This is a genomic window from Actinorugispora endophytica (genome assembly GCF_004363075.1).
Taxonomy (GTDB): domain Bacteria; phylum Actinomycetota; class Actinomycetes; order Streptosporangiales; family Streptosporangiaceae; genus Actinorugispora; species Actinorugispora endophytica.
Genome location: NZ_SNYN01000013.1, coordinates 1 through 57,671, shown reverse-complemented (window position 1 = coordinate 57,671; position 57,671 = coordinate 1). Strand labels below are relative to the sequence as shown.

Here is a 57,671-nt window from a genome sequence, read left to right as displayed (position 1 = left end):
CACGGCCGCGACCAGCGCGGTCACCGTGAGGGCCGCGGCGGGCGCGACCAGCGACGGCGGGTTGAGCGCGGCCCCCGCCAGGTTCTCGCGCAGCATCAGCCCCCAGTCGGGCGCGGGCGGCTGCGCGCCCAGGCCCAGCATCCCGATCGCGGCGGCCGTCTGCAGGGCCGCGACGAAGCGCAGCCCGAGGTCGGCGCCCGCGATCCCGGCGACCGAGGGCAGCACCTCGCGCACCAGGATCGCCCCGGTGCGCTCGCCCCGCCCGCGCGCGGCCTCGACGAAACCGGAGTGGCGCAGCCGCCGGACGGTGTCGCGCACCACGCGCAGGGTGAGCGGGGCGCCTCCGCAGACGGTCGCCGCCGCGACCGCCGCCGGTCCGGGCAGCGCGACCGCCAGCACCATGGCCACCAGCAGGAACGGGACCCCCATCAGCAGGTCGGCCAGCCCCGACAGCAGGCGGTCGGGCCAGCCGCCGCGCCATCCCGCGACCAGGCCGCCCCACAGGCCGGCGGCCGTGGCGCACAGCGCGGCCAGAGCGGCGGTCAGGACCGGGCCGCGCCCGCCGGCCAGCACCCGCGACAGGACGTCGCGCCCCGCCGAGTCGGTGCCCAGGGGCGAGGCGGCGCCGGGCGCGGCCCAGGGGCCCGCGATGGACGAGGTCGGGTCGTGCGGGGCGAGCGCCCCGCCGAACAGGGCGATCCCGACGACGGCCGCCGCGAGCGGCCAGAACACGGCCCTCACGCGGGCACCCCCGAGCGGGGGTCGGTCAGCGCGGCCGCGGCGTCGGCCGCGGCCAGCCCCCCGACGACCACGGTCGCCGACAGCATCGCCACGGCCTGCACCACCGGCACGTCCCGGGTGGCGACCGCGCTGACCAGGAGTTCGCCCAGGCCCGCGTAGCCGAACACCGTCTCCACCACGGCGGTGGCGACCAGGAGCGACCCCGCGACCGTGGCCAGCACCCGCACGGCGGGCGCGAGCAGGAAGGGGAGCACGTGCCGCGCGGCCACCCGCCGTCTCGGCACGCCCCGCAGCACCGCGTCGGCGACGTGCGGCGCGGCCAGCGCGTCGGCGACCGCGCCACCGAGCAGGCCCGCCCCGTAGGCGGCCGCCGGCACCGCGAGCGCGAGGGCGGGCAGCACGAGCGTCTCGGGGCGGTCCAGCGGCGAGCCGCCCGCCGCCACCAGGGACACCGGCGGCAGCCAGCCCAGCGCCGCCGAGAACACCGCGACCAGCCCCGCGGCGAACGCCGCCTGCGGGACGGCGGCCAGCCCCGCGACCGCCCCCGCCGCCCCGGCGCGCACCCGCCGGGGCGCCGCACCCGCGGCCCACGCCATCAGGGCGGTCAGCGGCACCGCCACCGCGAGCGCCGCCCCGGCCAGGGCCAGGGTGGCGCCCGCGCGCGCCTCGACGAGCGCGGCCACGGGGCGTCCGCTCACCAGGGAGGTGCCGGTGTCCCCGGTGGCCATGGCGGCCAGCCAGCGCAGGTAGCGCTGGGCCGCGGGGTCGTCCAGCCCCGCCTCGGACCGCATCCGGGCGAGCTCGTCCGGTGTCGCGCCGCCGCCCGCGCGGACGGCCGCGGCGTCCGAGGGCAGCAGTTCGGTGGCCGCGAACACCATGATCGACACGGCGACCAGGACCACCGACGCCCGGACCGCGACGGCGACGACGCGCATCAGTCCGCCAGCCGCACCTGGTCGATGAACATCTTGTCGAACCCGGGGCCGTCGGGCAGTCCGGCCACGTTCGGCGCGGCCAGGTCCAGGCCGTCCCCGGTGCCCCACACGACGTAGCCGCCCTCGTCGCGCAGCTCCTCCTGGAGCCCGCCCAGGAGCGCGGTGCGCTTCTCCTGGTCGGCGGTTGCCAGCGCCTCGTCGAAGCCCTCGTCCCACTCGGGGCGCCGCCACGCGGTCTCGTTGGTGGGGGCGTCGGACAGCAGCGCCACGGTGGCGACGTCGGTGAACGGGATGCCGCCGTAGAAGCCGGTGTAGAAGGACTCCTGGGCGAACACGTCCGTCCAGTAGGTGTCCGGGGGGTCCGTGCGCACCTCGACGGTGACGCCCGCCTCGGCCAGCTGCTCGGCGTACAGGGTCGCCGCGGTGTCCATTCCCGGGTACGAGGTGGTGGTGTGCAGCACGACCTCCAGACCGTCGCCGTGCCCGGCCTCCTCCAGGAGTTCGCGGGCGCGCTCCAGGTCCCGTTCCCGTTGGGCGGTCTCGGGGCTGGAGGGGTCGGCCGGGGCGATCAGGTCGTTGCCGACCTGCCCGTATCCGAGGAAGACCGTCTCGACGAGCTTGTCGCGGTCCACCGCCAGACGGAACGCCTCACGCACGTCCGGGTCGTCGAAGGGCTCGGTGTCCAGGCGCATCACGAACGGGTACATCGTCACCGACGGGCGCCGCACGACCTGCCAGTCGTCGCCCTCGACCTCGCGCACCGTCGCGGGGTCGACGCTGCCCGCGACGTCCGCCTGTCCCGCGATGACGGCCTGCGCGCGGGCCCGCGGGTCGGCCACCGCCGAGATCTCCACGCGCTCCAGCTCGGGGGCGGGCCCCCACCAGTCGTCGTTCCGCTCCAGGACCGCGCTCTCGGCGCCGCCCTCGACCAGGGTGAAGGGGCCCGAGCCGATGACCGGCTCGGTGAAGTCGTCGCTGCCCTCGGGGACCACGAAGGTCACCGACTCCAGCGCCCGGGGGACCTCGGCGTAGGGCTTGCGCGCCACGACGGTCAGGGTGTGCTCGTCGACCACCTCGGACGCCGAGAAGTCGAACATGCCCAGGCGGCCGAAGTTCTCGGCGGCCTTGTCCTCGATGCGCCGCAGCGAGAACAGCACGTCGGCGGCGCGCACGGGGGAGCCGTCGCTGAAGACCGCGTCAGGGCGGAGCCGCACGGTCCACTCCACGAGCTCCTCGTCGACCGGCTCGATCGAGGAGGCCAGCCTCAGCTCGGTCTCCCCGTCCTCGCCCGGAACGGCCAGGACGTCGTACACCAGGCCGAAGCGCAGGGAGTCGGACTCGTTCCCGACGCCGCCGTGCGGGTCGTTGGTGGCGGTGGCGGGCGTGCCCACGGCGGCGTAGCGCAGCAGGGCGACGCCGGCCTCGGCCTCCGTCCCGTCTCCGGCTCCTCCGCAGCCGGAGAGCAGCAGGACCGCTGCCAGGAGCGCGGCCCCTGATCGTCGGCGGCCGGAGGGTCGGTGCGTCTTCATGGTCTTCCTCTTCTTCGTCTTCTTCATCGGGGGCGCGGCCGGGGCGGCCGCGGTGGTCAGGGGCGGTCCAGGACGGCGTGCCTGAGCAGCGCCTCGTTGACGGTCTCGGCGAGGCGGGCGGTCGCGGGCGGGCGCAGCAGCGAGTAGTGGTCGGCGTCCGCGCCGACCACCTCCAGCGGTCCGGCCAGGTACCGCCCCCAGCCCAGGTCGGCCAGGCCCGGAGGGGTGTCGTCCACGCCCATCCCGATCCCGGAGTTCCGGGGGGCGGCCCGGTCGGCGCGCACCAGCAGGGTCGCGGTGCGCGCGTCGGCCAGGCGCCGGGGCGTGTGGTCGGCCAGCGCCCGCATGTGCCGGTCGAAGATCCCGACCCGCTCGCGGACGCCGTCGCGCCGCCCCAGCAGCCGGCGCGCGCGCAGCCGCCGCTCGGCCTCGGCCCAGCGCTCGTCCGGGTCCATCGCGATCAGCGCCGCGCGCTCCCGCCCGTCGCCCACGCCCAGGTCGACGCCGAGGTACCCCTCCAGCGCGCCCAGGTGCCGGGCGATGGCCTCGCCCCGCGCGTCCTCGGGGTCGGGCAGGTCGATGTGGGTGATGTGGGCGGGGTCGTTGGAGTCGAACATCAGCAGCAGGTCGACGGCCTGCCCCCGCTCGTGCAGCTGCCGGGCCATCTCCTGGCCGAGGCTGCCGCCCATGGACCAGCCGCCCAGCAGGTAGGGGCCCTCGCCCTGGTGGCGCCGGAGCAGCTCCACGTAGTACCGGGCCATGCCCTCGATCGTGGCGTCGGGGGCCGCGCCGCCCACGAGGACCGGGTCGGTGACGGCCGCCACGGACAGCCTCGGGTCCAGGGACCGCGACAGCTCCGCGTAGCACAGGACGTCCCCGCCCGAGGGGTGCACCAGGAACAGGGTGCGCTCCCCGGTTCCCGACCGCATCGGCAGCACGGCGTCCTCGCACACCGCGAGGGGCGGCGCGGGCGGCCCCGAGGGCGGTTCGGCGCCCCAGGCGCCCGGGTCGGCGGCCAGGCGGCGGACCCGGGCCACGTAGTCGGCGAAGACGCGGTCCACCTCCCCGGCGGGCAGCACCGGCTCCAGGGCGTCCCACTGCATGAGCAGCTCGCCCCGCTGCACCAGCACCTGGTGGTCCAGCCACGTCTGCGGGGTCTGGCTCAGGGCGCTCACCTGCTCGCCGACCCACTGCAGGTCGCGTTCGCCCCCGATGACGTCCTCCAGGCCCAGGGCGCTGGTGAACACCACTGGGACCGACTCGACCCGCCCGGTGCGCGAGGCCCGCTCCGCCAGCACGTCCAGCGCCGAGAACTCCCGGTGGTCCAGGTCCTCGAACAGCCGCTCGTGGGTGGCGCGCGCCCGGTCCGCGAAGGCCGGGCCGGGGGCGGCGAGGTCCACCTCGTGCAGCAGCAGCGAGGTGAAGTCGCCCACCACCGCGTCGACGTCCGGGTGGATCTCGGGCCGGTCGAACAGGGTGAGCGTCAGCGCGAAGCGGTCGTCGCCCGACCACGCGGCCAGCGCCTCGGCGTAGGCGGTCAGCAGCACCGCGGCGGGGGTCGCGCCGTGCCGCGCCGCCGCCTTCTGCAGCGCGGTCCAGCCCGCGGCGTCCAGGCGCGCGGTCCGGCGCGTGAACGCCGGGTCGGGGGCGTCCTCCGCCACCGGCAGGGCGGGCGCGCCGGGCAGCGCGTCCACGCGGGCGCGCCAGTAGGCGGCCGCGCGCTCCCAGCCGGGGGTGCCCCTGCGGTCGCGCGTCGCGGCCGCGCAGGCCGCGAAGTCCACCCCCGGTTCGGGCAGCGCGGTGTCGGGGTTCTCGTAGAAGTGCTGGACCTCGCGGTCGATGATCCAGTAGCTCGCGGCGTCGCAGACGAGCACGTCCACGCCGATGAACAGGCGCGTCCGGCCGCCGGGCAGCAGGGCCGCCCGCACCTGGAACAGCGGCCAGCGGTCCGAGGGGCCGGGGTCGCGCGAGACGCGCTCGCGCAGCCGGGCCAGCCGCTCCTCGCGGCGCGCCTGGGGGAGCGCGGTGAGGTCGTGCGTCCTGATCCGGTAGCGCGGCAGGTGCTCCAGGACCGCGAAGCGCCCCTGGGGGGTGGTGACGGCGCGCAGCATCGCGTGCCGTTCGACCACCCGGTTCCACGCCTGCTCGTACCGCTTCAGGTCCAGGTCCGGGCAGTCGTACTCCAGGAAGAAGTGGCAGGCGGTGCCGCCCAGCCCGTAGCCGCCGTCGCGGCCCACCCAGTAGGCGTGCTGCACCCGGGTCATCGGGAAGGTCCCGGGGGCGGCGTCCGCGTCCTCGTCCGCGCCGTTCGGGGCGGGCGCGAGCGCGGGCCCGTCCGGGTTTTCGGCGGACGCCCCGGCCCGCTCGCGGACCAGGGCCGCCAGTCCCGCCACGGTCGGCCGGGCGAGGACGTCGCGCAGGCCCAGCTCGGCGCCGAAGCGCCGCCGCAGCGCCGCCAGCATGCGGGTGGCCAGCAGCGAGTGCCCGCCCAGGGCGAAGAAGTCCGCGTCCGCCGAGCGCACCGGCGCGCCGAACAGCTCCGACCACAGCCCCGCGACGGCCTGCTCGACCGGGTCGAGTCCCCCCGAGCCGGTGTCCGCGTCCCCTGCCGGAGGCGCGGCCGGGTTCGCGGCCGCGGCCACGCGGTCGCGCAGGTCGGTGGTGGACACCGCGACCACCGGCGGCGCGGTGCCCGCCGCGCACGCGGCCAGCAGCCGGTCCAGTGCCGCCATCCCGGTGTCCGCGCCGAGCGCGAAGTCGAGGTTGACCACGCGGTCCCGGCCCAGCGGCCCGACCTTCCAGGCGTCCCACACCACGCTGAGCCAGCGCGTGCCGCCCGTGCCGGCGGACTCCGCCGCCAGGGCGTCCAGGAACGCGTTCGCCGCGGAGTAGGGTCCCATCCCGATTCCGCCGACCAGGGTCCCGGCCGAGGACATCAGCAGCACCGCCGCCGGGCGCCGACCGGGCTCCAGCGCGTCGACGGCGGCGCGCAGGGCCAGCGCCCCCTCGACCTTGGCGCGCACGTGCCCGGCGACGTGCCGGTCCGAGACCGCGCGCAGCGGTTCCAGGTCCGCGGTGGCCACCACGCCCGCGGCGTGCACGACGAGCGCCACGCCCGGCCCCGAGGGGTCGGCGAGCTCGGCGAGCAGGGCGGTGGTGGCCTCGGCGTCCCCGGCGTCCAGCGTGCGCACCTCGACCGGTGTGCCGTGTTCGGCCAGGGCGCGCAGGGCCAGGGCCCGGTCGTCGCGGGGGTCCGGACCGGCCTCCGCCGGCGGCGCGGAGCGCGACGTGGCGACGACGCGCATGCCCCGTCCGCTCAGGTGCGCCGCGATGGTCAGGCCGACGTCGCCCAGGCCCCCGGTGATCAGGGCGACGGGGCGGGCGTCGGGGTCGGGGGCCGGAGCGCTCCCGGGCCCGGCGGCGGGTGCCGGGCGCCACGGGGCGATGTCGCGGACCCAGCGGGTCGTTCCGCGCACGGCGGCCTCCACGCCGCCGCGCCCGTCCGCGAGGTCGGCGAGTTCGGCCAGGACGGCCGGGCCGATCGCGGCGCCCCCGCCCACGTCGAGGGTGCGCCACACCGTCCCCGGGGACTCCTGGCCCAGGACGCGGGGCAGCACGCGCGCCGACGCGGAGGAGGCGAGGACCCGGTCCGTGCTCTCCACGCGCTCGACCGCCCGCCCCACCTGGAGCAGGACCGGGACGGGGGACGCGGAGCCGGAGAGCAGCCGGGCGAGGCCCGCGTGCGCCAGGACCTGCTCGGTGACGGCGTCGGGGGCGTGGCCGCGACCGGGGTCGGCGTCCAGCACGACGACGGCTCCGGCCCAGGGACCGCCGTCCTCCTCCCCGGCCCGGTCCGCGGGCACCACGAGGGCGCCGGCCGCGGCGAGGGCGTCCCGGACCTCGGCGGTGTCCTCGCTGTCGGGCCCGGCCAGCAGCCAGCGGCCGGTGAGTCCGGCCGCCGGTTCCAGCGGCGCGGTCTGCGCCCACACCGGCACCTGGAGCGGGTCGTCCGCGTCGGGCGCCTCCCCGCTGCCCGGCGCGGCGACCGCGCGGCCGGGCGCGGGCGGGTCGATCCACAGCCGCCGCCGCTGGAAGGCGTAACCGGGAACGGCGATCCGGCGCCGCTCCCCCGGCGCGTGGAGGGCGCCGAAGTCCACCGGGACCCCGTGCGTCCACAGCGCGCCCAGGGCCGCGCGCGCGGCCGCGGAGTCGGACTCGCCGTCCTCGGTGGCCAGGGTGGTGACGGCCGCCCTGAGGGCGGCCGGGCCGTTGCGGCGGGCCAGCGCCGCCAGCGCGGCGCCGGGACCGACCTGCACCAGCACGGCGGGGTCGTCGGGGTCGTCGCCCAGTGCGGTGCGCAGCGCGTGCGCGAAGCGGACCGGGTTGCGCAGCTGGTCGGCCCAGTACTCGGCGGTGCCCAGCTCCTCGGCGACCGTCCCGCCGGTGACCGTGGAGACGACCGGGACCGTCGGCGGCGCGGCGGTGATCCCCCGCGCGGCCGCGCGCACCTGGTCCATGGCCGGTTCCACCAGCCGCGAGTGGGCGGCCACGTCCACGTGGACGGCGGTGCACCGCAGGCCGCGCCCGGTCAGCTCCCGCTCGACGGCGCCGACGGCCGCGCGCGGCCCCGACACCACGCAGGCGTCGGGCGCGTTGACCACGGCCAGGTCCACGTCCGGGTGGCGGGTGAGCAGTTCGGCGACCGCGTCCTCCCCGATCGGCACGGACAGCATCACGCCGTGTCCGGCGCTGCGGGCCGCGCCGGTGGAGCGCACGGCCACCAGCCGGGCCGCGTCGGCCAGCGGCAGGGCGCCGCCGACCACGGCGGCGCAGTACTCGCCGAGGCTGTGGCCGAGGACCGCGTCGGGGCGCGCCCCCCACGACTCCAGCAGGCGGGCGGTCGCCAGGGACACCGTGAACAGCGCGGGCAGGCCCGAGGCGGCGTCGCGGGCGCGCGCCGCGGCGGCGGGGTCCGTGACCACGTCGCGGATGTCGGTGCCCAGGAGCGGTTCCAGCAGCGCCGCGCACTCGTCCACGCACGCGGCGAACACCGGTTCGCCCGCGTACAGGTCCGCGCCCATTCCGGCGTACTGGCTGCCCCCGCCGGGGAAGGCGAAGACCACGCGCGGCGCGGGGCCGTCCGAGGCGACCGGGACGGCGGCGCGCAGGGCCGCCGCGACGCCCGACCCGTCCACGACGGCGGCCAGGCGGTGGCCGCCGCCGTGGGCGCGCCCGTTCTGCAGGGTGTGGGCGAGGTCGGCCGGGTCGGCGTCCGGTCCGGCCCCGGCCAGCCGGGCCGCGGTCGCGGTCAGCGCGGCGCGCCCGTGCGCCGCCAGCGGCAGCAGCTGCGGCCGGGGGTCGGGGGTGCTCGGGGCGCGCTCGGGGGCGGGGCCGAGGATCACGTGGGCGTTGGTCCCGCCGATCCCGAAGGAGCTGACCCCGGCCAGCGCGGGGCCGTCCCACGCCCGGGTGCGGGTGACGACCCGGAAGGGCGACCGGTCCAGGCCGAGCAGCTCGTTGACCGGCTCGGCGTGCAGCGACGCCGGGATCACCCGGTGCTTCAGGGCCAGCACCGTCTTGATGAACGACGCGATCCCGGCCGCGGTGTTGGCGTGCCCGATGTTGCTCTTGACCGATCCGAGGCCGCACCAGGCCGGGCCCCGCGACCCGTAGACGCGGCGCAGCGCCGCGGTCTCGACCGGGTCGCCCAGGCGGGTCCCGGTGCCGTGCGCCTCGACGTAGCCGACGTGGCGGGGCTCGGCGCCCGCCACGGCCAGCGCCTCGGCGAGCACCCGCGCCTGGCCGTGCGTCGAGGGCGCGGTGAACCCGGCCTTGGCCGCGCCGTCGTTGTTGACCGCCGAGCCGTGCACGACCGCCAGGACCGGGTCGCCGTCGTCGAGGGCGTCGCGGAGCCTGCGCAGCACCACCGCGCCCACCCCTTGGGTGTACACGACTCCACTGCCCAGGGACGAGAAGGGGCGGACCGTGCCGTCCGCGGAGTAGACGCCGTCGGGGGTGTGCAGGTAGCCGCGCCCCTGCGGCACGATCAGCGACGCCCCTCCGGCCAGGGCGGTGTCGCACTCGCCGGTGGCCAGGGACTGCGCCGCCGCGTGCACCGCCACCAGCGAGGTGGAGCAGGCGGTGTTGACGGCGATCGCCGGGCCGGTCAGGCCGATCCGGTAGGCGGCCTGCAGGGGCAGGTAGTCGGTCTGCGTCCCGGTCGCGGTCTGGAGGCTGCCCACGGGGTCGGTGCCCGCCCCCGTGGGTTCCCAGCGGTCGGGCAGGTTCGCCGCGAGGTAGGCGCTCTGCGCAGCCCCGGCGAACACGCCGACCGATCCCGCGCCGACCCCGCCGCCGTGCCCCGCCTCTTCGAGGGCCTGCCAGGCGCATTCGAGGAACAGCCGCTGCTGGGGGTCCATCAGCGCGGCCTCGGCGTCGGTGAGGCCGAACGGCTCTGGGTCGAACAGGTCCTGGCCGTCGATGACCCCGGCGACGGGCACGTAGGCGGGGTCCCGCCGCAGGGAGGGGCGCACCCCCAGGCCGTCCAGCGTCGCGTCGTCGAGGCGGGTCAGCCCCTCCCGTTCGTTCACCAGCAGGTCCCAGAAGGACTCCGCGTCGGGCGCGCCGGGGAAGCGGCAGGCCAGACCGGTGACCGCGATCGCGGTCGAGGGGTCGGTGGTGTGGTCTCTCATCCTGCGGCCTCCATTGCCGCGGCGCGGGCGCGCCTGCGGGCTTCCGCGCGGTCGGACGGGTTGTTTCGGGCGGGCGCGGCGGGCTCCGGCGCGGGCGCCGGCGGCCCGGTGGGCGCGGCGGCCGCGCGGTGCCCGACGACGCACTCGGCGAGGTCGCGCACCGTGGGGTGGGAGAACAGGTCGACCACCGACAGGTCCGGGTCGAGCTCGGCGGAGAGGCGGCGGTGCGCCAGCACCAGGGTCAGCGACGTCGCGCCGAGTTGGAAGAACGCGGTGGTCGGGTCGATGCCGGTGTCGGTGTCGAGCAGGTCGCCGAGGACGCGGGTGATGGCCCTCTCGACCTCGGGGTCGCGGCGCGGCGCGGCCGGGCTCCCGGCCGGCGGCTCGGGCGGGGCCGGGCGCGGCGGCTGTTCGGGGCCGGTCGCGCCGCCGGCCGGGTTCCGCTCCGCGTCGGGGGCGGCCCGCAGGACGATTTCGACCAACCCGTCCGCGCACAGCCGGTCGGCGGCGGTGACGCCGCCGGGCAGCGCCGTGTCCTGGAGGCCGCGCACCCAGGCGCCCGCCGCCGAGAGCGCCCGCCCGGCGGGCAGGTCGCCCGCGTCCACCCGCAGGGACACGGTGAGCCCCGCGTCGACGGCGGCCGTGACCAGCGCGTCGAGTCCGCCCTTCGGTTCGGGGACCCGTTCACGGGCCGGTTCGGCGGTCGCGGCGCGCGCCTCCGTCGGGGGGGCCGCCGCGGGGACCGCCTCGGGCGGCGGCGCGGTCGGCGCGCCGCCGGGCCGGGAGCGGTCGTAGGGGTTGGCCAGCGCCCGGTAGTCGATCTTGCCGTTGTCGGTGACGGGGAGCGCGGGCATCCGGACGAAGCGGCTGGGCACCATGGGCGCGGGCACGCGCTCGCGCAGCAGGGCGACCAGCCCCTCGTCGCCCGGCAGGCTCCGGGACTCGCTCTCCACGAGGTAGGCGACCAGCCGGGGCCGGCCGTCGGGGCCGCGCACCGACATCGCGACCGCCTGGCGCACGCCCGGCAGCCGGTCCAGGGCGGACTCGACCTCGCCCAACTCGATCCGGTGCCCCCGGATCTTCACCTGGCGGTCGATCCGCCCCAGGAACTCGATGGTGCCGTCGGCGCGCCAGCGGCCCATGTCGCCGGTGTGGTAGAGCCGCCCCAGCACCGGGTGCTCGATGAAGCGCTCCCCCGTCTGGACCGGGTCCCCGACGTAGCCGCGGGCCAGGCCGTCGCCCCCGATGTGCAGCTCGCCGGGCTCGCCCACGGGGCGCGGGGCGCCGCCCCTGGCGTCCAGGACGTGGAAGCTCTGGCCGCGCAGCGCCCGGCCGTACGGGATGCTCGGCCAGCGCGGGTCGACCTCCTCGATCGGGTGGCAGATCGACCAGATCGACGCCTCGGTCGCCCCGCCCAGGCTCACCACCCGCGCCTTGGGCGCCAGGGCGCGCAGCCGGTCGGGCAGGGTGACCGGGATCCAGTCGCCGGACAGGAAGACCAGCCGCAGCTCCGCCAGCGCCTCCCTGGCCGCGCCGGGGTCGATCTCGGCGTACTCGACCAGCATCTCCATGAGCGCGGGCGCGGTGTTCCACAGCGTCACCCGGTGGCGGGCCATCAGCTCCATCCAGTGGCCGGGGTCGCGCTGGCGTTCGGCGTCGGGGAGCACGAGCGCGGCTCCGGCACCCATGACGCCGAAGACGTCGTGCACCGACAGGTCGAAGCTGAACGCCGAGAGCGCCAGCATCCGGTCGTCGGGGCGCAGGGGGAACCGGTCGACCAGGTCGTCGATCGTGGTCCGGGCGGCGCGGTGCTCGATCGCCACGCCCTTGGGCCTGCCGGTGGAGCCGGAGGTGAAGACGGCGTAGGCCAGGTCCCCCGGGTCGGGGCGCTTCGGGCCGCGGTCGCCCGCTCCTGCGGGCGCGGGCGCGATCCCGCCGTCCTCGTCGAGCACGTGCACCGCCACCCCGTCCGGCCAGGCGGTGTCCGAGCCCGCGGCCACGAGCGCCCGCGTCACCCCGGCCTGCTCGCACACCGAGGTCACCCTCGCGGTGGGCCAGGACGGTTCGACCGGCACGTATCCGGCGCCGCCGGCCATGACCCCCAGCAGCCCGGCGACCTGGTCGACCCCCTTCTCCAGGCAGACCGCGACGAGCTCGCCCGGCCCCGCCCCGGCCGCGGCCAGCGCCGCCCCGGTGCGGGCGGCGCGCTCGGCGAGCTCTCCGTGCGAGACCGAGCGGGACGAGTCCAGCAGCGCGGGCGCGTCCGGCGTCCGCCCGGCGGCCGCGCGCACCGGGTCGTCGAGCAGCGGGCCCGAACCGGCGAAGGGCTCGCACTCCAGCGGCTCGTCGGGCAGGAAGGAGGGGTCCCAGGCAAGCGTGGGGTCGGTCCACGCCCCGGGCTCGGCCGCCAGTCGGCGCAGCAGCCGGGCGTGCGCGGCCGCCATCCCCTCGGCGAAGCCGTCGGGCAGCGCGCCCTCCGCGCAGTCCCAGGCGACGCGCAGCCCGCCGCCCTCCTCGATCACGATGTGGTCCAGGGCGACCTGCGGGGTCTGGGAGACGCCGAAGACCTCCTCCCCCAGCCAGCCCGCGGGCGCGGCGCCCGGTTCGGACAGGCCGACGCCGCTGGTGAAGACCACGGGGTGCGTCAGGGCGGGGCCGCCGGCTCCCGCGTCGCGCAACACCTCCACGCCCGAGACCGACCGGTGCTCCAGGTCGGTCCAGAAGCGCTGGTTGACCCCTGCGGCGTAGTCCCGGAAGCCGGTCCAGCCGCCCGGTGCCGGTTGCGGCATCTCCACGAGCACGGTGGAGGTGAAGTCGCCGACGAGGTGCCGCAGTTCCGGGTCGTCGGGGCGGTCGAAGAGGGTCGCGTTCACGCTGAACGCGTCGGTGGCGCCCCACCGGTCCAGGGTCAGGCCGAACGCGGCCAGCAGCACCCCCGTCGGGCTCAGCCCGTGCGCGGCGGCGCGCTCGCGCAGCCCGCTCCACTGACGTTCGTCCAGGGCGGCGGCGTGGCGGGTGAACCGGTGCGAGCGCAGCCCGGCGAGGTCCACCGTCCAGGGCAGGGCGGGGCCGGGCGGGAGGGACGCGGCGCGGTCCCGCCAGTACTCGCGGTCCCGTTCGCGCCGGGCGCGCTCGCCCGGGTCGTCCCGGCGGCGCCGGAGGACCTCGGCGAAGGTCACGGTCGACTCGGGCAGCGCGGCCCCGGGGTCGCCGAACAGCGTCCCCCACTCGGTGAGGACCTGCGTCCAGCCGGTCAGGTCCAGGGTGAGCACGTCCACGCCCAGCTGGATCCGGGTCCGCCCGTCGGGCAGGAACGCCGCCCGGATGTCGAACAGGGGCCACCGGTCCGCGGGTCTGAGCTGGTGCGAGTGCTCGTGCCGGAGCGCCGCCAGGGTTCTCTCGGCGTCGTGCGGCGCGGCCGCGCGCAGGTCGGTGACCGCGATCCGGTAGGGGTCGGTCCGCGGCAGGACGCGCTGGCGTCCGTCCGGTCCCACGACCATGCGCAGCATCGGGTGGTGCTCGACCAGGCGGTTCCAGGCCGCGGTCAGGCGCTCCAGGTCCGTTTCGGGGTCGCCCCCGGGGAGGCGGTCGTACTCGTGGTAGTAGAAGGTGGCCACCCCGCCCATCGGGAACGCGGGGTCGCGGCCGATCCAGTAGGCGGTCTGCAGCGGGGTGAGCGGGAAACCGTCGTCGGCGCCGGGCTCCTCGCCTGGCTCGGCGGCCCCTGCCGCCACCGTGGCCACCGTCGCGCCGCCGAGGAACGCCGTCAGCGGGAGGTCCAGGTCCGCGTCGTCCCGCAGCCGCCGGCGCAGCCGCACCGCGGTGAAGGACTCCAGGCCGAGGGAGGTGAGCGGAAGCCCGGGATCGACGTCTGCCTCGTCGATCCCCAGGACCTCGGCGACGATCGCCGCGACTTCGCTCACTGGGGTCGGTTCGGTCGGTCCAGGAACTTCAGGCATGAGTATCCATCCCGTTGTGACGAGTGCGGCGCGGGGCACGCAGGGGGCGCGGTGGACCGTCGGCCGGGTCCGGGCCGCCACGGTCAGGTAAAAACGATAACCGTTTTCATTCCTGATATTTATACAAGCCGGGACATGACAGGTCAATCGCCCCTTGCGACAGACCCCGCCCCAAACCCCCATCGACCGGACGGGGAACCCGCACGGCGGCGCGGCAGGAGGCGGCGCGACAAGAGGCGGCGCGGCGGCCGGGACCGCCCGGGGCGAGCGCGCGAACCTCCCCGGGGGAGACGACCCGCCCGGAAGACCGCGCGACACCCGGGGCCGACCGGCGGACCCCTGGCCCAGACCCCGGGTCACAGGCCACAGGTCACGGGACACGGGCACAAATTATCTTCCTAGAGGAATACTTCCTCCTCAAAGGAAGTTGTGGTGGTCATGGAGACCAAGCCCGACATCCTCGCCCCCCAGACCACGATGAGCGCGGTGACCCTCAAGGTCGCCGACCTCGACGTGATGACCGACTTCTACCAGCGGGGCGTCGGCCTGACCCTGCTGTCCCAGAAGGGGGGCCGCGCCGCACTGGGGCGCGGCGCGGCCCCGATGGTCGTGCTGGAGCACACCCCCTCGCTCCGGCACGCCCCCGCCGGGCACGCCGGGCTGTTCCACACCGCGATCCTGTTCAACCGCCGGTCCGACCTCGCCGCCGCCGTGTACTCCGTGGCGACCCGGTTCACCACGGCGTTCACCGGCAGCTCGGACCACCTGGTCAGCCAGGCGTTCTACTTCGACGACCCCGAGGGCAACGGCGTCGAGCTCTACTGGGACCGCCCCCGCGACCAGTGGCGGTGGGACGGCGACCACATCCGGATGGACACGGTCCACCTGGACCCGAACCGCTTCCTCGGCGAGAACCTCGCCGATCCGGGCCAGGCCGCCGCGATCGGGGACGCCCCGCTCGGAGTGGGCCACGTCCACCTCAAGGTCGGCGACATCGCCACGGCGCACCTCTTCTACGTCGAGACGCTCGGCTTCGAGGAGACGGCCGCGCTGGGGAACCAGGCGCTGTTCGTCTCGGCCGGGCGCTACCACCACCACGTCGCGATGAACACCTGGCAGAGCAGGAACGCCGGACCGCGCACCCCCGCGCTCGGTCTCGGCCAGGTCTCCGTCGAGGTGCCCACGGCCGACGAGGTCGCGGCCGTCGCCCAGCGCCTGCGCGACCGCGGCGTCCAGTACCGCCACGACGGCGCCGTGCTCACCGTCGACGACCCGTGGCGCAATCTGGTGCGCGTGTCGGCGCCGACCGCCTGACCGTCACCGCTCCTCCGCCCTCCCCGCGCCGAGCGCGACGACCAGGGCCCGCCCGCCGCCCGAGGAGCGTCCGCGCCCGGCTTCGCCGCCACGCTGCGACCGGACGCGGCCTCCGGCCGGGCCCCGCCGCCTGCGGCGGGGGTTCGCGGTCCCCCGGGCACCCCGTCCGGTGATCTTGCTGTTATCCCCCCGACAACCTTGATTCCAGGGGGGAAACAGCAAGATCACCAACGGAAACCGCGCGAAACGGACGTCGTGGGCGCGGCCCCGACCGACGCCCGCCGTCGCCGCCCGCCGCCACCCCGCGATCCGCGCGGCACGAGGCCGAAAGACCCACCCGAAGCACCGGCACGCGAACCACCCCCGCGCCGAAGGTTCCCTCGACTGGGCGGCCATGGGCACGAGTGGGCGCGGGTGGGGGCCGCGGCCACCGTGCGCGCCCCCGCCGGGACCGACCCCACCCCCGCGACAGAAAGTGACTTGGGTCACATGGAACCGGTTGTCTCCGAGGCCGGGGGCGAACGGGTGCACCATGGCGTGCACGGGATCGGGCGCCGCGACGCCCCGCCCGAGCCCGCGGCGCGCGAACCGCGACGGACCGCCGCCCGCCGAACCGCCTTGTAACATTTTACTAACGCGCCTCGTCCGTTCACCCCCGCGCGCACATCAGACAGGACGAGTCCTTCCGTTCACCGCCTCCTCACCTCGCAGCACCATCGCTCCTTGGAGACGCCCATGACCACAGGCCCTGTCGGCCTGTTCGCGCCCCAACCGCAGCGCCCCCGCCTGGGGGCCGTCGCACTCGCGTCGGGCGCGGCCTGGGTCCTGGCCGGAAACGACACCGGATCCATGGTGACGGCCTCTCCCCGGCTGTACCCGCACATGTGGAGCTGGGACGCCGCGTTCATCATGGTCGGCCTCGCCCAGCTGGACGTGCACCGCGCCGCCCGCGAGATGGAGACCCTCCTCGGCGGCCAGTGGGCCGACGGGATGATCCCGCACATCGTGTTCAGCGACGAGACCGGCTACTTCCCCGGCCCCGAGCGCTGGGAGACCGCCCTCCTGGGCGAGCACGCGCCCGCCGCCCCGCACACCTCGGGGATCTGCCAGCCGCCGGTGCACGCCGTCGCGCTGCGCAAGATCGTGGACGCCGGACGCCGCCGCTCCGGCGCTGACCAGCGGCGCGCCGAGGCCCTGCTGGAGTGGGCCTGGCCCCGGCTGTTCGCCTGGCAGCGCTGGCTGGCCACGCGGCGCGACCCGCTGGGCACCGGGCTGATCGCGGTGACGCACGGCTGGGAGTCCGGCATGGACAACTCCCCCCGCTGGGACTCGGCGTACGCGGCGGTGCGCCCCGGCCCGGACCTGCCCCCCTACACGCGCAAGGACCTGGACGAGGTAGGCGACGAGGGCGAGCGGCCCAGCGACGCCGAGTACGACCGCTACCTGTGGCTGATCGAGGAGATGCGGCGCGCCGGGTACCGGTCGGACGAGATCGTGCGCTCGGGCAGCTTCCTGGTCGGGGACGTGTTCATGAGCGCGGTCTTCGCGCTGTCCTGCGACGTGCTCGCGGAACTGGGCGAGGAGTCCGGACGGTCGGGCGAGCAGGTGGCGCTGCTACGGGACTGGGCGGCGCGCTCGCGCGCGGCGGTGGCCGCCACCCGCGATCCGGTCACCGGCCTGGCCCGCGACTTCGACGTGCGCGCCGGGGAGTGGATCGCCACCCCCAGCGTCGCCGGGTTCTCCCCGCTGCTGTGCGGGGGCCTGGAACCGGACGCGCGGGCCGCGCTGGTCGCCACCCTGGAGGGACCCGACTGGACCGGCCACCCGGACCTGGCCACCGGCTCGCTGCCCACGGTCTCGCCCTCGTCCCCCGGCTTCCTGCCCAAGCAGTACTGGCGGGGCCCGCAGTGGCCGGTGATCAGCTGGCTGTTCAGCTGGGCGATGCGCCGCGGCGGCATGGACGACACCGCCGCCGGCATCCGCGCCGAGACCCTGCGCCTGGTCTCCGACGGGACCTTCGCCGAGTACTACCACCCACTCACCGGGGCCCCGCTGGGCAGCCTCAGCCAGTCCTGGACGGCGGCGGTCGTACTGGACTGGCTGTACGAGGGCTGACCCGCCTCCGCAGCCCGTTCTTCTCACCGATCTTGACCTTCTCGGGGTCTCAACCGTCTCCGAGACCCCGGAAAGGTCAAGATCAGCGGGTGGACCGGCGTCGGACGCGGGACGCTAGCGCGGGAAGACCCCCTGCCCGGGCGCCAGGATGTTCCGGGGGTCGTACTTCTGCTTGGCCGCGGCGAGGTCGGGCCAGGCGTCGCCGAAGTGCCTCCGCCAGTCGTCCTCGCTCATCGGGACGGTGCCGACCGGGTACTGGTACCCGCCCAGGTCGCGGACCCGCTCGTACAGGGATCGGTTGGCCTCGACCATCTCCTCCGGGGTCGGCGCACCGGGTCCCGGGGTGGCCGTCTTCAGCAGCGCGAAGAGGAAGACCTCCGGGTCGTCGGGGACGCGCAGCAGCGGGGCCCCCAGCAGCGGACGGCCGAACGGGTACAGCAGGACCACCCCGGTGGGGCCGATGTCGGCGGGGGTCAGGTCCGCCATGACCGATTCGACGAAGGAGTCGACGGCGGAACCGGGTACGAACACGTTCCACCACGGGTGCGGGTCGTACCACTCCCCGGTCGAGCGCAGGTAGGCGACCGACGGGGCGAGCCGGTCGGCGAAGTCGAGGTAGGAGAGGTCGTCGACCTCCTCCGTGCCGGTCTCGTGGGACAGGTCGCCGGTCAGCGCGGCGTCGTCCGGAGCACTCCCGTCCCGCCAGAACGCCACGGCCTCCAGCACGTACACCCACCCCCCGGTCCCGTCGGGTTGGACGCTGCCCTCCAGGTACTCGAACCGGCCGTCGGCCGCGACGCGCCGCTGGTCGGCCGTGAGAGCGGCCACCTCGGGGTAGCGGAGCTGGTAGCGCCGCACCCTGTCGGGCGCCGGAACCAGCCCGACCGTGGCGCTGGTGACGACCGCGCACTGGCCGAGCCCGGCGAGCGCGGCGCGGAAGAGGTCGGCCCGCCTGGTCGGGGAGCAGACCACCCGGTGCCCCGCACCGGTGACCACCTCCAGCTCCAGGACCCCGTCGACCTGCGCCCCGTGCCGGTGGGTGGCCCCGCCCACACCGCCGACCGACAGCGTCCCGCCGACCGACAGCTCCAGGTAGTCGGTCAGCACCGGCGGGGTGAGACCGTGCGGCAGGGTCCGGCGCAGCAGGTCGCTCCACAGCGCGCCCGCCTGGACGACCGCCCGGTCGCCCTCCACCCGGATGTCGTCCAGCGTGCCCGTCTCCACGACGAGCCCCGCCTCCACCTGGGACTGCCCGTTCGTGGAGTGGCCCTGCCCGCGCGCGGCCACGGGGATTCCGCGGGCGCGACAGTAGCGCAGCATCACCGCCACGTCGGACACCGACCCGGGCCGCAGCACGGCCCTGGGGTGGTGCCGGACCATGTGCCCGTAGTCGTCCGCGGCCTCCTCCCTGGACCCGGGGTCCACGAGCAGCTCGCCGTCCAGGGGCGGCACGCGCTCCAGCGGCCCGCTGTCGGCCGCGGCCTCGGCGACCCAGGCGCGACCGGCCGGGTCGAACCCCAGGACCAGCGCTCCGACCCCGAGCCCGCCGACGAAGACCCGCCGTGGCAGGTGATTTCCCATTCCGATGCCTTCCCTCTCCACTCGCATTGGGCCGCAGCCTATTGCGTAATACGTCCCGGACAGCCGTTCTGCGACCGTTTTGTAGCGTGCGTGACCCCCGCATCACGATTGGGGTAGGATCGCTGCCGGATTCCCAGACGCCGCCCTATCTCGGTCGTTTGCCGAATCCGAACAAAAAATTAAGAAAAAGGGACAGGTGGCTATGGGCGGGAATGAAGCGGACATAACCAAACCGGATGCCGACCGCGCCTGGACCGAGCGGGAGACCAGTCAGGCGACGGCGTACGACGACATCGGCGACCGCTACGACGACGCCTTCCCGCACAAGGAGGGACAGGTCGAGTGCGTCGACCTCCTCCTGGGGAAGCTGCCCCCGGGGGCCCGCGTGCTGGACGTCGGCTGCGGCACGGGGCTGCCCACCTCCCGCCAGCTCGCCGACGCCGGCTGCGAGGTGACCGGGATCGACATCTCGCCGGGCATGCTGGACATCGCGCGCCGCAACGTCCCCAAGGCGCGCTTCCTGCGTTTCGACATGATCGACCTCGCCGCCGAGCGGGACCGGTACGACGCGGTCGTCGCGTTCTTCTCCCTGCTACACCTGCCGCGCGCGCGGATCCCGGACGCGTTGGAGTCGATCCACCGCGTACTCGTGCCCGGGGGCCGGTTCTGCCTGGCCATGGTCGAGGCCGACGTCGACGACCTCCTCATCCCGTTCCTCGGCCACCAGGTCCGGGTCACCGGCTACTTCCGGGACGAGCTGCGCTCCGTGCTGGGGGCCGCGGGCTTCGCGATCGAGGACGAGACCGCGCGCTCGTACGCCCCGTCCAGCACCCAGGCCCAAGCCGAGGTCCAGTTGTTCCTGACCTGTCGGCGCGTCGGCTGAACACCCCGTCCGAGCGCCCCGCGGCGCCGCCCCGGAAACACCGGAGAAACACGCCCCCGGGCGCCCGATACCGGCGCACCGAAACCGCACCGGAGCAGCACGGCCGAAACTCCGCGTAATTCCGGGGAGATATTCGGGGAATCCGATTCTGCCTATCTCACCAGTGCAGAGAGCCTGATCTGATGGAACCGAGAACCGAGAGGCCCGACGCCGCGGACGACACCGCGCCTCCGGACGGCGGCGCCCGCGCGCCAGTCGGGACCGAGAAGGCCGACGAGGGCGCCGGGCCCCCTCCGGTCGGCCTCGCCCAGCGGGCGGCGCTCCGCGAGCCGCTGCTCTTCCTCAACGAGGCCACCGTCGAGATCGGCGCCAGCCTGGACCCGGAGCGGACGGCCCGGGCGCTCGCGGACGCGATGGTCCCGGGGATCGCGGACTTCGCGGCGGTGCACCTCCTGGAGGCGCTGTTCTCCCCGCACCAGCTCGACGTCGAGCTCCCGGACTCCGTCCGGGCGCTGTCCGCCGAGATCCGGCGGGTGGTCGTCGCCCACGACGAGGACCCGATGCACTGGAGCGGCATCGCGCCCGAGGGCCGCATCCAGGTGCCGTCCCCGACGAGCCCCGTCCACCTCGCGATGGCGACCAACGAGCCGGTCGCCGTCCCCCGGGTCGACGCCGACCTGGCCCGCGAGCTGGCCGGGACGCACCACGCCGACGCCGCGCCGCCCACCGTGCTCGACCGGTCCCTGCTCGCCATCCCGCTGTACGTGCGGGGGCGCACGCTCGGCGCCGTCACGCTGCTGCGCAGGCCCGACCGCCCGCCCTTCGACGAGGTCGACATGCTGGCGGCGCGCCAGCTCGCCGCCCAGGCCAGCCTGGGCGTGGACAACGCCTACCTGTACCGGTCCCAGGCGACCATCGGCGACGCCCTTCAGCGCAGCATGCTGCCGACCCTGCCGTCCCGCCTGTCCAGCGTCGACATCGCCCACCGCTACGTCAGCAGCAGCCACACCGCGCAGGTCGGCGGCGACTGGTTCGACGCCATCCCGCTTCCCGGCAGCCGGGTCGCGCTCGTCGTGGGCGACGTCATGGGGCACGGCATCCGGTCCGCGGCGGCCATGGGCCAGTTCCGCACCGCCGTGCAGACGCTCGCGGCCATGGACCTGCCGCCGCACCAGGTGCTCCGGCACCTGGACGACCTCGCCCAGCGGCTCGGCCCCGGCTACCTGGCCACCTGCGTCTACGCGATCTACGATCCGGTCGCCCGCCGCTGCACGTTCGCCAACGCCGGGCACATACCGCCGGCGCTGCTGCGCGCGGACGGGCGGACGGAGCTGCTGCGCCCGCCGACGGGCGCGCCGATCGGGGTGGGGGGCGTCGCCTTCGAGCCGTTGGAGGTGTCGGTGTCCGACGGCGACGTGCTGGTGCTGTGCACCGACGGCCTCGTGGAGAGCCGCGGCCAGGACATCGACACGGGCCTGGCCGCGCTCCTGGACAACCTCTCCGAGCCCGGGCTCCCGCTGGACGCCCAGTGCGAGACGCTGCTGCGGGCGCTGCACGCGGAGGACCGGGAGGACGACGTCGCACTGCTCGTGGCGCGGCTGCGCGGGGTGCCCAGCGGCAACGTCGCCCAGTGGCTGCTGCAGCCGCGCGTCACCACGCCCGCCCGGGTCCGCCGGCTGGTACGCGACACGCTCACCGTCTGGGGGCTGCCGGACTGCGTCGACGTCACCGAGCTGCTGGCCACCGAACTGGTCACCAACGCCGTCCGGCACGCCTCGCGTCCGATCGAGCTGCGGCTGCTGCGCACCGACACCCTGCTGTGCGAGGTCACCGACGACGACCAGCACCGGCCGGTGCTGCGCCACGCGGCCGAGACCGACGAGGGCGGCCGCGGCCTGCAGCTGGTCAGCCGCCTGGCGGCACGCTGGGGTACCAGTGGAAAGACCACCGGCAAGGTGGTCTGGTTCGAACTGGACCTGCCCTCCTCCTGATCCGCCCCGCTGCTCTTCCCGGTGATCGTGACCTTTTCGGAGTCTCGAAGGCGATCGAGGCCCCGGAAAAGTCAAGAGCAGCGGGGAAACGGACACGGCGCATTAGGGAGTCTCCGGCGCGGGGGTGGTTCGGCGTGCCGGTGCTTCGGGTGGGTCTTTCGGCCTCCTGTCACGCGGATCGCGAGGTGACGGCGGGCGGCGACGGCGGGTGCGGGTCGGGGCCGCGCCCACGACGTCCGTTTCGCGTGGTTTCCGTTGGTGATCTTGCTGTTTCCCCCCGCGAACCTTGACCTCGGGGGGAAACAGCAAGATCACCGGACATTCGAGGGCCGGTTCCGCCCCCACCCGGAATGATCATGGGCTTTCTGCCCTTCCCGGCCCCGAAACGGGCAGAAAGCCCACGACCGTCAACGACACCCTCACGCAACGGACATCATGGGCGCGGCCCCGACCCGCACCCGCCGTCGCCGCCCCCGTCACCGCGCCGCACACAAGAACACCCTGACGATCCGCTTGGCGGACTCCCGACACCGAATCATCCCCGCGCCCGAGACTCCCTAGCGGCCCACCGCCAGGCGGTGGTCCAGGGCGGTGTGGCGGCGGCCCGAGGCGGTGTTGCGCACGGCCTGGGCGACGGCCTTGCGCGAACCGACCAGGACGACGAGCTTCTTGGCGCGGGTGATCGCGGTGTACAGCAGGTTGCGTTGCAGCATCATCCAGGCGCTGGTGGTGACCGGGACGACGACGCAGGGGTACTCGCTGCCCTGGGAGCGGTGCACGGTCAGGGCGTAGGCGTGGGTCAGCTCGTCGAGTTCGGCGAAGTCGTAGCCGATCTCCTCGTTCTCGTCGGTCAGGACGGTCAGCGACTGCTCGACCTGGTCGATGGCGGTGACGTTGCCGAGGGTGCCGTTGAACACCCCGTTCGCGCCCTTGTCGTAGTTGTTGCGGATCTGGGTGACCTTGTCGCCGACCCGGAAGACGCGTCCGCCGAACCGGCGCTCGGGCACGCCCTCGCGGGGCGGGGTGAGCGCGGTCTGCAGGAGCTGGTTCAGGTTGCCCGCCCCGGCGGGACCCCGGTGCATGGGCGCCAGCACCTGCACGTCCCGGCGCGGGTCGAGGCCGAACTTGCGGGGGATGCGGTTGGCCACCACGTCGACGGTGAGCTCCGCGGCGGTCTCGGTGTCGTCGCAGGGGAAGAGGAAGAAATCGGACATCCCCTCCAGCTCGACGGGTTTGCCGGTGTTGACGCGGTGCGCGTTGACGACCACCCCCGACTGGGCGGCCTGGCGGAACACCTGGGTGAGGCGGACGCTGGGCACGGGCGAGCCGTCCGCGAGAAGGTCGCGCAGCACCTGGCCCGCGCCGACCGAGGGGAGCTGGTCGACGTCGCCGACCAGGAGCAGGTGCGCGCCCGGCGGGACGGCCTTGGCCAGCTTGTTGGCCAGCAGCAGGTCGAGCATCGAGGCCTCGTCCACCACGAGCAGGTCGCAGTCCAGGGGCCGGTCCCGGTCGTAGGAGGCGTCGCCGCCCGGTTTGAGCTCCAGCAGCCGGTGCACGGTGGACGCCTCGTGCCCGGTCAGCTCGGTCAGGCGCTTGGCCGCGCGCCCGGTCGGGGCCGCCAGGATGATCTTGGCCCGCTTGGCCGCGGCCAGGGTGATGACGGAGGCGACGGTGAAGGACTTGCCGCAGCCGGGTCCACCGGTCAGCACCGCGACCCTGCTGGTCAGCGCGAGTCTGACCGCCTGCTCCTGGGCGGGCGCCAGGTCGGTTCCGGTGCGCTTCCCGAGCCAGCCCAGCGCCCGGTCCCAGTCCACGTCGGCGAACGCGCCCAGCCGGTCCTCCCCGGCGGCCAGCAGCGACCGCAGCTGCCCGGCCAGGGAGATCTCGGCGCGGTGGAACGGCACCAGGTACACCCCGGTCACCGCCTCGCCGTCGCCGTCGGGGAGCTTCTCCCGGACCACGCCCTCCTCCGCGACGAGTTCGGCCAGGCAGTCGATGACCAGCGCGGAGTCGACCTGGAGGATCTTGACCGCCTCGCTGATCAGCGCGTCCTCGGGCAGGTAGCAGTGGCCGTCCCCGGTGGACTCGGACAGGGTGAACTGGATCCCGGCCTTGACCCTTTGAGGGCTGTCGTGCGGGATGCCGACCGCGCGGGCGATGGTGTCCGCGGTCTTGAAACCGATCCCCCACACGTCGGCGGCCAGGGAGTACGGCTCCTCGCGCACCACCCGGATCGAGGCGTCGCCGTGCTTCTTGTAGACGCGCACGGCCAGCGACGTCGACACCTCGATCCCCTGCAGGAAGACCATCACCTCCTTGATCGCCTTCTGCTCCTCCCACGCCTCCGTGATGGTCCTGGTGCGCTTGGGGCCGAGCTTCGGCACCTCCATCAGCCGCTCGGGGGTGTTCTCGATGACGTCCAGCGCCTCGGCGCCGAAGTGGCCGACGATGTTCTCGGCCAGGCGCGGGCCGACCCCCTTGACCAGCCCCGATCCGAGGTAACGGCGGATGCCCTGCACGGTGGCGGGCAGCACGGTGGTGTAGTTCTCCACCTGGAACTGCCGCCCGTACTGGGGGTGCGACCCCCACCGGCCCTCCATGCGCAGCGACTCCCCGGGGTGCGCGCCCAGCAGGGCGCCGACCACGGTCACCAGGTCGCCGCCGCGCCCCGGGTCCACCCGGGCCACGGTGTAGCCCGTCTCCTCGTTGGCGTAGGTGAGGCGCTCCAGCACCCCCTCCAGAACGGCCGGGCGGAACGGTTCACCGGATGCCACCGTCGGCACCTCCCGTCATTCGGGGGAAGGGGGACTCCGTCGACGCTACCGAACCCGGACGACACCGGAGCGGTCCCCGGGGTTTCCGGGCGTTCTCCCGGACCGGGCCGACAGCACGGAGATCATTACATATCGTGGGACGATGGACGCCGGGCTCCTGTCCGACAGCGCGCCGGCAGTCCGTTCGACCGGTCCTGACACGACCCGCGGAACGCGGGCCACGGGATGAGGAGTGCCATGATCCAGGGTTCGGACACCGCTTCGCGTCGCATCGACAAGGCCGACGAGGCGGAGCTGCGCCGCCTCCTCGCAGGGCTCACCGCGGTCCGCGACGGCGACTTCGGAACCCGCCTTCCCGCCGACCGGGACGGACTGCTCGGCGAGATCTCGGTCGTGTTCAACGGCATGGTCGACCAGCTGTCGCTGTTCACCTCCGAGGTCACCCGGGTGGCCCGCGAGGTCGGCACCGACGGCCGCCTCGGCGGACAGGCCCGGGTGCCGGGCGTCGACGGGGCGTGGCGCGACCTCACCGACTCGGTGAACCTGATGGCGGGCAACCTCACCGCCCAGGTCCGGTCCATCGCCCAGGTCGTCACCGCGGTGGCCAGGGGCGACCTGACCCGCAAGATCGACGTCGGCGCGCGCGGGGAGATCCTGGAGCTCAAGACGAGCGTCAACACGATGGTCGACCAGCTCTCCTCGTTCGCCGACGAGGTCACCCGCGTGGCCCGCGAGGTCGGCACCGACGGCCGCCTCGGCGGGCAGGCCGACGTCAAGGGCGTCTCGGGCACCTGGAAGGACCTGACCGAGTCGGTCAACGTCATGGGCGACAACCTCACCGCCCAGGTCCGCGCCATCGCGCAGGTGACCACGGCGGTGGCCAGGGGCGACCTGTCGCAGAAGATCCGGGTGGACGCCCGGGGGGAGATCCTGGAGCTCAAGGAGACCATCAACACGATGGTCGACCAGCTCTCCTCGTTCGCCGACGAGGTCACCCGCGTGGCCCGCGAGGTCGGCACCGACGGCCGCCTCGGCGGGCAGGCCCGGGTGCCCAACGTCGCCGGGACGTGGAAGGACCTCACCGACAACGTCAACTCGATGGCCGGGAACCTGACCAACCAGGTCCGCAACATCGCGCAGGTGACCACCTCGGTGGCCAGGGGCGACCTGACCCGCAAGATCGACGTGGACGCGCGCGGGGAGATCCTCGAACTCAAGACGACCATCAACACGATGGTCGACCAGCTGTCGGCGTTCGCCGACGAGGTCACCCGCGTGGCCCGCGAGGTCGGCAGGGAGGGGCGCCTGGGCGGGCAGGCGGAGGTCGAGGGCGTCTCGGGCACCTGGCGGCGGCTCACCCAGAACGTCAACGAGCTCGCCGGGAACCTCACCCGCCAGGTCCGCGCCATCGCCGAGGTCACCAGCGCCGTCGCCGAGGGCGACCTGACCCGCTCCATCACCGTGGACGCCTCGGGGGAGGTCGCCGAGCTCAAGGACAACATCAACACGATGGTGCACTCGCTGCGCGAGACCACCCGCGCCAACCAGGAGCAGGACTGGCTCAAGTCCAACCTGGCCCGCGTGTCCGGCCTCATCCAGGGCAGCCGCGACCTGGCGGTCGTCGCCGAGCTCATCATGGACGAGCTGACCCCGCTGGTCCGCGCCCAGTACGGCGCCTTCTACCTGGCGGTCGACGCGCCCGGCGGAACCGAGCTGGAGCTGATCGGCTCCTACGGCCACCCCGACGCCGACCCGAACGGGCCGCCCACGAGGTTCCGGCTGGGCCAGTCGCTGGTCGGCCAGGCCGCGCGCAGCCGCCGCACCATCGTCGTGGACGGCCTGCCCGACGGCTACGTGACCGTCTCCTCGGGGCTGGGCCGCAGCACCCCCGAGAGCCTGATCGTGCTGCCGATCATGGTCGAGGACCAGGTGCTCGGCGTCATCGAGCTCGCCTCCGTTCGCCCCTTCGCCCAGGTGCACCGGGACTTCCTGGAGCAGCTGATGGAGGTCGTCGGCGTCAACGTCAACACCATCCTCGCCAACGTCCGCACCGACGAGCTGCTGGGCGAGTCCCAGCGGCTGGCCGAGGAGCTGCGGGCCCGCACCGAGGAGCTCCAGGTCAGACAGGAGGAGCTGCAGCGCTCCAACGCCGAGCTGCAGGAGAAGGCCGCGCTGCTGGCCAGCCAGAACCACGACATCGAGACCAAGAACCTGGAGATCGAGCAGGCCCGCCAGGAGTTGGAGACCCGGGCCCAGGAGCTGTCGCTGGCCTCCAAGTACAAGTCCGAGTTCCTGGCCAACATGAGCCACGAGCTGCGCACCCCCCTCAACAGCCTGCTGATCCTCGCCCAGCTGCTGGCGCAGAACCCCACCAGGAACCTCACCTCCAAGCAGGTGGAGTACGCCGGGGTGATCCACTCGGCGGGGTCGGACCTGCTGCAGCTGATCAACGACATCCTGGACCTGTCCAAGGTCGAGGCGGGCAAGATGGAGTTCAGCCCCGAACCCGTCCCGCTGCGCAGGCTGGTGGAGTACGCCGACGCCACCTTCCGCCCGTTGACCGCCCAGAAGGGGCTGGACTTCCGGATCAGCGTAGGACGCGGCGTCCCCGAAAGCCTGGTCACCGACGACTCGCGGTTGCGGCAGGTGCTGCGCAACCTGCTGTCCAACGCCGTGAAGTTCACCGAGTCCGGCGAGGTGGAGCTGCGGTTCGAGCCGGCAGGGGAGTCGGAGGTGCCCGCGTCGGTCCGCGCCCGCGGCCCGGTTCTGGCCATCCGCGTGGCGGACACCGGGATCGGCGTCGCCGAGCAGCAGCTGGACCTGATCTTCGAGGCGTTCCAGCAGGCCGACGGCACCACCAGCCGCAAGTACGGCGGCACCGGCCTGGGGCTCTCCATCAGCCGCGAGATCGCCTACCTGCTCGGCGGCGCCATCAAGGCGACGAGCACCGTCGGCGAGGGCAGCACGTTCACGCTGTACCTGCCCACGACCCGTCCCGGCCCCGTCGGCGGCCGGAGCGCGGAGCCGCAGGACCGGCGTCGGCTCCTGGTGGTCGAGAGCCACCGCAAGGGGCTGTTGTCCCTGGTGGCCGAGAGCGCGGTCGCCGACCTGGCAGGGGCCCGGGGGGAGGCCGCCCCGCGCGGCCCCGTCGAGGTGGTCGAGGCCGTGCGGGGCGAGGAGGCCGCGGCGGCGCTGGCGGCCGAACCGTTCCACTGCGTCGTGCTCGACCTGGACATGCCCTCCGCCGAGACGCGGCGCTTCCTGGAGTCGGTGCGGGGCGCCCCCGCCCCGGACGGCTTCACGATCCTGGCCCACCACAGCAACCGCCTGGACCCCGACCGCGAACAGACACTGCGCGAGCACACCCGCGCGCGGTCCGTGGAGCTGCTGCCGAGCCTGGACGAGCTGCGCGAACGCATCACCCTGCACCTGGGCGCCGACGAACCCGGCGACGTGCCGCCGCTGGACCGCCCCGACGACCGCCCCGACACCGGGCCGTCGTGGCGGGAGGAGCAGGCCGACGCGCTCGCGGGCCGCACGGTGCTCGTGGTGGACGACGACGTGCGCAACGTCTTCGCGCTCACCGGCATCCTCGAACTCCACGGCCTGCGCGTCCTGCACGCCGAGGACGGCCGCAAGGGGATCGACCTCCTCGAGCGCACCCCCGGGATCGACCTGATCCTGATGGACGTGATGATGCCCGAGATGGACGGGTACGCGGCCACCGCCGCCATCCGCGCGATGCCCGCCCACGCCCACCTGCCGATCATCGCCGTGACGGCCAAGGCCATGCGGGGCGACCGCGAGAAGAGCCTCGCCTCGGGCGCCGACGACCACATCACCAAACCCGTGGACGCCCACGAACTCGTCGAGTGCATCCGCCGCTGGCTCGCCCCGAAACACACGTCCTACTGACTGATGCCGCCTTCCCATCGGTGATCTCGGCGTCAGCCCCCCCGAACGGACATCGCAGGACGCTGACGCCGAGATCACCGATGGAGGCGCGCGAACCGATCTAGGATGCACCTGGGGCGCCAGATGTGCCCGAGGCGCGAAGGAGCACCGGTTTCGTGGAGATCCCGCAATCGCCGAACGCGGAGGGCCCGGTGCGCGGCGACACCGAACGGCTCGCCTCCGTCGTGGACCGGCTGCACCGCCGGCTCCGGGCCGAGGCCGCCGACCGCGACGCGCGCGCCGTGGTCGAACTCGCCAAGGGCGTCCTGATGGAACGCCTGCGCTGCGGGCCCGCGGCCGCCGCGCGGCAGCTCGAGCAGCTGGCCGGGGCCGCGCGGTCGTCGGTGCCGGAACTGGCCGCCGACATCGTCGACCGGACCGCCGACGACCTGATCTCCCGCTCCTCCCGGCATCCGGGGACCGTGAACGGCGCCGCCGGCCCGTCGGACGCCGTACGGCTGCGCACCGCGGAATCGGGACTCCTGGCCGCCTCCGACGCCCACGCCGCCGCGCGCTCCCTGCTGGCGAACGCCCTGGCCCCGCTGGGCGCCACCGCCCTGGCCGTGTGGGAGCTCACCCGCGACGACTGCCTCACGCTCGCCGGACACGCCGGGGTCTCCCCCGCCGAAGCGGCCCGCTGGCGCCACGTCCCTCCCGGCCTCCCCACCCTGGCGCGCAGGGCGCTGCGCGAACGGCGCCCGGTGTGGAGCACCCCCTCCGACCCGGACTCCGCGCCCTCGTTCCGCGCTCCGGGCGGTTCCGGCGGCCGCTGCGTCCTGCCCGCCGAGGCCAACGGCCGCGTCCTGGGCGTCCTGGAGGTCTGCTGGGAGCCCGCCCCCGACGCCCTGCCGCCGCGGACCCACCGGCAGCTGCCCGCCCTGGCCGAACTGTGCGCGCACACCCTGGGCGGCGCGGCGGCCCGCGGAGCGGACCCCGCCGGCCTCCCGGACGGCGCGGCGGCGCCGCTGACCGACCTCGCGGACAGCCTCCTCGACCCCGCGATGGTGCTGCGGCCGCGCCGCGCCGGGGACGGGCGGATCACCGACTTCCGGATCGAGCACGTCAACGGACGCTTCACCGACCTCGCGGGCCGCCCGGCGACGGCCCTCACCGGGACGCTGCTGCTGGAGTCCTACCCGATGGCCGGAACGGAGGCGGGCCTGTTCGAGCGGATCGAGCACGTCCACGCCACCGGCGCGGCCTTCCATACCGACTCGATGGAACTGGCAACCCTCGTCGACGGGATCCCGGTGTCCGCCACGGCCGCCGTGGGCGTCGGCCGCCACGGAGACCTGCTGCTGCTGACCTGGCGCGTCCACGAGGAGGCCGAACGGCTCACCACGCTGCTGCAGCACGCCCAGCGCCTCGGCCGCATCGGCGGCTTCGAGGAGGACCTGACGACCGGGGACGTCGTCTGGAACATCCAGCTCTTCGACCTGTACGGGATGCCGCCGGGCGCGCGGCCGATCCCCCTGGACCGGTTGGCCGCCCACGTACACCCCGACGACGCGGCCGCCGTGCGCGGCTTCGCGCGCACCGTCCTGCACCACCGGCGACCGGCCTCCACCGCGTTCCGGCTGCGGCGCCCCGACGGCGTCGTGCGGCACATCCGCGTGGTCGCCGAACCCGTCGTCGACCCCGCCGCCCGCCTGGTCGCGGTGCGCGGGGCGTACCAGGACGTCTCCGCCCAGCACTGGACCGAGCTGGCGCTGGCCGTCACCCGCGACCGCCTCGCCGACAGCGAGCAGCGCGCGGACGAGGGCGACCGCCTGGCTCTGCGGCTGCAGCAGGCGATCATGCCCGAGGCCCCGCCGCCGGTCGGCGCGTCGGGACTGGGCGTGGCCGTCCGCTACCGGCCCGCGGAGAAGGAGCACCTCGTCGGCGGCGACTGGTACGACACCGTGGTCCTGCCCGGCGGCCGGGTTCTGCTGGTGGTGGGCGACGTCGCCGGGCACGGCATCGAGGCCGCGACCGGGATGGTGGCCCTGCGCAACGCGCTGCGCGGCCTGGCCACCACGGGGGCCGGCCCGGGAAGGCTCCTGAGCTGGCTCAACACCGTCGCCACCCACCTCACCGACCGGGTCACGGCCACCGCCGTGTGCGGCGTCTACGACCCGGGGAGCCGGACGCTGCGGTGGGCGCGCGCCGGGCACCTGCCCCCCGTTCTGGTGCGCGGGGGGAGCGCCGTGACGCTGCCGCTGCTGGAGGGCATCCTGCTGGGCGCCGCGCCCGACGCCGAGTACGAGGAGGAGAGCCGCACGCTGGAGCCCGGCGACGTCCTGCTGATGTACACCGACGGCCTGATCGAGCGCAGGGACCGGTCCCTGGAGCAGTCCTTGGACGGGCTGCTGGCGATCGCGCGGTACCCGGTCGGCCACCTCGAGGAGCGGCTCGACCACCTGCTCACCCACAGCAGTTCGGACACCGACGACGACACGTGCCTCATCGGCGTCCAGGTGAACTGACCGCTCCCGTGCCGCCGCGCGGCCCCGCAGCCCCGTCCGGGCGGGCCGGTCCGGCCCGCGTCACACGGTGGTGATCGCCACCTTGGTCCAGCCCGGTTCGCGGCGGTCGAAGGCCGCGTAGGCGTCCAGGACCGCGGTCGCGGCCATGGGCTCCTCCTGGGTGAGGACCGAGGTGATGTCGACCGCGCCCGAGGCCACCATGTCCACCAGCCCCGGGATGTACTTGCGGTGGTTGCAGTTGCCCATGTTGAGGGTGAGGTTCTTGTTCATGGCCATGCCGATCGGGAAGGTCTCGTCGCCGGGCGGGTAGACCCCGATGACGGACACCGTCCCGGCCTTGGCCACCGTCTCCACCGCCCACCGCAGCGCTTGGGAGGGCGCGTCCCCGGGCACCCAGGTGTCCCCGGCCGGGCGGGCGCCGGGCACGAGCGCCGAGCGCTCCGCCTCGAACCTGTCCGCGGCCGCGCGGTCCGGGGCCGCCGGTCCGCTCTTGGGCCGCTCGGCGTCGACGCCCACCGCGTCGACGACGCGGTCCGGCCCGATCCCCCCGGTCAGGTCGAGGATCGCTGCCACCGGGTCCTCGGTGTTGTAGTCGACGACCTCCGCGTGCAGGGCCCGCGCCTGCTCCAGCCTGCCGCGCACTCCGTCGACGGCGATCACCCGCCCCGCGCCCTGCATGCGCGCGCTCAGGATCGTGAACAGCCCCACCGGGCCGCACCCGAAGACCGCGACGGTGTCCCCGGCCCCGACCTCGGCCAGGCGGGCGCCGAACCAGGCGGTGGGGAAGATGTCGGAGAGCAGGACGGCCTCCTCGTCGCTCACCCGCTCGGGCAGCGGCACGAGGCCGATGTTGGCGTAGGGCACACGCACCCGTTCGGCCTGCAGCCCGGGGAAGGAGCCCGTCGACCGCGGTCCGCCGAAGAACGCCGTTCCGGCGCGCCGCCCGCCGGGGTTCGCGTTGTCGCACTGGGCGAAGTACCCGGCCCGGCAGTAGCTGCACGTGCCGCAGCCGATCGTGGACGGGATGACCACCCGGTCCCCGGGACTGAAGTTGCGCACCCCGGGCCCGACCTCGGTGACCACGCCCACGCCCTCGTGGCCCATGACCATGCCCGGCTCCATGCCCGGGAGCGTGCCGCGCACCATGTGCAGGTCGGTTCCGCAGATCGCGCTGGTGGTGATCTGGACGATCGCGTCGTTCGGGTCCTGGAGCGCCGGTTCGGCGACGTCCTCCATCCGGATGTCCCCGATGCCGTGCCACACTACGGCCTTCATGTTCCACGTCCCCTCTCGTCCGCCGGAGCCGCCTTCCGGCCCCGCTCCGCCCGACTAACCGCGCCCGCCGCCCCGAACCCACCGGTCCCGGAAAACCTCCGCCCGGATCATCGGGCTCCCCGCTGGTCTTGACCCTTCCGGAGTCCCGGAGGCGGTCGAGCCCCCGAAGGGTCAAGACCGGCGAGGAGAGCGGGTCCTGCGGGAAGTGGCGGCTCCGAGCGCGGACCACCCGCCGGACTTCAGACGCAGTCGCGCGGGATGTCGGCGGTGTGGTCGCGCGAGGCGATCCGCTCGCCGTTCTCGTAGGCGTCGAGGGTGGCGTGCAGGTGGAAGTCGGCGGAGGACGACGTCAGCACCGTCCGGCTGCGGGTCTCCACGTCCCAGTCGCCGCGGGCGAAACGCATCGTCCACTCGGCCTCCCCGCGCACCGAGTCGAAGTCGTCCCCGGTCCGGGTGTAGCGCTCCTCCGAGCGGCGGGTGACCTCCAGGCCGATGCCGTCGAAGCGGACGGTGCCCAGGTCCTTGACCACGTGCAGCTCCGACTCGTAGTCGACCAGGTCGCGGATGACCGTCCAGCGCTGCTCGCCCATCGCCACCCGGGTGGTGGCGATGGGCTCGGCCCCCTCGGGCTCGTCGAAGGGCACGGGCGCGACGTCGTCGCCCTCGGAGACCCGGCGCACCGGAAGCCTCAGGGCGGTGTCCCCGCCGAAGAAGACCGACAGCAGGACGGGTTCGGGCGGCGGCCAGGCCAGCGGCCAGTACGACGTCGAGAGCGAGACGCGGATCCGGTGCCCGGCCGGGAACGCCTGGGCGGCGCCGTTGAGGACGACCGAAACCGTGTGGCGCCGCCCCGGCTCCAGCGGCTCCGGTCTCTCGTGCCCGTCCGCGTGGGCGAGGTTGAGCAGGCCGTACGTGACCCGCGTGGCCGCTCCGTCCGGGGCGACGTCGGAGAGCCGGACCGCCACCATCGCGACCGGGCGGTCCGCGGCCACCTCCAGGTCCACCACCGGCGAGCCCAGGATCTCGCAGCGCTCGGTCAGCGGCTCACTGTCGAAGACCATCGAGCCGCCGTCCTCCTCGCGCTGGTCGTAGGGCAGGTCCGGCGGGGCGTTGTAGGAGCACCACTTCCCCGCGAACTGGCCCACCGACAACGGCGACCGCAGGGACAGCTCGGCGGGGCCGACGGCCTCGTCGGGCTCCGCGACGCGTTTGGGCAGCAGCGGCCGCCGCTGCGACACCACGTGCGGCGACGGCCAGGACGGCTCGCCCACCCAGCGCCCCGGCCGTTCGGTGTAGGCGGTGGAGGGCGGCATGCTCTCCTGCATCCAGCTGCGCAGCATCGGCTCGTCCATGACGTCGTTGTCGACGTCCTTGAGCCACCGGTCCCACCAGCGGACCACCTGCTGCAGGAAGCCGATGGCGGGTCCGGGCTTGCCCAGGTGCGGGTACTTGTGCGACCACGGGCCGATCAGCCCGAGCCGGGGCACCTCCAGCCCCTGGAGCAGGCGGAACACGGCGTTGGAGTAGCCGTCGGCCCAACCGCTGACCGCGAGCACCGGCACCCGGACGGCCCGGAGGTCCTCGCACACCGAGCCGTGCTTCCAGTAGTCGTCGCGGTGCTGGTGGCGCAACCAGGTGTCCAGCCACACCCCGCTGCCGTCGAGCCGCTCGCGCCACATCTCCCGCCAGCGCTCCCCCACCACGGCCGGGTCCGGCGGACAGGAGTTGTACGCGAGCATGGTGGAGGCCCAGGAGAGGTTGTCGCCCAGCAGGCATCCGCCCATGTAGTGCACGTCGTCGGCGTAGCGGTCGTCGGTGGAGGAGGCGGTCACGATCGCGCGCAGGCTCTCGGGCCCGCGCGCGGCGACCTGAAGCGCGTTGAACCCGCCCCAGGAGATGCCCATCATCCCGGTCCGGCCATCGCACCAGGGCTGGTCGGCGAGCCAGGCGAGGACCTCCTCGGCGTCGTTCATCTCCTGCTCCAGGTACTCGTCGGCCAGGACCCCCTCGGAGTCCCCGCTGCCGCGCAGGTCCACGCGGGCGCACGCGTACCCGTGCCCGGCCATGTAGGGGTGGTGGATCGAGTCGCGCTGCGCGGTCAGGTCCCGCTGGCGGTAGGGGATGAACTCCAGGACGGCCGGGACCGGGGCGTCGTCGGAACCGGTGGGGCGCCAGATCCGGGCGGCCAGGCGGGTCCCGTCCCGCAGGGGGATCCACAGGTGCTCGTCCTGGCGTACCTCGTTGGGCAGTGCGGTGACCGTGCGCATGGGCGGTCGTCCCCCTATCGGTCGTCGGTGTCGTCGATCCGGAAGTCGAGCGCGTCGGCGCAGGCCTGGTAGCGGTCCCGCAGCTGCTCCTCGTCGTCGGCTCCGACGAAGATCCGGGCGAGCTCGAAGCTGTAGCTGTCCTGGGCGTGCAGCGCGGAGAGCCGCTCGCCCTCTCGGGCGACGATCCTCACCACGGTTCCGGGGACGTCCCGCTCCACGCGCTCCACCTCCCCGGGGGTGGGCACGCGCAGGACGAGGCCGTCGTGGAAGTGACGCAGGAAGCACTTCGCGGCCACGGCGTACCTGCCGCGCCGGTGGGGCAGTTCGGGTGCGCGCCCCAGCGCCAGGCGCACCGCGCACTCGTGGTTGGGCGCGCCGTCCACGTTCTCGAACAGCCTGGCGTGCGACTGGGAGTGCCGGGGGTTGACCTCCAGGAGGGTGACGTCGCCGGTCTCGGCGTCGGCGAAGAACTCGATGTTGAACGTCGTGGCGTCCAGGCCGACCCGCTCGACGACCCGGCGGGACAGGTCCGCGAGCCGGTCGAGGGTCTCCCCCGGCAGCCGGGAGGGGTACTGGTAGCGCAGGAAGCTGGAGGCGCCGGGATAGCGCAGCGAGTCGACGACGCCGTAGACGCGCGCCCTCCCCTGGTGGACGTAGCCCTCGACGGTGACCTGGTCGCCGCGCCCCTCCTCCTCCGCCAGGCAGGCCGACCCCCCGGCCTCGGCGACCTCGGGCGGCAGCCGCACCTGGCTCATGACGAACTCGAACGGCTCCCCGAGGTGTCCGGCGCCCTCGTTGATCCGGTGCAGCGCCTCGCGGAACCCGGCGTCGTCGGTGACCCGGAAGGCCAGTTCGGAGGAGAACGACTTCACCGGCTTGAGCCACAGGGGGTAGGACAGGCCGTCGGGCCTGGCCGTGGCGTCCGGGGCGACCAGGGCGAAGCGGGGGACCTCGTCGATGGCCTCGCGCTGCACCAGGCGGCTCCAGTACTTGTGCTCGCACTTGACGACGGCCTCCAGCGGGGCGGAGGGCAGCCCGTACCGCCGGCACAGGAGGGGGACCATGGAGGTGACGGGGAAGTCCCAGTAGCCGATGACGGCGTCGACGGGCCCGTCGAAGCCGTCTAGCCGCCGCCGCGCCTCCTCCAGGAGGGCGCGGATGTCGATGTCGTCGCCGTACTGCAGCTCCTCGATGGTGAGCAGGCCGTGGAAGCGGTAGTTCCCGGCGTCGGGCAGCGCGCGCAGCGTCTCCTCGTTGCACTCGTCCAACCCCAGGACGAAGACGTTCACTGCCATGAGGCCCTCCCACCGGTCCCCCGGGCGCGTTCCCGGATGCCGCCGGGGCGGCTCCCGTCCGCGGCGGGCCCTGTCCGTGCCGGGCGCGGGCCCCGGGACGGTCCGGGGAGCACGCTTTCGTCCCCACTGACCAGGGACGACCGTTTCACTCGCCACCGGTCGGCCTTCCTCCCGGACCCCCTGTCCCCGGGCCCCGCCGCTCCGACCGCCGGGGAAGTGACCCGCGCCACGCAGGGAGGCGCCGGGAACTCCGGTCGACGGTGATTACCCTTGTCGCCGGGACGAGAGTCCCCGACCCACGACGGAAGGAGAGGCTGCCCATGATCGACACCGACCTGATCACGACAGCGATCACCCTCATCCTGGCGAGCGTCGCCCTGGCCCTCCTGGGATGCCTGCTCTTCGTCGCCGACGCCTGGGTCCGCCGCAGGCACCGGGCCGACGCCGCCGGCCGCCGGCACCCTCCCGCCCGCGCCACCGCGACCGAACGCGAGAAGCAGCACGCCTGAACCCGGGCGAGGGGACCGGCGCCACCGCGCGCCCCTCCGCCGTCAACCGCGGATAACCACAGGTGGCCCTGGCCGAAGGGGTCCGCACCGGGACGACCGGTACGGTACATAGCGCCAACCCCTGATCCGGCGCTCAGGCCCGCGGATCCCGTCCCCCCGGAGCAGATGGATGCACACGGTCCGCGTCTCGCAGTCCCGCCGCAGGGCTCCGTCCGGTCTCGCCGAGGTCCTCGACGCGCCGGAGCACTCGGGGGCGGACCTCTACCTGCACGTCGAACCCGGGTACTACACCTCCACGGGACTCCACGCGATCAGGAGGCACGTCGTCGTCGTGCCGACGGACGGCCCCGGCACGGTGACCGTGAGCGTTCCGGACAGCAACGTCTTCAACGTGTACGGCGGGCGGTTGGAACTCCACGGGATCACGGTGCGAAACGACTCGGAGGAGTACCCGCCCGTCTACGTACACCCCGAGGCCGGGTTCACGGCGGTCGGCTGCCTCTTCGAGTCCCCGTCGCGCACGACGCTGAACGGCGCCCGCGCCGAGATCAGCCGGTGCCGGTTCGCCAGGGGCGGGCTCTCCCTGGAACAGAGCGGTGGAACCGTCTCCGACACGTCGTTCGCCGAAGCCTCCCTGAAGGTCTCGGGCGCCTGCTCGCCGACTCTGCGCCGACTGCACTTCTCGGGCCCCTGCGACAGCAACGTCCTGCACGTCACCGGGCAGGCGTCCCCGAGCGTTCTCGACTGCGTGATCAGCGACGCGGGGTCCGACGCCTACCCCGCGCTCTGCGTCGACGGGAAGGCGTCCGCGAAGATCACCGACTGCACGGTGACCGGGAACCGGAGCCTCCCCGTCCGCGTGACAGGCGGCGCGTCGGCGGCCTTCACCCGGCTGCGGGTCGACGGAGGGCTGAGAGACCACACCAGCGTCACCGTTGACGGGGAGGCCGTCATCCACCTGACCGACTGCGAGATCTCGAACGCGCCGCAGGGCGCGATCGCCGCGGTGTCCAGCGTCGTGACGGTCGCGGGGCTCCGGGTCCGCGACTCGGGGCTCACGGCGGTCTTCGTCGAGGGGGGCCGCCTGAAGGCCGACGAGGTCCGGATCGAGCGCTCCGCCCAGAACGGCCTGGTCCTGAGGGACACCCGGGCCACGCTCGCGGACGTGGTGGTCGAGAGCAGCCCCTCGGCCCAGCGCGACAACACTCCCCCCGGCGTCCACGTCGAACGGACCCGGTTCGAAGCGACCGGGCTGCGGGTCGCCGACGCCCCGTCGATCGGACTGCAGGTCCTGGAGTCCACCGCCACCCTCCGGTCCGCGGCCTTCGAGCAGACGTCGACGGCGCTCGTCGTCCGCGACGACAGCACGGTCACCATCGAGGGCCTCGACGTCTCGGACAGTACCGGCAACGGTCTCGACCTCGGCTCCGGCAGCCACGCGGAGGTCACCGACGCCCGGATCGACGGATGCGGGAACGACAGCGTCCACGTGTCGAAGAGCCGCCTGATCCTCAGGCACTCCGAGATCAGGGCCCCCCGCACCCTCAGCCTGGCGGTCTGCGAACAGGCGAACGTGACCGTCGAGGACACGGCGCTCTCGGGAGGGCGGGACGGCAGCGTGTTCCTCAAGGAGGCGACCCGGCTGCGCCTGGTCCGGTGCTCCGTCGACGGCAACGAGGGTCCCGGCATCGGCGGCGACTCCGAGACCGCCCTCCAGCTGGAGGACACGACGGTCACCGGTGCGGACAGCGGCCGGATCGCGGTTCCCGCCGCGGCCGCCGCGCGCCCCTCGTCGGCCGCCTCCGAGGAGGAGGCGCGCCCGCTCGACCAGCTGCTCGCCGAACTCGACGCGATGACCGGCCTGGACGGCGTCAAGAAGGAGGTCCGGTCCCTGGTCGACCTCCAGCAGGTGAACGGCAGACGCCGGAAGGCGGGTCTCCCCGAACTCAACATCAGCCGCCACCTGGTGTTCTCGGGCCCTCCGGGGACGGGCAAGACCACGGTCGCCCGGTTGTACGGGCGGATCCTGCGCTCGCTCGGGGTTCTGGAGAAGGGCGGGTTCGTCGAGGTCTCCCGCCCCGACCTGGTGGGGCAGCATCTGGGCGAGACCGCCCAGAAGACCGCGGAGCTGTTCGAGAGGGCGCGCGGCGGGGTCCTGTTCGTCGACGAGGCCTACGCCCTGGCCAGGACGTTCGGCTCCGGCTCCGACTTCGGCCAGGAGGCGATCGACACCATGATCAAACTCATGGAGGACATGCGCGAGGAGATCGTCGTCGTCTTCGCCGGGTACTCGAGCGAGACGCGCGCCTTCCTCAAGGCGAACCCCGGCCTGAGGTCGCGGGTGTCGCGGGTCATCGAGTTCGAGAACCACAGCCCCGAGCAGCTCACCACGATCTTCCGGGACATGGCCGGGAGCCAGGGCTACGTCCTGGGCGACGGCGTCCAGGACCTCGTCACCCGCCACTTCCGGCGCCAGTCCCGGGACGAGACCTTCGGCAACGGGCGCGAGGCGCGCCGGATGCTCGAGGCGGTCATCCAGCGGCAGGCCACCCGGATCATCGAGAGCAGGCGGCACGCGGCCGACGACCTGGTGCTGGTCCTCCCCGAGGATCTCGAGGGGATCGTCGACCCGGGCCTGTCGGCGCGCGTGGGGGATCCGCGCGACCGGGGGCAGGTCCGCGCGCTCATGGAGCGGCTCGACGCGATGGTGGGCCTGGCCGAGGTCAAGCAGGAGGTCACCGCCCTGACGAATCTCATCTCCGCAAACCGCAGGCGGCGGGCCGCGGGACTGGAGGCTCCGTTCCCCTCCCGGCACCTGGTGTTCACGGGCGCCCCCGGGACCGGCAAGACCACGGTCGCGCGGATCTACGGCGAACTGCTCGCCGCCCTGGGGGTGCTCGCCCAGGGGCAGGTCGTCGAGGCGAGCCGCGCGGACCTGGTCGGCGGATACGTCGGCCACACCGCCCGGCAGACCCAGGCCGTGTTCGAGAGGGCGCGCGGCGGGGTGCTCTTCGTCGACGAGGCCTACACACTGTCCAGGAGCCCCGGAACGGGCGGCGACTTCGGCCAGGAGGCGATCGACACGCTGCTGAAACTGATGGAGGACCACCGGGACGAGGTCGTGGTGATCGCGGCCGGCCACACCGACGAGATGGCCGGGTTCATGGCCGGAAACCCCGGTCTGGCGTCCAGGTTCTCCCGGACGATCGCGTTCGCCTCCTACTCCGAGTCCGAACTGCTGCGGATCTTCACGTCCATGGCCGAGGACGGCGACTTCGCGGTCCCCGGGGAGACGGCCGCGGAGGTCGGCCGGGCCGTCCGCGCCGCCCCCGAGCGGTTCGCCAACGGCAACGCCCGAGAGGTCCGCAAGCTGTTCGAGGAGAGCGTCAGGCGGCAGGCCCGGCGGATCGAGGAGCAGGCCCTGGCCGGCGGCCAGCCGACCCTGGAACAGCTCCAGAGGCTGCTCCCCGAGGACGTGGCCGGGTGAACCCGCCTCCGTGGAGGTCTCCCCGGTGGTCTCGGCCCTTTCGGGGCCGCGCCCATGATGTCCGTTGCGTGAGGGTTCCGTTGACGGTCTTGGGCTTTCTGCCCGTTTCGGGGCCGGGAAGGGCGGAAAGCCCAAGATCATTCCGGGTGGGGGCGGCCCCGACCCGCACCCGCCGTCGCCGCCCGCCGTGACCCCGCGATCCGCGTGACAGGAGGCCGAAAGGCCACCGAAGCACCGGCACGCCGAACCACCCCCGCGCCGGAGCTGCCCTAGTGCCTGCGGGCGGTGTCCGCCGCGATCACCTCGGCCAGCAGCAGTGGGTCCGTGTTTCCGCCCGAGACCACCGCGACGGTGCGGCCCCGGGGGACCCGGCCCGACAGGTACGCCGCGGTCGCCAGGGCGCCGCTCGGTTCGGCGACCAGGTGGGCGCGTCGGGCCAGGACGCCCATCGCCGCGCGGACCTCCTCCTCGGTCACCGTCACCACCGAGTCCAGGCGCTCGCGCAGGTGGGCGAAGGTCAGCTCCGACAACCCCATCCGCACCCCGTCGGCGATCGTGCGGCGGGTCCGTTCGGGCGGCCACGACACGGGCCGCCCCCGCTCCAGGCTCTCCGCGGCGGAAGCGGCCAGCTCCGGCTCCACCCCGATCACCCTGGCGTCCGGGCAGAGCGCGGTCACCGCCGTGGCCACCCCCGACGCCAGCCCCCCGCCACCCACCGGAACCAGCACCACGTCCACCGTCGACAGGTCCGACACGATCTCCAGCCCGACCGTGCCCTGTCCCGCGATCACGTCGGGGTGGTCGAACGGCGGGACGAGGCTCGCGCCCTCCTCCTCGGCGACCTCCCGGGCCACCTCCTCCCGCCGCTCGGGCGGGACCGTGATCACGCGGGCGCCCAGGCCGCGCATCGCCTCGACCTTCACCGGCGCCGCACCCTCGGGGACCACCACCGCGCACGGCGTCCCCATCACCCTCGCGGCGTAGGCCAGCGCCTGGCCGTGGTTGCCCGAGGAGTGCGTGACAACCCCCGCTGTACTGGCCGCACCGCCCAGCAGCGCCATCGCGTTGACCGCGCCGCGGATCTTGAAGGCGCCCATGGGCTGCAGGTTCTCCGGTTTCACCCAGAACTCGCCCTCCGCCCACGGGCACGGCAGCACCGGGGTGCGCACCGCGACCCCCGCCATCCGGCCCGCCGCCTCGCGCACCTGTTGAAGACTCACCAGCTCCATACTCCCCGGCCTGCCCCGGTCACGTAGATTCGAAGCATGCCGCGCATCGACCTGTCCCCCGGCGACCTCTCCGGCCGCGCCTTCTACCGGCTTCTCACCGCCGTGGTGGTGCCCCGCCCCATCGCCTGGGTCTCCACGACCTCCGCCGAGGGCGTCGACAACCTCGCTCCCCACTCCTTCTTCAGCGTCGCCAGTTCCGAACCGCCGATCGTGCAGTTCACCTCCATCGGCCGCAAGGACAGCCTGCGCAACGTCGAGGCCACCGGGGAGTTCGTGGTCAACCTGGCCGCCGAGCCGCTTCAGCGGGAGGTCAACGCCACCGGGACCGACTTCCCGCCCCAGGTCAGCGAGTTCGACGCGGTGGGGCTGGAACGCGAGCCGAGCGCGGCCGTCGGACCTCCGCGGGTGGCCGCCTCCCCCGCCGTCCTGGAGTGCCGCCTGCACTCCACCGTGTCGTTCGGACGCTCCACGGTGGTGTTCGGGAACGTCGTGCACGCCGCGGTCGACGCGGCCGCCATGGTCGACGGCCACCCCGAGATCACCCGGCTGCGCCCCCTGGCCCGCCTCGGCGGGAACGAGTGGTCCGCCATCGGCGAGGTCACCGAGCTCCGGCGCGTCCGCCACGCGGACCGGCCCGGCACCACCTGACAGGCCGTGTCAGCCTCTCCGGTAAGACTGGGGACATGCGCGCCAGTCGACTCCTGTCCCTCCTGCTCCTACTGCAGAACCGCGGCCGGTTGACCGCCGCCCAGCTCGCCGCCGAGCTCGAGGTGTCCGAACGCACCATCTACCGGGATGTGGAGTCCCTCGGCGCGGCGGGCATCCCGATCTACGCCGACCGGGGCGCGGGCGGCGGATACCGCCTGCTGGCCGGGTACCGCACCCGGCTGACCGGCCTGACCGACGGCGAGGCCGACTCGGTGTTCCTGTCCGCGGTCCCGCACGCGGCGGCCGAACTCGGCCTGGGCGCGGAGATGGCCGCCGCCAACCTGAAGATCCTGGCCGCCATGCCCGAGAGCCTCCGCGACCGCGCCGAACGCGTGCGCGGCCGGTTCCACCTGGACGCGCCCGCCTGGTTCCGCGAGCCCGACCACGCGCCGCACCTGACCGCGATCGCCTCGGCGGTGTGGGAGGAGCGCGTCGTCACCATTCGGTACCGGCGCTGGAACTCCACCCCTCTGGAACGGACCCTCGCCCCTCTCGGCCTGGTCCTCAAGAGCGGCCTCTGGTACCTCGTGGCACTGCCGCACCCCGCCGCACCCGGCAGGGGGCCGCGCACCTTCCGCGCCTCCCGCGTCGACGAGCTCACCGACACCGGCGAGCGGTTCACCCGCCCCGACGACTTCGACCTGGCCGACTACTGGGACGACTGGTCCCGCGACTTCGAGGCGGGCCTGTACACCGGAACCGCGCGGGTGCGCCTGAGCGCCCGGGGGCGCGAGCTCATGCGCGCCGTCTCCCCGCCCGCGCTGTGGGCCTCCCTGGACGCGGCCGAGCCCTGCGCCGACGGCCGCTTCGAGACGGAGCTGCCGTACGAGAGCCTGGACCAGGCCGTCTCGGCGTTCTCCCAGTGCGGCCCCGAACTGGAGGTGCTGGAACCGGTCGAGCTGCGCGGCCGCGTGCTGGCGGCGGCCCGCGCCACCGTCCTGCGCTACGAGGGGTGAACCGTCTCGGCCGGAGACGGCCCCGGCCGCTCCTTCCACGCCGCCACCAGTACGAACGACACGGTCACCAGCAACGCCCACGCGCCGAACTTGCCGGGGTGCACCATCGCCCACGCGTCCACCTGGTCGGGGTAGCGCCACGCGTTGAACAGGGTGGAGATGTTCTCCGCGAGCCACAGGAAGAACCCGATCAGGACGAACGAGAGCGACAGCGGCATCCGGTAGCGGGCCCGCCCCACCCGGAAGTACACCCACGCCCCCCACGTCACGGCGACCATGGCCGCCGCCAGCAGCACACGCGCGTCGGGCAGCCAGTGGTGGGTGAGGAAGTTGACGTAGATCGCGGCGGCCACGACCGCCGTGGCCGCGTGCCGGTACCCGGTCAGCTCCAGGTCCATCAGACGCCACGAGCGCACCACGTAGCTGCCCACCGCGGCGTACATGAACCCGCTGTACAGCGGGACGCCGCCGACCATCGTGTACGCCTGGTCGGGGTAGGCCCACGAACCCATGTGCACCTTGAACAGCTCGAAGACCAGACCGACCACGTGGAAGCCCAGGATCGCCAGCACCTCGCGACCGGTCTCCAGTCGCAGCCCCCAGAACACCGCGGTCACCGCCGCCATGTACACCAGCAGCGCGTCGTAGCGCGGAACCGGCAACGGCACCGCCATCGACAGCGCCAACCCGGCGAAGACGCACACCGCGAACGCGCACGACCACGCCTGCGCCCACCCGAAGCGCACGAGCTGGGCCGCGAACACGCCGGGCCGCCCTCCGGAGTCCTCGATCCGGCCCAGCACGGCCTCCAGCGGCCGCCAGTCCAGAGCCATCAGGCCCCTCTCCTCGTTCGGGGGTGAAGAAGCACGCTAGCCCCACCGGGAACACGCGAAACCGGTCCCGGGCACCGCTGGCCGAATCCGGCCAGAACACAACGAAAAGGGCCGCCCGCGCATCACGGACGGCCCGAGCGTTCCGATGGAGCCGTGGAACAGCGGCGCGGATCAGCTGAAGAACCCGAAGTACCACAGCCCGCAGTTGGTGCCCAGGAGGGCCGCGAGGGCGAGCATCGTACCGGTGACGAATCCCGTGCGCAGGGAGCGGACCAGGTACTCCAGGGACACCACGTTGTTGAGCAGGAAGTAGCCCAGGAACAGCGCCTGGTAGAAGCCCTCCACGGTCATCAGGCCCGGGTAGTACCAGCCCGCGCCGGTGTACATCTCGGTGGTGGCGAACCACTCCCAGGCGATGGACCCGCCCCAGCCCAGCGGGATCTGGATGATGGGGATGATCAGCAGCGGCAGCAGCTTGACGAAGCTCCACAGGCTCGGCTGGTCGGCGGCGCGCGCGTTGTGGCCGGCGCGCCGGACCGCCTCGCGCTCGGCGCGCAGGCGCTCCTGGTGCACGCGCTCGGCCTCCTGGTGCCGGCGCTGCTCCTCGCGGCGCTCGCGCTCGCGGCGCTGCTCCTCCTCGCGGCGCCGGCGCTCCTCCTCCTGCGCGCGGTGCTGCTCCCGCATCCGGTGCTGCTCCTCGCGGCGGCGCAGCTCCTCCTCCTCGCGCCGACGGGGGTCCTCGGCCCTGCGCGACCCCCGGTACAGGTCGTCGAACGCGTCGTCCCGGGGCTGCTGCGCGGTGTGCTGCGGGTAGCCGGGGGGCTGCTGCGCGGGCGGCATGGCGGCGGTGGGCGGGGTGGGGCCGCCCGTCTGGCCGTAGACGGCCGTGGGCGGGGCCTGCCCCCCGCTCGGGCCGTAGGAGTCGGTGGCCGCGGGACCGGTCCGTCCCGGCCCCATCCCCATGACCGAGGTGACCCCCTCGACCCCGCCCGCGCCGGGCTGGTACCCGGTGACCGCGCGGGTGGACTGGTGGTCGCCCAGGACCTCGGTGGCGGAGTATCCGGCGCTCTGTGAGCCCAGCACCGCGGTCGCGTCGCCCACGGCCGCGGGGGACGCCCCGCTCAGCGCCGCGTTGACCTTGGCCACCTGCTCCTGGATTCCGCGCATGAACAGCGGGGGCAGCCAGGAGTTCCCGGCCGGGACGTCGCCGAGCGCGTCCAGCACGTCCCCTGGGCCCGGCCGGTAGCGCTCGTCCTTGCTCAGGCACGCCCCGACCAGCCGTTGCAGGGCCGGGGGCACGGCGGACAGGTCCGGGTCGTGCTGGAGGATACGCATGACCATGGTGGGCATCGCGCCCTCGCCGAACGGCCCGACCCCGCCCGCCGCGTAGACCAGCACCGCGCCGTAGGCGAACATGTCGCTCTTGGGGGTGAGCCGGGCGCCCTGGATCTGCTCGGGCGACATGAACCCCGGGGTGCCGATGATCGACTGCGTGGCGGCCGTGCCCTCGGTGGCGCGGGCGATGCCGAAGTCGATGACGCGCGGGCCGTCCTCGGACAGCAGCACGTTGCCCGGCTTGAGGTCGCGGTGGATCAGCCCCACGCGGTGGATCTCGGTGAGCGCCTCGGCCAGGCTCGCGGCCAGCACCCGCAGGCTCGCCTCGGGCAGCGGGCCGTGCGCGCGCACCGCGTCGTCCAGCGGCAGCGAGGGCACGTACGAGGTGACCAGCCACGGCACCTCCCCCTCGGGGTCGGCGTCGATGACCGGGGCGGTGAACGCCCCGCTGACCTGGCGGGCGGCGGTGACCTCGCGGGCGAAGCGCTCGCGGAAGGACCGGTCGGTGGCCAGGTGCGGGTGGATCCGCTTGACGGCCACCGCCCGTCCGGCGGCGGAGCGGCCGAAGAACACCTGACCCATACCCCCGGCGCCCAGGCGTCCGATCAGCCGGTACCGGCCGATCCTTTCCGGGTCGCCGTTCTCCAATGGGCCCACGTTGACCTCCGCTGGTGCTCCGTGTCGTCAAGACCCTTGCGATGGTAACGAAGACGGCGGCGTGTTCGGGTCGGCGCGGGGTTTCCGTGACGTTCCGCCCGAAGGCCCCGAAAAGGACTACCGCCTTTACCTCGTAGATCTTTTCTCGCCGGTCGTGGCCTTCTCGGGACCTCAACCGCTTCTGGGGCCCCGAGAAGGCCACGGCCGGCGCGGGAATGACGCGGGACGCTAGCGGATGTCCGTCTCGATGTGGGTGCACAGCCAGCCGTACTCGCCGTAGACCACGCGCAGTGCCAGTGCCCGGTGCCGGGCCCCGTACGCGACGACGCCGCTCACCTCGGCGATCCCGGGTTCGGGGCAGCCCAGGCGGGTCCTGCGCAGACGGGGGCTCCGGTCGGAGCAGTAGCGGCCCGCGCGCAGCCGCAGGCTCCGGTAGGCGCCCTCGGACAGGCGGGGGCGCAGCTGTTCCAGGGCGCGCTCGCCGGCCAGCACCTCGGCGACGAGCTGGGTGAACCGGGGCAGGTCCCGCTCGGGGCACACCCTCGTCCGGGCCGGGCAGACCGGGGTCCGCCGCACCCGGCGGCCCCGGCGGCGGTGGGCGTGGTCGTCTCCTGTGGTGGTGGTCATGGGCGTCTCCCGCTCTCGGGTCGGCACGGGTGCTCCGTCACACGATCCAGAGTCTCCGGCGCCCCTGCGTGACCACCTGGCATTCCAGGTTCCCCGAAACGGGCGGCCGTGGCCGGACGGCCCCGTTCCGTACTCCCGTTGTTATCTCCGTCTCGTCATACTGCTCGGGTGACCGACGTTTACCTCGACTCCCCGGCACCCATCGGGCTGGCCCATCGGGGCGGCTGGCTGCCCGGCCCCGACGGCCGGGTGCGCGCCGAACTGGAGAACACCGCCCCCGCCTTCGAGCACGCGGTGCGCCTGGGCTACCGCCACTTGGAGACCGACGTGCACGCCACCGCCGACGGGGTGCCGCTGGCATTCCACGACGCCACCCTGGACCGCGTCACCGACCGCGCGGGCGTGATCGCCGAGCTCCCGTACGCGGAGGTGGCCCGCGCCCGCGTCGGCGGCAGCGAGCCCGTGCCGCTGCTGGAGGACCTGCTCGGCTCGCTGCCCGGGGCACGTTTCAACATCGACGTCAAGGCCGACACCTCGGTGGAGCCCCTGCGGGTGGCCCTGCGGCGCACCCGGGCCTGGGACCGGGTGTGCGTCAGCTCCTTCTCCCAGGCCCGCCTGGAGCGGGTGCGCCGGACCTTCGACCGGCCCGTGACCATGTCCAGCGGCCCCGTGGACGTGGCCCGGCTGCGCCTGGCCTCGCTGGTCCCCCTGCTGGTCCCGCTGGCCCGGCGCGGCGTGTCCTGCGTGCAGATCCCCCTGCGCCGGCGGAACTTCCCGCTGCTCAGCCGGGGCCTGATCGCGACCGCGCACCGCCTGGGCGTCCACGTTCACGTGTGGACCATCAACAACCCGGTGCTGATGGAACGCCTGCTGGACCTGGGCGTGGACGGCATCGTCACGGACAACACCGAGGGGCTGCGCCGCGTCCTGACCGGCCGCGGCGCCTGGCCCGCCGCGGACCCCCTGCCCGGCTGACCCCGTCCCCCGTCCCACCGCACAGAAAGCACTCCATTGCCGACCCCTTCCCAGGTCCCCCGCCCCGCCGACGAGGCGCGTTCCCGCCGCTCCGAGCAGCGCGCCTGGTACATGTACGACTGGGCGAACTCGGTCTTCACCACCTCCGTCATCACCGTCTTCCTCGGCCCCTACCTGACCACGCTGGCCGAGGCGAACGCGGGCGGGGACGGCAGGGTCAGCGTGTTCGGCTGGATGATCGAGCCCACCGCGCTGTACCCCTACGCCACGTCGCTGTCGGTGCTGATCCAGCTGGTGCTGCTGCCCATGGTCGGGGCGATCGCCGACAACAGCGGGCGCAAGCGCGAGATGCTGGGTGTGCTGGCCTACCTCGGCGCGTTCGCCACGATGGGCCTGTACTTCGTGCAGGGCGACCGCTACCTGCTGGGCGCGGGCCTGTTCGTGCTGGCCAACGTGGCGTTCGGCGCCTCCATCGTGGTGGCCAACTCCTTCCTGCCCGACATCTCCGCCGAGGACGAGCGCGACGCGGTGTCCTCACGCGGCTGGGCGACGGGCTATCTGGGCGGGGCACTGCTGCTGACCCTCAACCTCGCGCTGTTCCTGGGCCACGAGAGCTTCGGCCTGGACTCGGGGCACGCGGTGCGCATCTGCATGGTCTCCGTGGGCGTGTGGTGGGCGGTGTTCACCGTGATCCCGCTGGTCGGACTGCGCAACCGGCGCGACGGCTCGACCGCGGCCCCGACCCGCCCGATCAGCGTGGGCCGCAGCTTCGCCCAGCTGTGGCACACCCTCAAGGGGTTGCGCGCCTACCCGGGGACGCTGCTGTTCCTGGTCGCGTACATACTCTTCAACGACGGCATCCAGACGGTGATCGGCTTCTCCGCGACCTTCGCCGACCAGGCGCTGGAGCTGGACCAGACCGTGCAGATCGGCACGATCCTGATGGTGCAGTTCGTGGCGTTCGGCGGCGCGCTGCTGCTGGGCGCGATCGCCAGGCGGACCGGCGCCAAGAGGGCGATCCTGGGCAGCCTGGTGGTCTGGACGGTCGTCGTCGGGGTCGCGCCGCTGCTGCAGGCGGGCTCGGCGACGCAGTTCTTCCTGCTGGGCTTCTTCATCGCGATCGTGCTGGGCGGAACCCAGGCGCTGTCGCGCTCGCTGTTCTCCCAGCTCATCCCCAAGGGCAAGGAGGCCGAGTACTTCGGCCTGTACGAGATCAGCGACAAGGGCTCGGCGTTCCTCGGCTCGCTCACCCTGGGCATCGTGCTGGACGCCACGGGCGGCGAGTACCGGGTGGCGATCCTGTCCCTGTCGGTGTTCTTCGTCCTCGGGTTCGTACTGCTGCTCCTGACGAACGTCCCCGCGGCGATCCGCGCCGCGGGCAACCGGGTGCCCGAGAGGGTCTGAGCGCCTCGGCGAAGGGGCCGGCGCGGGGTCCGCGCCGGCCCCTTCGCCCTACAGCGGCCGCCGGACGGGGTCGGCCGCGTCGTCCAGGCCCGGGATCCGGTCGGGGACGGCCCTGAGCGGGGTCACGCCGTCCAGGCCGGCCCAGCGCGTCAGCGCGGCGGTGGCCGCCGCCCGGTCCGCCTCGTCCAGCGCGGCGATGCTCGCGCCGTGGTTGGCGCCCGGAGCGGTGAAGGAGTGGGCGTCGCGCCGGCCGCCGCGCCCCACTTCGAACGGTTCGGCCGACCACGGGTCGTACTCGCCGTCGACGAACAGCAGCCGCGTGCCGCGCGTGCGCACCCAGCGGTCGATGTCGGGCATCGCCCGGCGGTCGAAGCGCGGTCCCTCCAGCTCGGGCGGCAGGTAGTTGGCCGCGTGGAACAGGTCCGGGTGGCGCAGCAGGCCGTCGAGGTGGTCGGTGGGCACGCTCGGCGTGCCCAGCTGGGTGGCCGCCTGGAAGTAGTAGGGGACGTAGGGTTCGATGCCCTGGTCGGTGTAGAAGGCGAACCCGGCGACCTCGTCCAGGAATGCGGCGATGTCGGCGGTGGGGGCGTCGGCACCGGGCACCTCCCCGCACTCGTCGACGCCCCGGTACTGCCAGAACGCCCACGCCGTGTCGAGGACGAGCATCTCCAGGGCCTCGTCGGCGCCGCCGATGCCGCGGTGGAAGGTCCAGCCGTTCCGCTCGGCCAGGCCCTCGTAGTGCGCCACGAGTTCGCCGCGCCGCTCCAGTGCCTCCCGCTGGAGTCCCTCCAGGTCCTGCTGACAGTCGGAGGAGCCGCCGACGGTGTCGAAGAACTCCAGGTAGGCGCTGTCCTCGTTGTCGCGGACGTCGTTGGGCGCCACGTAGGCCACGGTGCCCTCCACGTCGTGGGGGTAGAAGCGGCGGTGGTAGACCGATGTCATGCCGCCCTTGGAGGCCCCGGTGGAGATCCAGGCCCCGGTGTAGACGTCGTCGACGGCCTCGATGACGCGGTGGTGGTCTGCGGCGGCCTGGCGGATGTCCAGGGTGTCCCAGTCGGCGGGGTCGGGGCGGGACGTGCCGAAGAAGCGCTGCTCGGTGGAGATCTGGTTGCCGTCGACCAGCCGGGTGGGCTCGGACCGGGACGGGACGGTGGAGACCTGGTACCCGCTGGTGTGCAGCACGGTCGGCCGGTCGAAGCCGCGGTGCAGCAGGGTCAGCCGCTGCTCGAAGGTGCCCGCGCGGGGCCGGTCGTGGTCGGTGTACTGGGTGAAGCTCAGCACGAAGTAGCGGAAGCCCTCGGCGGGGACGGACTTCTCCTCCACCACCGTGAGGCCGGGCACGGCCTCCAGCCGGGCGCGGATGTCGGGTTCGGTCGTTTCCTGGGCGGCCGCCGTCGGGGCGGCGGTCAGCAGCAGCACCGCGGCGGCCAGCAGGGCTGTCGCGAAGAGGGCGGGTGAGGGACGGCGACGATCGGGCACGCGCATGACCTCCGGTGAGCACACGGATACCGGTATTGGGGACGCGCACCGACCCTAACCACCCGGGCCCCGGAAAAGTAAGCTCTCCGTGGCTTTTTCGCGACCGGGAGTCGCGGGCGGGAGTCGCGGGCGGTCGCGCGGGTGAAACCCCGCCGGCGGGGAAGCAGGCACCCGAGAAGCACCGGCGACCAGGGGAGGACGGCCATGCTGTACGGAGCCGAGCATGTCAAGCGGTACGTGGAGACCGACGGCGAGGAGGGGCACATCTGGCAGCCGGGGGTGCCCACCCTGATCCTGACCACGGTCGGGCGCAAGAGCGGCAAGGAGCACAGCACACCGCTGATCTACGTCGAGGACGGACCGGACTACGCGGTCGTGGCCTCCAAGGGGGGCGCGGAGTCCCATCCGCTGTGGTACCTCAACCTGACCGCCAATCCGGAGGTCAAGGTCCAGGTCCGGGCGGACAGGTTCACCGCACGCGCGCGCACCGCCGACGAGGAGGAGCGGGCCCGGCTCTGGCCGCGTCTGGCGCTGGTCTGGCCGGAGTACGACTCCTACCAGGCGAAGACCGACCGGGTGATCCCGATCGTCGTCCTGGAGCGCGTGTCCTGACCGGAGGCCCCGGACGACCGGGGCCTCCCCCGGCCCCCGTCCGCCGGGCCCCCGGCCTGCCGGTCCTTTTCGGCATACTTGGGCCATGAGCTCTTTCGGCACGAGCCCGGTGTTCGTCGGCCGCACCGCGGAACTCCGGACCCTCCTGGACCACGCGCGACGCGTCCGCACCGACGGCTCCACGACCGTGCTGCTGGGCGGTGAGGCGGGCGTGGGCAAGTCCCGGCTGCTGGCCGAGTTCGCCGGACGCACCGCCACCCCTCTGGTGCTGCGCGGCGGCTGCCTGGAACTGGGGGTGGAGGGCCTGCCCTTCGCGCCCTTCGTCGCGGTGCTGCGCCAGCTGCTGCGCGCCCGGGGCGCGCTGTTCGGGTCCGCGGCGGGCGGCGCCGGAGAGCAGGAGCTCGCCCGTCTGCTCCCCGAGCTGGGCCCCCCGCCGCCCGACCGCGTCGAGGCGCGGGGGCGGCTCTTCGGTGAGATCCTGACCCTGCTGGTGGCGGCGGCCGCGGACGGCGGGCTCAGCGTCGTCATCGAGGACCTGCACTGGGCCGACTCCGCGACCCGCGACCTGCTGGTCTTCCTCATCCGCAACCTGGAGTCCGCGCCGGTGCAGATCGTGGCCGGCTACCGCTCGGACGACCTGCACCGCGAGCACCCGCTGCGCCGCCTGCTCCCCGAACTGCGGCGGCTGCCCGGCGTGTCGCACCTGGACCTGGGACCGCTGTCGCGCTCGGAAGTCGCCGAGCAGGCCGCGGCGATCAGCGGGCGGACGCCGTCCCCGTCGGAACTCGCCACCCTGTACGAGCGCACCGGCGGCTTCCCGCTGTTCGTGGAGTCCTTCCTGGAGGACCCCGAGCCCCAGGGATCGGTCCCCGCCGGATCGCGCGACCTGCTGCTGAGGGCGGCCAGGCGGCTCGACGAGCGGGCCCGGGCGGTGCTGGACGTCGCCGCGGTGGGCGCGGTCAGCGGAGACCAGATCGACCACCGCCTGCTGGCCGCCGTCGCCGGCCTCGACGAGGGCGCGCTGGACTCCGCGCTGGGCGCCGCCGTGGACGCCAACATCCTCCGGGTCGCCGAGGGCGGCTACGCCTTCCGGCACTCGCTGCTGCGCGAGGCCGTGCACCAGGAGCTGCTGCCGGGGCGGCACGCCCGACTGCACCTGCGGTTCGCCGAGGCCCTGGACGCGGCCCCCGAACTGGTCCCCTTCGACCGGCTCGCCGCCGAGCAGGCCCACCACTTCCACGCCGCGCACGAACTCCCCCGGGCCCTCGGCGCGGCCTGGCGGGCGGCGATGCGCGCACGCGAGTCCCTCGCCTTCTCCGAGGAACTGCACATGCTCGAACGCGTGCTGGAGCTGTGGGACCGCGTGGACGACGCCGCCGACCAGGTCGGCACCACCCTGGCGGACGTCGTCTGCCAGGCCGCCGCAACGGCGTACGAGAGCGGGGAGGCCCTGCGGGCCCGCAAGCTGTGCGACGAGGGCCTGGCGCTCCTGGAGCGGGTCCCCGACCCGGACCGGGAGACGCTGGTCACGCGCGCGCTGCTGCTGCGCCGCCGCGGCCGGGCCCGCATCCAGCTGGCCGACCACGACGGCATCGACGACCTGGTCGCGGCGCTGGACGTCCACCCGCCCCAGGACAGCGAGTACGGCTTCCTGCTCGCCGTGCTGGCCCGGGAGCTGATGATGCGCGGCGGCCGACTGCCCGCCACCAGGCTCGCCGAGAAGCCCCTGAGCAGCGCAAACACGCACTGCCGCTTCCTGTCCGCCACCGAGCTGGCCGAGGAGGCCCTGGCCCACGCCGACACGCACCCCGGGAACTGCACCAGGGCCGACGCGCTGGTCACCCTGGCGACACTGCGCGGCCAGGCGGGCGACGTCGAGGAGGCCCTGGCCATGTTCGACCGCGCGGTGAAGATGTCACGCACGGCCCGCAGCCCGGAACTGGAGGCGCGGGCACTGGGCAACCTGTCCTCACTGCTGCGCGAGCACGGCCGCTACGCCGAGGCCGTGGCCACGGCCCGCGAGGGCATCGAACGCGCCCGCGGGAACAGCGTGCTGCGTCCGCAGGGCGCGTTCCTGGCCCTGAACCTCGCCGAGGCGTACTACGAGACGGGCGAGCTGGCCCGGGCGCGCGAGACCGTCTCGACCGGGCTCGACTGGTGGCCGATGCCGCTGTTCCGCTCGTTCCTGGTCAGCGTGGGCGGGCGCATCGCGCTGGCGCGGGGGGACCTGGCGGGCGCGGCCACGGCCGTGGACCTCCTCTCCTCGTCCGACATCGGCTCCGCCCCCCGGTTGCAGCCGATGCTGTCCTCGTCCGCCTTCATGGTGGACTTCGCGCTGGCGCACGGGCGGGTGGACGAGGCGCTGGCCGTGTCCGAGAAGCTGGACGACGACTCCAGGCTGACGCTGTGGCCGAGCTACAGCTGGCCGCTGGTCGAGGCGCTGGGGCGCGCCGCGCGCGCGGCCGGGCCCGGGCACCCGGCCGCGGCGCGCCTGCGGGAGCGGCTGCGCGGCCTGTCCGACCACCTCGCCGTCGACACCCCCGCCCATCTCGGCTACCGCGCCGCCGTCTCGGCCCTGGTCCTGGAGGACGCCGAGCCGGACGCCGAGCTCAAGGCGTGGCGCGCGGCGGCCGAGGCGTGGGCGCCGACCGGTTTCGTGCTCGCGCACGCCGAGGCGCTGCTGCGCGTGGCCGAGGCCGCGGCCGCGCACGGCGACCGCGCCGAGGCCGTGGAGAGCCTGCGCGCGGCCGCCGAACCGGCCCGACGGTGCGGCGCCGAGCCGCTGGCGCTGCGCGCCGCGGACCTGGCGCGGCGGCTGAACGCGTCGCTGGGCGCGGACGGGGGCGCGGCGCCCACCGCCCCCGAAGGGCTCACCCCGCGCGAACTCCAGGTGCTGCGCGTGCTCGCCCGAGGCCGCACCAACGCCGAGATCGCCGCCGAGCTGTTCATCTCGGCCAAGACCGCGAGCGTGCACGTGTCCCGGATCCTGGGAAAGCTGGGCGTGTCCAACCGCGGCGCCGCCGCGGCCCGCGCCCGCGACCTGGGGCTGACCGCGGGCACCTGACCTCCGGAGCGGGAGCGTCCGGGAGAAGCCGGACACCGCGGGCGGGCCGGACGCCTGTCCTCAGGCCCGCCCGTCCCGGCCCCAGCGGGCGAGCAGGCTCTCCAGGGGGTCCGCCGGGCGGGCCTCCTGCCGGGCGGGGGCTCCGTAGCGGGCCCCGGTGGCACGGAGCCGCCGGGGCGTTTTGGCGCGCACGTGGCGGACGGGCTCGCCCGGGGCCGCGTCCCCGGCCCCTCCGGGTGCCCCGTAACGGGCGCCTCTGGCCCGGGGGCGCCGTTGGGAGGCGGGGAGAACGCGGCGCGCGCCCTTCTCCCGGACCGGACGGGTCTCGGCGGCCGGGCCCGGCTCGGCGGCGAAGCGCACCGGCAGCCGCACGAGGCCGTGCACCGAGAGCGACGCGCGCCAGCGCAGCTCCCCGGCCCCCCGCTCCAGCGCCAGGCCGTCCAGGCGGTCGAGCAGGACATCGATGGCGGTGAGCGTGATCTCGCAGGCCAGGGCCTGGGCCGGGCAGCCATGCGGCCCCGCTCCCCACATCAGGTGCGCCCGGTTTCCCGCGAACGCGTCGACGTCCCCGCGTCCGCCTCGGCGGGTCGCGGGGTCGGCGTGCGCGGGGGCGAAGCCCAGGAACAGCGGCTCGCCCTCCTTGATCTCGACGCCGCCGATGCGCACGTCGTGGGTGGGATAGCGCCCCGCGAGCGTCTGCAGCGGCGGGTCCACCCACATGACGTAGTCGAGGAAGTCGACCGCGGGCAGCGCCGCTCCCCGGTAGGCCTCGGCGGTCTCCGAACCGGTGAGCAGCAGCCGCAGCGCGTTGCCGATGAGGTGCGTGGTCGGCTCCAGCCCCGCGTTCAGGAGCAGCAGCAGCTCGGCGGCCGCCTCGCCGTCGGCGAGCCCCGCGGGGTGCGCGAGCAGCCGCGAGACGAAGTCATCGCCCGGGTCGGCCCGGCGGCGCTCCACGAGCGCGGCGACGTAGCGGCGGACGTCCGCGGCGGCGCGCTCGGCGGTGGCGGCGTCGCCGTCGTCCCGGGCCGAGGTCAGCGCGGCCAGCAGCTCGCCGTACTCGTCACCCAGGCCGAACAGGAGGTTCAGCACCATGGCGGGCAGCGGCGCGGCGTAGGAGGCGATCAGGTCGGCGTGCCCCTCGGCGGCGAAGCCGTCGACGAGCTTCCCCGCCAGGCGCCTGATCCCGCTGCTGAGGCGGCGCCCGCCGGCTGCGGCCAGCCCTTCCACGATGGGCGCGCGCAGTCGGCGGTGGCGCTCGCCCTCGACGGCCAGCACGCCGCCCCAGGAAGGCCCGGCCCCGAGCGAGCGGCCCGGGTCGGCGGAGAAGCGGGAGGGGTCGCGCAGGACGTCGAGGTTCTCGTGGTAGCCCAGCAGCAGCCATCCGGGCACGCCGGGGGTGATCTCGACCGGGGCGACCGCGCCGAACCGGGCGCGCAGCTCCTCCCACAGACGGGCGTGGTCGGGGCGCCGGGCGTCCCGGTAGAGCGGGACGGCCCGTGCGCGCGCCGGGCAGCGGGCGGGGGGAGGAGTGCTTCCGGGCGTGGGGCGGGTGCTGCTCACGACGGGGCTCCTTGAGCGGGGGTGCGCCGATCCTAGGAGCGTAATGTTTCGAACACGATTCCGGGCCGAAAGCGCGATTTTTCGGCAGCGCCGGGCATATGGTCGGCCACGCGCAAAGTTTCCGTCAAGCCTGGGTGGGCTGCGACGATTCGCCGCACCACGACCGGTGTGGGACAGGACACAATCAGGGTTCGGCGGGGCCGGATCCGGAGACCGCGGTGCGGGCCGGGCATTGTCGCACGGTTGGGGCTCCCTCGTCCGGGGAATCTTGACACGGACCGCCGCGTTACACCCACGAGACCGCAAGAGCGCCTGGAGGCACGCACACGATGGCCGAGCGAGCACTTCGCGGAACCCGACTCGGGGCAACGAGCTACGAGAACGACCGCAACACCGACCTGGCGCCGCGCCAAGAGGTCACCTACGACTGTCCCCGGGGCCACCGCTTCGCTGTCACGTTCGCGACAGAGGCAGAACTCCCCGCCAGCTGGGAGTGCCGCTTCTGCGGAGACAACGCGCTGATGGTCAACGGCGAGCAGCCGCAGGTGAAGAAGGGCAAGCCCACACGCACCCACTGGGACATGCTGCTGGAGCGCCGCAGCATGGAGGACCTGGAAGAGGTCCTGGCCGAACGGCTCGAACTGCTGCGCGCACGGCGCAGAGAGGAGCAGGAGCACCTGCACGCTCTGGCCCGCCAGCGGAAGAGCGCCTGACCCACCGACCGAAGGGCCGACCGCGGGTTCCGAGAACCCCTGCGGTCGGCCCTTCGTCGTCTCCCGGGTCCGGGGTCACTCCCCGCTCTTCTCCTCGAAGGGGTTCCGGCTGCGTCCGACGAGGTCCGCGATCGACGCCATGACGGCGGTCGGCCGGTACGGGAACAGTTCGGCGGTGGTGGTGTCGGAGATCCCGGTGAGCACCAGGATGGTCTGCAGGCCCGCCTCGAGGCCCGAGCGCACGTCGGTGTCCATCCGGTCGCCGATCATGAGGGTGTTCTCCGAGTGCGCGCCGATCGCCCGCAGCGCTGAGCGCATCATCAGCGGGTTGGGCTTGCCCACGTAGTAGGGGGCCCGGCCGGTGGCCTTCTCGATCAGCGCGGCGACCGCTCCGGTGGCGGGCAGCGAGCCCTCGCGGCTGGGGCCCTTCTCGTCGGGGTTGGTGGCGATGAACCGGGCGCCGTTCTCCACGAGCCGGATCGCGCGGGTGATGGCCTCGAAGCTGTAGGTGCGGGTCTCCCCCAGCACCACGTAGTCCGGGTCGCGCTCGGTCATTATGTAGCCCGCGTTGTGCAGCGCGGTGGTCAGCCCCGACTCGCCGATGACGTAGGCCGAGCCGCCGGGACGCTGCTCCTGCAGGAACCCGGCGGTGGCCAGCGCCGAGGTCCAGATGGCTTCCTCCGGGATGTCCAGACCGGTGCGCAGCAGCCGGGCGCGCAGGTCGCGCGGCGTGTAGATGGAGTTGTTGGTCAGCACCATGAACGGGGTGTCGTTGTCGCGCAGTTCGCCGATGAACTGGTCCGCGCCCGGGACGAGGTGCTCCTCCCGCACGAGCACGCCGTCCATGTCCATCAGGTAGTTGAAGCCCGCTTTGCTCATCACGCGACGATTGTCCCATCAGACACGCCCCCCGTGTGAAGCGGACGTGCCTCGTCGGCGACAGGGCCGGGCCGTTCGGGTTCGCGTGGCCGCCACTCCTGACGATCGTGGCGGCCGAGGCCCCGGAGGCGTGCGGTCGACCGGGTCAGCGCCGGCCGGGGTCGTCGTCGGTGACGATGCGCCCCTGGATGATCCGGCCCGAGCCCGGCGGGCGGTCGTCCGGGGTGTTCTCGCGCACGGAGACCAGGTCGGCCTCCATCTGGGCGCGCACGCGCGCCAGGCGGCGTTCGGCCCAGCCGCGGAACGCCCAGCGCAGGACCGGGCGGGTGAAGGGCAGCGCCATCAGCGCGCCCAGCAGCGCGGTGAGGAAACCGGGGGTGACCAGCAGGACACCGCCCACCAGCAGCATCAGCGTGTCCAGCAGCGACCCCTTCGGGGGCTCGCCGGTGCGCATGGCCTTCCGGGCGTCGGTGTAGGCGCCGCGTCCCGCCCGGCGCACCACGAGGACCCCGGTGATGCTCAGCGCGCACAGCAGAGCGATCGTCCAGGACACCCCGATCTGCCCGCTGACCAGGATCATCAGCCAGATCTCCAGGAATGGCAGCGCCATCAGCGCGATCACGGTCAGCAGCGGCATGCGGGCACCTTCCATCGCCTGGCGGTGAGGCTCTCATCGTGACAACGACGCGCGCCCGCCCGCCGTTCCCGGATCCGGCGGTTCTCCCGCCCTCCTCCGTACCTCTGCTCGATGGTCGTGGCGGCAGCGGTGCACAAAAGCGGGGTGGGGGACGCGGGCGGCACCACCCACGAGCCGGGCCCCCCCGACACCAGAGAGCCGCGACACGCCCCGCCCCGCCCCGCCGGGGGCGTGCCG

Annotated in this window: 33 protein-coding genes (1 of these 33 running past the window's edge); 15 read left to right on the top strand and 18 right to left on the bottom strand. The window is 74.1% G+C overall.

Going from position 1 to position 57,671, the window contains the following annotated elements:
- The 5 genes in view from EV190_RS15615 to EV190_RS15595 are tightly spaced (at most 56 nt apart) and all read right to left on the bottom strand, a layout consistent with a single transcriptional unit that may run on beyond the window.
- Nucleotides 1-741: the 5' portion of an ABC transporter permease gene (locus tag EV190_RS15615; RefSeq protein WP_133742306.1), read on the bottom strand. The gene continues 57 nt to the left of window position 1, outside the view; 741 of the gene's 798 nt are visible here — the first part of the coding sequence; its start codon is at nucleotides 739-741; its stop codon lies off the left edge, out of view.
- Nucleotides 738-1,676, bottom strand: coding sequence for an ABC transporter permease subunit (locus EV190_RS15610; RefSeq protein ID WP_133742305.1), 939 nt, complete (start codon nucleotides 1,674-1,676; stop codon nucleotides 738-740). Before EV190_RS15610 ends, EV190_RS15615 begins: the two co-directional genes overlap by 4 nt.
- A complete protein-coding gene (locus EV190_RS15605; protein ID WP_133742304.1) occupies nucleotides 1,676-3,205 on the bottom strand; it encodes an ABC transporter substrate-binding protein in 1,530 nt (509 codons plus the stop codon). The genes EV190_RS15610 and EV190_RS15605 overlap by 1 nt, the downstream gene beginning before the upstream one ends.
- 56 nt (nucleotides 3,206-3,261) lie before the next feature.
- Complete coding sequence (locus EV190_RS15600; RefSeq protein WP_133742303.1) at nucleotides 3,262-9,897, bottom strand: type I polyketide synthase; 6,636 nt, start codon at nucleotides 9,895-9,897, stop codon at nucleotides 3,262-3,264.
- Nucleotides 9,894-13,820: a non-ribosomal peptide synthetase gene (locus EV190_RS15595; protein WP_166655471.1), complete on the bottom strand. Its 3,927-nt coding sequence runs from the start codon at nucleotides 13,818-13,820 to the stop codon at nucleotides 9,894-9,896. Before EV190_RS15595 ends, EV190_RS15600 begins: the two co-directional genes overlap by 4 nt.
- A 474-nt stretch (nucleotides 13,821-14,294) precedes the next feature.
- Here EV190_RS15595 and EV190_RS15590 point away from each other — a divergent pair, with 474 nt between their 5' ends.
- The gene (locus EV190_RS15590; RefSeq protein ID WP_133742354.1) at nucleotides 14,295-15,170 is read left to right on the top strand and encodes a VOC family protein; all 876 of its coding nucleotides are present in this window, start codon (nucleotides 14,295-14,297) and stop codon (nucleotides 15,168-15,170) included.
- Between the two features lie 735 nt (nucleotides 15,171-15,905).
- The gene (gene ggh / locus EV190_RS15585; RefSeq protein WP_133742301.1) at nucleotides 15,906-17,285 is read left to right on the top strand and encodes a glucosylglycerate hydrolase; all 1,380 of its coding nucleotides are present in this window, start codon (nucleotides 15,906-15,908) and stop codon (nucleotides 17,283-17,285) included.
- 114 nt (nucleotides 17,286-17,399) lie between these two features.
- Here the strand turns inward: ggh and EV190_RS15580 are convergent, their stop codons facing one another.
- Nucleotides 17,400-18,866, bottom strand: coding sequence for an FAD-binding protein (locus EV190_RS15580; RefSeq protein ID WP_133742300.1), 1,467 nt, complete (start codon nucleotides 18,864-18,866; stop codon nucleotides 17,400-17,402).
- A gap of 202 nt (nucleotides 18,867-19,068) precedes the next feature.
- Here EV190_RS15580 and EV190_RS15575 point away from each other — a divergent pair, with 202 nt between their 5' ends.
- Both EV190_RS15575 and EV190_RS15570 read left to right on the top strand, forming a co-directional pair.
- Complete coding sequence (locus tag EV190_RS15575) at nucleotides 19,069-19,749, top strand: class I SAM-dependent DNA methyltransferase (protein WP_133742299.1); 681 nt, start codon at nucleotides 19,069-19,071, stop codon at nucleotides 19,747-19,749.
- Nucleotides 19,750-19,931: 182 nt separating this feature from the next.
- Entirely contained in the window at nucleotides 19,932-21,740 is a 1,809-nt protein-coding gene (locus tag EV190_RS15570) for a SpoIIE family protein phosphatase (protein ID WP_133742298.1), read from the top strand.
- Nucleotides 21,741-22,297: 557 nt separating this feature from the next.
- On the opposite strand, the gene recD2 is transcribed toward EV190_RS15570, so the two are convergent.
- A complete protein-coding gene (gene recD2 / locus EV190_RS15565) occupies nucleotides 22,298-24,514 on the bottom strand; it encodes an SF1B family DNA helicase RecD2 (protein ID WP_133742297.1) in 2,217 nt (738 codons plus the stop codon).
- Nucleotides 24,515-24,754: 240 nt separating this feature from the next.
- On the opposite strand from recD2, the gene EV190_RS15560 reads away from it, so the two are divergent.
- A complete protein-coding gene (locus EV190_RS15560) occupies nucleotides 24,755-28,429 on the top strand; it encodes a HAMP domain-containing protein (RefSeq protein WP_449182430.1) in 3,675 nt (1,224 codons plus the stop codon).
- A gap of 155 nt (nucleotides 28,430-28,584) precedes the next feature.
- Entirely contained in the window at nucleotides 28,585-30,933 is a 2,349-nt protein-coding gene (locus EV190_RS15555) for a SpoIIE family protein phosphatase (protein ID WP_208113191.1), read from the top strand.
- Between the two features lie 60 nt (nucleotides 30,934-30,993).
- Here EV190_RS15555 and EV190_RS15550 read toward each other — a convergent pair whose 3' ends face one another.
- From EV190_RS15550 to EV190_RS15540, 3 genes are all read right to left on the bottom strand, one after another.
- On the bottom strand, nucleotides 30,994-32,208 hold the full coding sequence (locus tag EV190_RS15550; protein WP_133742294.1) for a zinc-dependent alcohol dehydrogenase: 1,215 nt from the start codon (nucleotides 32,206-32,208) through the stop codon (nucleotides 30,994-30,996).
- A gap of 239 nt (nucleotides 32,209-32,447) precedes the next feature.
- Complete coding sequence (locus tag EV190_RS15545) at nucleotides 32,448-34,475, bottom strand: CocE/NonD family hydrolase (RefSeq protein WP_133742293.1); 2,028 nt, start codon at nucleotides 34,473-34,475, stop codon at nucleotides 32,448-32,450.
- Between the two features lie 14 nt (nucleotides 34,476-34,489).
- Entirely contained in the window at nucleotides 34,490-35,770 is a 1,281-nt protein-coding gene (locus EV190_RS15540) for an ATP-grasp domain-containing protein (RefSeq protein WP_133742292.1), read from the bottom strand.
- A 320-nt stretch (nucleotides 35,771-36,090) separates the two neighbouring features.
- On the opposite strand from EV190_RS15540, the gene EV190_RS15535 reads away from it, so the two are divergent.
- Together EV190_RS15535 and EV190_RS15530 are read left to right on the top strand one after the other, a co-directional pair.
- Nucleotides 36,091-36,279, top strand: coding sequence for a hypothetical protein (locus tag EV190_RS15535; protein ID WP_133742291.1), 189 nt, complete (start codon nucleotides 36,091-36,093; stop codon nucleotides 36,277-36,279).
- A gap of 169 nt (nucleotides 36,280-36,448) precedes the next feature.
- On the top strand, nucleotides 36,449-39,766 hold the full coding sequence (locus EV190_RS15530; protein WP_133742290.1) for an AAA family ATPase: 3,318 nt from the start codon (nucleotides 36,449-36,451) through the stop codon (nucleotides 39,764-39,766).
- Between the two features lie 269 nt (nucleotides 39,767-40,035).
- On the opposite strand, the gene EV190_RS15525 is transcribed toward EV190_RS15530, so the two are convergent.
- Nucleotides 40,036-40,995, bottom strand: a complete 960-nt coding sequence (locus EV190_RS15525; protein ID WP_133742289.1) for a threonine ammonia-lyase — start codon at nucleotides 40,993-40,995, stop codon at nucleotides 40,036-40,038.
- Between the two features lie 36 nt (nucleotides 40,996-41,031).
- On the opposite strand from EV190_RS15525, the gene EV190_RS15520 reads away from it, so the two are divergent.
- Entirely contained in the window at nucleotides 41,032-41,643 is a 612-nt protein-coding gene (locus EV190_RS15520) for a flavin reductase family protein (protein ID WP_133742288.1), read from the top strand.
- A 35-nt stretch (nucleotides 41,644-41,678) separates the two neighbouring features.
- On the top strand, nucleotides 41,679-42,659 hold the full coding sequence (locus EV190_RS15515) for a helix-turn-helix transcriptional regulator (protein WP_133742287.1): 981 nt from the start codon (nucleotides 41,679-41,681) through the stop codon (nucleotides 42,657-42,659).
- Here EV190_RS15515 and EV190_RS15510 read toward each other — a convergent pair.
- From EV190_RS15510 to EV190_RS15500, 3 genes are all read right to left on the bottom strand, one after another.
- Nucleotides 42,647-43,492 (bottom strand): DUF817 domain-containing protein, encoded by an 846-nt coding sequence (locus EV190_RS15510; protein ID WP_133742286.1) that lies wholly within the window; start codon nucleotides 43,490-43,492, stop codon nucleotides 42,647-42,649. The genes EV190_RS15515 and EV190_RS15510 overlap by 13 nt on opposite strands.
- A gap of 171 nt (nucleotides 43,493-43,663) precedes the next feature.
- Nucleotides 43,664-45,484: a serine/threonine protein kinase gene (locus tag EV190_RS15505; protein WP_133742285.1), complete on the bottom strand. Its 1,821-nt coding sequence runs from the start codon at nucleotides 45,482-45,484 to the stop codon at nucleotides 43,664-43,666.
- A gap of 228 nt (nucleotides 45,485-45,712) precedes the next feature.
- Nucleotides 45,713-46,111 (bottom strand): Rv3235 family protein, encoded by a 399-nt coding sequence (locus EV190_RS15500; protein ID WP_243742600.1) that lies wholly within the window; start codon nucleotides 46,109-46,111, stop codon nucleotides 45,713-45,715.
- Between the two features lie 168 nt (nucleotides 46,112-46,279).
- Between EV190_RS15500 and EV190_RS15495 the strand changes: the two genes are divergently transcribed.
- Nucleotides 46,280-47,086 (top strand): glycerophosphodiester phosphodiesterase, encoded by an 807-nt coding sequence (locus tag EV190_RS15495; protein ID WP_133742284.1) that lies wholly within the window; start codon nucleotides 46,280-46,282, stop codon nucleotides 47,084-47,086.
- 36 nt (nucleotides 47,087-47,122) lie between these two features.
- Nucleotides 47,123-48,490, top strand: coding sequence for an MFS transporter (locus tag EV190_RS15490; protein ID WP_133742283.1), 1,368 nt, complete (start codon nucleotides 47,123-47,125; stop codon nucleotides 48,488-48,490).
- Nucleotides 48,491-48,538: 48 nt separating this feature from the next.
- Here EV190_RS15490 and EV190_RS15485 read toward each other — a convergent pair whose 3' ends face one another.
- Complete coding sequence (locus tag EV190_RS15485; RefSeq protein ID WP_208113190.1) at nucleotides 48,539-49,969, bottom strand: S28 family serine protease; 1,431 nt, start codon at nucleotides 49,967-49,969, stop codon at nucleotides 48,539-48,541.
- 204 nt (nucleotides 49,970-50,173) lie between these two features.
- Between EV190_RS15485 and EV190_RS15480 the strand changes: the two genes are divergently transcribed.
- Both EV190_RS15480 and EV190_RS15475 read left to right on the top strand, forming a co-directional pair.
- Entirely contained in the window at nucleotides 50,174-50,581 is a 408-nt protein-coding gene (locus EV190_RS15480) for a nitroreductase family deazaflavin-dependent oxidoreductase (RefSeq protein WP_133742281.1), read from the top strand.
- 85 nt (nucleotides 50,582-50,666) lie between these two features.
- Nucleotides 50,667-53,645: a helix-turn-helix transcriptional regulator gene (locus tag EV190_RS15475; RefSeq protein WP_133742280.1), complete on the top strand. Its 2,979-nt coding sequence runs from the start codon at nucleotides 50,667-50,669 to the stop codon at nucleotides 53,643-53,645.
- A gap of 60 nt (nucleotides 53,646-53,705) precedes the next feature.
- Here the strand turns inward: EV190_RS15475 and EV190_RS15470 are convergent, their stop codons facing one another.
- Nucleotides 53,706-55,205 (bottom strand): cytochrome P450, encoded by a 1,500-nt coding sequence (locus tag EV190_RS15470; protein ID WP_133742279.1) that lies wholly within the window; start codon nucleotides 55,203-55,205, stop codon nucleotides 53,706-53,708.
- Between the two features lie 329 nt (nucleotides 55,206-55,534).
- On the opposite strand from EV190_RS15470, the gene EV190_RS15465 reads away from it, so the two are divergent.
- On the top strand, nucleotides 55,535-55,918 hold the full coding sequence (locus EV190_RS15465) for an RNA polymerase-binding protein RbpA (RefSeq protein WP_133742278.1): 384 nt from the start codon (nucleotides 55,535-55,537) through the stop codon (nucleotides 55,916-55,918).
- Between the two features lie 75 nt (nucleotides 55,919-55,993).
- Here the strand turns inward: EV190_RS15465 and EV190_RS15460 are convergent, their stop codons facing one another.
- Both EV190_RS15460 and EV190_RS15455 read right to left on the bottom strand, forming a co-directional pair.
- Nucleotides 55,994-56,797 (bottom strand): HAD-IIA family hydrolase, encoded by an 804-nt coding sequence (locus EV190_RS15460; RefSeq protein ID WP_243742599.1) that lies wholly within the window; start codon nucleotides 56,795-56,797, stop codon nucleotides 55,994-55,996.
- Between the two features lie 145 nt (nucleotides 56,798-56,942).
- The gene (locus EV190_RS15455) at nucleotides 56,943-57,434 is read right to left on the bottom strand and encodes an FxsA family protein (protein ID WP_133742276.1); all 492 of its coding nucleotides are present in this window, start codon (nucleotides 57,432-57,434) and stop codon (nucleotides 56,943-56,945) included.
- Nucleotides 57,435-57,671 lie beyond the last annotated feature (237 nt).

Excerpts from the sequence above, each read along its gene's own strand:
- EV190_RS15570 (WP_133742298.1), top strand. The coding sequence starts at position 19,932 with ATGGAACCGAGAACCGAGAGGCCCGACGCCGCGGACGACACCGCGCCT.
- EV190_RS15575 (WP_133742299.1), top strand. The coding sequence starts at position 19,069 with ATGGGCGGGAATGAAGCGGACATAACCAAACCGGATGCCGACCGCGCC.
- EV190_RS15530 (WP_133742290.1), top strand. The coding sequence starts at position 36,449 with ATGCACACGGTCCGCGTCTCGCAGTCCCGCCGCAGGGCTCCGTCCGGT.
- EV190_RS15520 (WP_133742288.1), top strand. The coding sequence starts at position 41,032 with ATGCCGCGCATCGACCTGTCCCCCGGCGACCTCTCCGGCCGCGCCTTC.
- EV190_RS15550 (WP_133742294.1), bottom strand. The coding sequence starts at position 32,208 with ATGAAGGCCGTAGTGTGGCACGGCATCGGGGACATCCGGATGGAGGAC.
- EV190_RS15510 (WP_133742286.1), bottom strand. The coding sequence starts at position 43,492 with ATGGCTCTGGACTGGCGGCCGCTGGAGGCCGTGCTGGGCCGGATCGAG.
- EV190_RS15465 (WP_133742278.1), top strand. The coding sequence starts at position 55,535 with ATGGCCGAGCGAGCACTTCGCGGAACCCGACTCGGGGCAACGAGCTAC.
- EV190_RS15455 (WP_133742276.1), bottom strand. The coding sequence starts at position 57,434 with ATGCCGCTGCTGACCGTGATCGCGCTGATGGCGCTGCCATTCCTGGAG.
- EV190_RS15545 (WP_133742293.1), bottom strand. The coding sequence starts at position 34,475 with ATGCGCACGGTCACCGCACTGCCCAACGAGGTACGCCAGGACGAGCAC.
- EV190_RS15515 (WP_133742287.1), top strand. The coding sequence starts at position 41,679 with ATGCGCGCCAGTCGACTCCTGTCCCTCCTGCTCCTACTGCAGAACCGC.
- EV190_RS15580 (WP_133742300.1), bottom strand. The coding sequence starts at position 18,866 with ATGGGAAATCACCTGCCACGGCGGGTCTTCGTCGGCGGGCTCGGGGTC.
- EV190_RS15590 (WP_133742354.1), top strand. The coding sequence starts at position 14,295 with ATGGAGACCAAGCCCGACATCCTCGCCCCCCAGACCACGATGAGCGCG.
- EV190_RS15500 (WP_243742600.1), bottom strand. The coding sequence starts at position 46,111 with ATGACCACCACCACAGGAGACGACCACGCCCACCGCCGCCGGGGCCGC.
- EV190_RS15460 (WP_243742599.1), bottom strand. The coding sequence starts at position 56,797 with ATGAGCAAAGCGGGCTTCAACTACCTGATGGACATGGACGGCGTGCTC.
- EV190_RS15475 (WP_133742280.1), top strand. The coding sequence starts at position 50,667 with ATGAGCTCTTTCGGCACGAGCCCGGTGTTCGTCGGCCGCACCGCGGAA.
- EV190_RS15600 (WP_133742303.1), bottom strand. The coding sequence starts at position 9,897 with ATGAGAGACCACACCACCGACCCCTCGACCGCGATCGCGGTCACCGGT.
- ggh (WP_133742301.1), top strand. The coding sequence starts at position 15,906 with ATGACCACAGGCCCTGTCGGCCTGTTCGCGCCCCAACCGCAGCGCCCC.
- EV190_RS15610 (WP_133742305.1), bottom strand. The coding sequence starts at position 1,676 with ATGCGCGTCGTCGCCGTCGCGGTCCGGGCGTCGGTGGTCCTGGTCGCC.
- EV190_RS15480 (WP_133742281.1), top strand. The coding sequence starts at position 50,174 with ATGCTGTACGGAGCCGAGCATGTCAAGCGGTACGTGGAGACCGACGGC.
- EV190_RS15525 (WP_133742289.1), bottom strand. The coding sequence starts at position 40,995 with ATGGAGCTGGTGAGTCTTCAACAGGTGCGCGAGGCGGCGGGCCGGATG.
- EV190_RS15605 (WP_133742304.1), bottom strand. The coding sequence starts at position 3,205 with ATGAAGACGCACCGACCCTCCGGCCGCCGACGATCAGGGGCCGCGCTC.
- EV190_RS15540 (WP_133742292.1), bottom strand. The coding sequence starts at position 35,770 with ATGGCAGTGAACGTCTTCGTCCTGGGGTTGGACGAGTGCAACGAGGAG.
- EV190_RS15535 (WP_133742291.1), top strand. The coding sequence starts at position 36,091 with ATGATCGACACCGACCTGATCACGACAGCGATCACCCTCATCCTGGCG.